This window comes from Streptomyces sp. NPDC045021 (assembly GCF_056432645.1).
Map to the genome: position 1 here is coordinate 57,672 of NZ_JBWKIQ010000021.1, position 57,671 is coordinate 115,342.

The following is a 57,671-nucleotide window of genomic DNA, read 5'->3' on the forward strand; positions in this document are numbered from 1 at the left end:
CACCGCCACCCCCGGCGACCACCCCGGCGCGATCGTCGCCCTCAACACCGAGACCGACAAGAGCAAGGGGAGCGTCGCGGTCGGCGTACGGCGGGCCGTCGGGGCCCGGATCTACCTCCGGGTGAGCGGTCCCAGCCTGCCCGCTCTCTCGGTGGAGAACGTCCGTATCGACCACTCCCAGCCCTGGCTGCCCGGCACCGGCAAGAGCAACGCCACCATCCACTACACCCTGGTCAACCGGGGCAACGTCTCCCTGCTGCCGCGCCTGCGCGTCAAGGCCACCGGGCTGTTCGGCAACTCCCTGCTGGACCGGCAGGCCAAGGGGCTGCCGCTGGAACTCCTGCCGGGACAGCAGGTCGAGCTGAACGAGAAATGGGCCGGGGCCCCGCAGTTCGACCGGGTGAGCGTGAAACTCACCGTCACCACCGACCGGGGCGAGCTCAACGAGACGGCCAGTGCCTCGTTCTTCGCCGTCCCGTGGCTCGCCGCCGGGGTACTGCTCGCCGGACTGGCCCTGCTCGTCGCCTGGTTCATCGTCAGACGCCGCAGGAACCGTCCGCCGCGGCCGGTGGAGGAGGACCCGGAGCAGGAGCCGTACACAGCAGGGACAGCGGTCGGCGTGACGAGCGTGGGAAGCAGGGGCGGACAGGCGTGAGCACGATGCACAGGGAACGACTCCGGGCGGCGGCGGCCGCCGTGCTCGCCACGGCGCTGCTCATCCTGTCCGCGGTCACCGCGCAGCCGTCGCACGCGGCGGCGCCGGCGGCGCTCGAACCGGCGGCCGTCCGGGCGCCCGCCGCCGATCAGAAACCCGCGGTGGCGCTGTCACCGCAGCAGGCCAAACCCGGCACGGAGATCACCGTCACCGGCCGGGGCTGGAAGCCGACCACGCTGCTCACCCTGCTGGTCTGCGGGCAGAACGCGATCGGCGGCACCAACTCCTGTTCCAACGAGTCCGGCCGCGCGGTCACCACCGACGCCAAGGGCGGCTTCACCCAGAAGCTGCCGGCCGCCGCACCGCCCAAGCCCTGCCCCTGCGTCGTGCATGTCGCGACGGTGATGGGCGACTCCGTCACCGTCGACGCGCCCTTCGTCGTCATCGGACACCCGGTCGCCGATCTGCCGCAGCAGTCCGGTGCGGGGCGGCTCGCCGTGCTCACCGCCAGGCTGGAGGGCGGCGGCGGACTGCTCACCTGGTTCGGCTCCCCGCCGCAGCGCCAACTGGTCTTCACCGTCGGCAACCTCGGCTCCGGGCCGGTGAAGGACCCGGTGTTCCAGGTCGGCGTCTCGCACGGCGTCTTCGCCCCGCAGTGGGAGGAGCAGCAGTGGAGCGGCAGCGTGGCGCCGGGGATGAAACAGCAGATCAAGCTGCCCGTCGAGCTGACCTCAGGCGCGCACGGCGACTACCGGGTGCAGCTGAAGTACGGCGGCAAGGTGCTCGTCACCGAACCGTGGGACGTCGGCCGGCCCTGGGGCGTCACCCTCTTCTGGATCCTGCTCTGCGTCGTCGTGCCGGCCGGGATCTTCCGTATCGGGATGGCCGTCGTGGACAAGGCGCGACCGCGCCTGCCCGGCACGATCTACGCCTCCGGCCGGCGCCGCAAGGCCCCCTGGCGGCCCGCCGCGCTGCTCCACCTGCCACCGCCCCGGCGTTCGGCGCCCGCCCAGCCGTCGAAGCCACCGCCCAACGGCGTGCGCCCGCCGGACTCCGGTCCCGCCGACGGCACGGGCACCCTGCCCTGGTTCAACCAGGGCACCCTGCCGGGCGGGCCACCGGCCGCCGCGCAGCCCCCACCGACTTCCGCACCGAGTACCGAACGTCCATCTTCGAAGGGAAGCACGTGACGAATCGACTATCGCGACCGCGGAGGAGCAGGGCCGCCACAGCGGTCGGTGTCGCGCTCATGCTCGGCGGCGGCTCGGTGCTGCTGATCGCGGCACCGGCGCAGGCCGCCGTGTCCTCTTTCGCGACCAAGTGCATACCGCCGAAGATCGCCAACCTGCCCGACATCAACGGGACGACCAAGGCGGACATCACAGCGCCCGCGACCGCCAAGGTCGGGGACACGATCGACGTGACGTGGAAGACGGTGCAGGCCGCGTCGCAGAACCCGGGTGTCGCGGATCTGCCCGCCAACTCGGTGCTGCCCACCGGCAAGGTCACGATCGGCGGTGCGCAGACCGGCTCGATGGACGTCGCGGGGACCCGGACGAATCCCGCGATCCCGAAGAACAGCCCCATGGTGCTGTCCGACATGAAGGGCAAGCTCAAGCTGACCGCCGCCGGTGACGTGACGCTCTCGCCCGGCGCGTACAACATCAACGCGAACTACATCATGTCGACGGACACCGCCTGCGCGCCGACCGGAACCGTTCCGGTCGCGGTCACGATCAAGGTGACAGGCGGCAGCGGGACGGGCGGCACGACGACGTCCGGCGGTACGACGTCAGGTGGCACGACGACGTCCGGCGGCACCACGTCCGGCGGTACGACGACCTCGGGCGGCACGACGTCCAGTGGAGGCACCACCGGAGGCACCACCGGAGGCACCACCTCCACAGGCGGGACGACGTCCGGCGGTACGAGTTCCGGCGGCTCGGGCGGCGGCGGTGAGCCCAACGGCACGGTGCACAAGGGCAAGACGGTCTCCGTGCCCCTGGACTGCGGGTCGTTCGGCAAGCCGACCGGCCAGATGGCCATCGACGCCACCAAGAGCAGCGCCGGCTACGACCTCGCGGTGCGGTTCATCGGCTCCGTCATGAACACCCCCGCGCCGCTCCCCAAGGGCTTCATCACCGCGAGCATGGCCGTCAAGGTGGCGGGCGCTGACAGCGGCACGGTCCAGGTCAAGGGCCCGCCCAACTCCAAGGCGTTCGCCCAGGGCGAGCCGGTCACCCTCGATCCCCTCAAGGGCGTCTACTCGCCGGGCAGGACCGGACAGGTGACCCTCCACCCCGGCGCCCTGACCGTCCAACTCGCCCAGGGCGGCACCGCCGTCGCGACCTGCACCCCGACCAAGGCCGTCGACGCCTCGCTGACCCTCGACATCAAGGAGAAGGGCAGCGACACCGGCGGTACCAACGGCACGGGTGCCAACAGCGCGACCACCACCAGCGGTGGCCTCGCCCAGACCGGCGCCGACAACAACGGCTCGCTGCGCGCCCTCGGGCTCGTCGCGGGCACCGTCCTCCTCCTCGGAGGCGCCGTCTTCACCTTCACCCCGTGGCGCAAGCTGCGCCGCTGACCGCTCGGCACGACACATAAGGAACGCACGACGAGGCCCCGGCGACCGTACGGTCACCGGGGCCTCGTCACGCGTGCGCGGGAAGGGACGTCAGCGGACGTCACCCATCAGCGCGACGACCTTCTTGCGGTACATCCAGATGGCGAAGCCGGCGAGGATGGCGAGGGCCGCTTCGAGGCCCACCATGCCGGTCCCGTTCAGGTCCACACCCGCGATGGACAGCAGGCTGGTGGTGCAGTCGCCCGCGGTGACCGCGAGGAACCACACACCCATCATCTGGCTGCCGTACTTGGTCGGGGCCATCTTGGTGGTGACCGAGAGGCCGACCGGCGAGAGGCAGAGCTCACCGATGGTCTGGATCATGTAGATCGAGACCAGCCACATCGGGCTGACCTTCGTACCGTCCGAGGCCAGGCCCATCGGGACCACGAAGACGACGAACGAGGCGCCGATGAGGAACAGGCCCATGGCGAACTTCACCGTGGTGCTCGGTTCCTGGTTCTTCTTCGACAGCCAGATCCAGCCCCAGGCGATGACCGGGGCCAGCGCCATGACGAACAGCGGGTTCACCGACTGGAACCACGAGGACGGGAAGTCGAAGCCGAGGAGCGAGCCCTGCGTCTTCGTCTCGCCGAAGATCGACATCGTCGATCCGCCCTGGTCGTAGATCATCCAGAAGACGGCGGCGGCGACGAAGAACCAGATGTAGCCGCTCATCTTGGACTGCTCGGCGGCCGACAGCTCCCGGTCCTTCTTGATGCGCACCAGTACGCCGACCGGGATGACCAGGCCGATCACGGTGATCGGGACCAGCGCCCAGTTGAGCGTGTAGTGGCCGGTGAGGACGACCACGCCGTAGAAGACCGAGGCGGCGATCAGCCACAGCAGTCCCTTGCGGACGGTGGAGTTGCGCTCCTCGACCGACAGCGGCTTCGGGACGACGCTGCTGCGCTCGCTCAGGTGGCGGGTGCCGAGCAGGAACTGGATCAGGCCCAGCGCCATACCGACCGCGGCGAGGGCGAAGCCCAGGTGCCAGCTGTAGTTCTGGCCGACGGTGCCGATCGCCAGCGGGGCGGCGAAGGCACCGATGTTGATGCCCATGTAGAAGACGGTGAAGCCGCCGTCCCGACGCGGGTCCTCAGGACCGTCGTAGAGGTGGCCGACCATCGTCGAGATGTTCGCCTTGAGCAGGCCGGAGCCGAGCGCGACCAGTGCCAGGCCGACGAAGAACGTCGACTGGCCCGGAACGGCCAGCGTCAGGTGGCCCGCCATGATGATGCCCGCCGCGATGGCGACGGTCTTGCGGGGCCCCCAGACCCGGTCGCCGAACCAGCCGCCGGGCATGGCGAGCAGATACACCATCGCCATGTAGATGGAGTAGATGGCCACGGCCGTGGCCGCGTTCATCGCGAGGCCGCCGCCCTGGGAGCCCTTCTCGGCTCCGGGGCCGCCGGCGATCAGGTAGAGCGGGAGGAGGGCCTTCATTCCGTAGAAGCTGAACCGCTCCCACATCTCGGTCATGAAGAGAGTGGCCAGGCCGCGGGGGTGGCCGAAGAAGGTCGTGCCGCCCGGAGCAGGGGTCTCCTGCGGGGCGGCGTCCTTCGTCAGGCTGGACGCCATGGTCGATCCTTGTTCGCTCGGGACGCGCGACGGAACAGACCGCGCGCCCGGTGGGGGTGGCCGGCACCGACGCGCTATGGGGGCGCGCCGGGATCCACGCCCGCCGCGCGTTGTCGCGCAGCGGACCCGGCCGTCAGGTCAATCACTTCATGCTGGTTCGTACCAGCCCCGTCACAGAAGAGCCCTTCAGCGCGGGTTGCGCGCGGAAGGACCCTGAGTACTGCTACGGGCGATTCATTACTTTATGGCAGTCCAACACGTGGTATAGGGCGTCTTGAGAGCTACCTCACAAGGCTGTTGGCACCGCTACCTCGGCCCCTGCCCACGCGGACTACCATCAAGCCCATGACCCGCGTACTTCTTGCCGAGGACGACGCATCCATCTCGGAACCGCTCGCGCGCGCCCTGCGCCGCGAGGGTTACGAGGTCGAGGTGCGCGAGGACGGGCCCACCGCGCTCGAAGCCGCCCTGCTGGGCGCCGTCGACCTGGTGGTGCTCGACCTGGGGCTGCCCGGCATGGACGGCCTGGACGTGTGCCGCAGGATCCGCACCGAAGGACACACCTTCCCGGTGCTGGTGCTCACGGCCCGTGCCGACGAGGTCGACACGGTGGTCGGCCTGGACGCCGGCGCCGACGACTACGTCACCAAGCCGTTCCGGCTCGCCGAACTGCTGGCGCGGGTCCGGGCGCTGCTGCGCCGCGGCACCACCGACGCGCCGCAGCCCTCCACCCACGGGGTGCGGATCGATGTCGAGTCGCACCGCGCCTGGATGGGCGACGACGAGCTGCAGCTCACCGCGAAGGAGTTCGACCTCCTGCGGGTCCTGGTGCGCGACGCGGGCCGGGTGGTCACCCGCGAGCAGCTGATGCGCGAGGTCTGGGACACCACGTGGTGGTCGTCGACCAAGACCCTCGACATGCACATCTCCTGGCTGCGCAAGAAGCTCGGCGACGACGCCACCGCGCCCCGGTACATCTCCACCGTGCGCGGTGTGGGTTTCCGGTTCGAGAAGAACTAGCCGAAGGCTGACACCCTTCACCCATGCGCCGCCGACTGATTTCCTCCACGCTCGCCGTCGTGCTCGTCGTGATCGCCGTCTTCGGGATCTCGCTCGTCATCGTCGAGACGCGCACCATCGAGAGCAGCGCGCAGGAGAGCGTCGACTCCGAGGCGGTCCGGCTGGCGGGCAGTGTCGACAGCCGGCGGGCCGGCGGGGAGAAGGTGGACACCGGCTCGCTGGCGCAGCAGGTGGCATCCGACCGGTTCGCGGTCGTACGGATCCCGGGCAGCGCGCCCATCGAGATCGGGACGCGGCCGGGCGGCAAGGTGATCTCGTCCACCCAGTCGGGCGACGACGGCACGACCGTGCTCGTCGAGGAGTCCCGCTCCAAGATCAGCCAGGAGATCGGCAGGACCCTGCTGGTGATCCTGGCCGTCGCGCTGCTCGCGGTGCTGGCGGCCGTGGTGCTCGCCGTTCGGCAGGCGCGACGGCTCGGCAGCCCGCTGACCGACCTCGCGGAGACCGCCGAGCGGCTCGGCTCCGGCGACCCGCGCCCGCGCCACCGCCGCTACGGGGTGCCGGAGCTCGACCGGATCGCCGACGTCCTGGACGCGAGCGCGGAGCGGATCGGCCGGATGCTGACCGCCGAGCGGCGGCTCGCCGCCGACGCCTCGCACCAGCTGCGTACGCCCCTGACGGCGCTCTCGATGCGGCTGGAGGAGATCGTCGCCACCGCGGACGACGAGGACGCCGTCAAGGAGGAGGCGACGATCGCGCTGAGCCAGGTCGAGCGGCTCACCGATGTGGTGCAGCGGCTGCTGACCAATGCCCGCGACCCGCGTTCCGGATCGGCGGTCGACTTCGACCTCGACGATGTGATCAAGCAGCAGATGGAGGAGTGGCGCCCGGCCTCGCAGAGCGAGGGGCGCACCATCGTCCGGTCCGGTACACCGGGGCTGCGGGCCGTCGGCACCCCCGGCGCGGTCTCCCAGGTGCTGGCCACCCTCATCGAGAACTCGCTGATGCACGGTGCCGGCACGGTCGGCCTGCACACCCGGGTGACCGGGAACCAGGCGGTGGTGGAGGTCACCGACGACGGGCCGGGCGTACCGCCGGACCTGGGCGCGAGGGTCTTCGAGCGGACCGTGAGCGGCCGCAACTCCACCGGGCTGGGGCTGGCCGTCGCCCGTGACCTGGCCGAGGCGGACGGCGGACGGCTGGAGCTGCTCCAGCAGCGGCCACCGGTCTTCGCGCTCTTCCTGGCCCAGGAGGACCCGGCGGGCCAGCCGCGGCACATCCGCGGGGACGCCGGCTCTTCTCCCGCGTAGCGGTCCGGCCGGTCCGGGAAGCCGGTCCGGGGAGCTATTGCGCGGTGCGGCTGTGCGGCGCGGAACCGGTGTCCGCCTCGGCCGCGGCGAGTATCGACTCCGCCTGCTCCGCCACCTCGCGGGCCGGCAGCGCCTTGAAGACCCAGGTCCGGTAGGACCAGAAGCGGAAGAGGGTGGCCACGCCGATGCCGGCGAACTTGAAGACGTTGCTCTGCAGCGAGCTGTCCCAGCCGAACCCGTACGTGGCCACGTAGAGCACCGCGTTCTCGATGACCAGGCCGACGGCGCTGAAGCCGAGGAAGAGGCCCAGCTCCTTCGAGCGGCTGCTGCGGTCGCGGTCACGGTAGGTGAAGTACCGGAAGCCGACGTAGTTGAAGAGAATCGATACGGCGGTGGCGATGATGCTCGCCCGGACCGTCTGCAGGCCAGTGCTGTGCCGGACCAGGTTGAAGACCCCGACGTTCACCAGAACGCCCGCGCCACCGACCACACCGAACTTGGCGACCTCGCGGTACAGGGACCCCAAACGGGACTGCACGCTCTGGCGTCCGCTCATAATGATCCGCTCGGCCCTGTCTGTCGGTGTGACCCGCCCGGGGCCCGTGATGTGGCTCGTGGTCCAGTCGTACTGGCTCTTCATGCTAACCGCACGGGCTGAGGGCCTGCCCGTGGGTGGCGTCATTCGGGGGCCCGCCCGCCCGATATCCTGGGGAACGTGACATTCCCGGTAGTCGGCATGGTCGGCGGCGGCCAGCTCGCCCGTATGACCCACGAAGCGGGTATCCCGCTCGGTATTAGGTTCAAACTGCTCAGCGACACCCCGCTGGACTCGGCGGCGCAGGTGGTGAGCGATGTCGTCATCGGCGACTACCGCGATCTGGAGACCCTGCGGGCCTTCGCCCACGGTTGCGACGTGATCACGTTCGATCACGAACACGTCCCCACCGAGCACCTGCGGGCCCTGGAGGCCGACGGCATCGCCGTCCGTCCGGGTCCCGACGCCCTGCAGCACGCCCACGACAAGGGCGTCATGCGGGCGAAGCTCAGCGAGATCGGGGTGCCGTGCCCGCGGCACCGGATCGTCACGGACCCGGCGGACGTGGCGCGGTTCGCGGCGGAGGGCGACGGTTTCCCCGTCATCCTCAAGACCGTGGTCGGCGGATACGACGGCAAGGGCGTGTGGATCGTGCGCGACGAGGACGGGGCCGCCGATCCCTTCCTGGCCGGTGTCCCGGTGCTCGCGGAAGAGAAGGTCGACTTCGTACGGGAGCTGGCCGCCAACGTGGTGCGCTCGCCGCACGGCCAGGCCGTCTCCTACCCGGTCGTGGAATCCGTGCAGGTCAACGGGGTGTGCGACATGGTCATCGCCCCCGCGCCGAACCTCAGTGCCGAGCTGTCCGCGCAGGCGCAGCAGCTCGCGCTGACCATCGCCGCCGAGCTGGGCGTCGTCGGGCACCTCGCGGTCGAGCTCTTCGAGACGCGGGACGGCCGGATCCTGGTCAACGAGCTGGCGATGCGCCCGCACAACAGCGGCCACTGGACGCAGGACGGCGCGATCACCTCCCAGTTCGCCAACCACGTCCGCGCCGTACTGGACCTGCCGCTCGGCGACCCGCGCCCGCGCGCGAAGTGGACCGTCATGGCCAACGTCCTCGGCGGCGACTTCCCGGACATGTACACCGCGTACCTGCACTGCATGGCCCGCGACCCGCAGCTCAAGATCCACATGTACGGCAAGGACGTGAAGCCCGGCCGCAAGGTCGGCCACGTCAACACCTACGGCGACGACCTGGCGGACACGCGCGAGCGCGCCCGGCACGCGGCCGACTACCTGCGAGGAACGATCACCGAATGACTCCGTCCCCTCTCGTCGGCATCGTCATGGGCTCCGACTCCGACTGGCCTGTCATGGAAGCCGCCGCCCAGGCACTGGACGAGTTCGAGGTCCCGTACGAGGTCGACGTCGTCTCCGCGCACCGGATGCCGCGCGAGATGATCGCGTACGGCGAGCAGGCCGACGGCCGCGGCCTCAAGGCGATCATCGCGGGCGCCGGCGGCGCCGCCCACCTGCCGGGCATGCTCGCCTCCGTCACCCCGCTGCCGGTCATCGGCGTGCCCGTACCGCTGAAGTACCTCGACGGCATGGACTCGCTGCTCTCCATCGTCCAGATGCCGGCCGGCGTCCCGGTCGCCACGGTGTCCGTCGCGGGCGCGCGCAACGCGGGCCTGCTCGCGGTCCGCATGCTCGCCGCGCACGACCCCGAACTGCTCGGCAGGATGCGGCACTTCCAGGAAGAGCTCAACGAGCAGGCCACCGACAAGGGCAAGCGACTGCGCGCCAAGGTCCAGGGTGCGGCAGGCTTCGGGTTCGGCAAGTAACCAAGGAGACCTGATGGACCTGATCGCCCGCGCCACGGAACTGCTCGCCGCCCACCCCGTCGTGGACGGACACAACGATCTGCCGTGGGCGCTGCGCGAGCAGGTCCGCTACGACCTCGACCGGCTCGACATCGGCACCGACCAGAGCGCGTCGCTGCACACCGACATCCCGCGACTGCGCGCGGGCGGCGTCGGCGCGCAGTTCTGGTCGGTCTACGTGCGGAGCGACCTGGCCGGCGACGACGCGGTCTCCGCGACGCTCGAACAGATCGACGTGGTGCTCCGGATGACGGAGCGCTACCCCGACGACCTGCGGCTCGCGCTCACCGCCGACGACATGGAGACGGCGCGCGCCGAGGGCCGGATCGCCTCCCTGATGGGCGCCGAGGGCGGCCACAGCATCAACAACTCGCTCGCCACCCTGCGGGCGCTGCACCAGCTCGGCGTCCGCTACATGACGCTCACCCACAACGACAACCTCCCGTGGGCGGACTCGGCGACCGACGAGCGCCGCGCGGGCGGCCTCACCGCCTTCGGCGAGGAGGTCGTCCGGGAGATGAACCGCTGCGGCATGCTCGTCGACCTGTCGCACGTCTCCGCCGACACGATGAGGGATGCGCTGCGCGTCAGCGAAGCGCCGGTCATCTTCTCGCACTCCTCGTCGCGTGCGGTCTGCGACCACGTCCGCAACATCCCGGACGACGTCCTCGCGCTGCTGCCCGCCAACGGCGGCGTCGCGATGGCCACCTTCGTTCCGAAGTTCATCCTCACCGACGCGGTCGCCTGGACCCAGGCCGCCGACGAGAACATGCGGGCCAACGGTCTGCACCACCTCGACACCACGCCCGCGGGGATGGCAGTCCAGCGCGCCTACGAGGCGGCGCACCCGCGCCCGGTCGCGACCCCGGCCACGGTCGCGGACCACCTCGACCACATGCGCGAGGTGGCGGGCGTCGACCACCTCGGCCTCGGCGGCGACTTCGACGGCACGGCCTTCACCCCGTCGGGCCTCGACGACGTCGCGGGCTACCCGAACCTCATCGCCGAACTCCTGGGCAGGGGCTGGTCGGACGCGGACCTGGCGAAGCTGACGTGGCAGAACGCGGTGCGGGTGCTGCGCGACGCGGAGTCGGCCGGCGCGGTGGCGCGGGCGAAGCGGGGTCCGTCGCTGGCGACGATCACGGAGCTGGACGGCTAGCGCCGGCGCGCGCTGTGGGTGCGGGGGCCGGGCCCTCCGGAGCGGGGCTTCGAAATCGACTATTTACGTTCCCCCAGCCTTCCGCCGGGGGTGCCCCCAGCGGCCCACAAATAGCTCGGCAGCATTTCGAAACCCCACTCCTACGGCCCCGTCCCCCTCACGTCCGCTGCCGTCTGCGGCTCGCTGTCCCTGCTCCCTCCGTCAGCAGGTAGTGGAGAGCCTCAGCAGGCGCAGAGGCAGAAGGGGTGGCCGGCGATGTCGGCGAAGACGCGCCAGTCGCGCTTGCCGTCGTGGTCGCCCTCCAGGAGTTTGGCGCCGAGAGCGAGCACCGCCTCCTGTGCCGCGTCCAGGTTCTCCACGGCCACGTCGATGTGGAACTGCTGCGGCCGCTCCGGGTCGGGCCACTGCGGCTCCACCAGCTCCGGAGCCCGCTGGAACGACAGCTTGACGCCGTCGGTCGCGCGCAGCACGACCCAGTCGTCGTCGGCCTCTTCCACATCACCGCCCAGCACCGCCGCGTAGAAGGCGGCGAGCCCCTTGGGGTCGGGACAGTCCAGCACCACGGAACCCAGCTTGCCGATCATGAAGTCCGCCTCTCTCGATGTCGTTACCGCTATTAGCGCTCAACCGGTAACCGTTACTTCATGATGGCCCAGTGGAGGTAACGTGGCAAGGGTGGAGCAGCCCGGAGAACGCGCCCCCGCTCCTGGACTCCTCCTTCTGGTCCAGGACCTGGCGAACACCGTCGACCTGGAGTCGGCCGAGGACCAACTGCGCGCACCCACCGACCTCGACGCCTGGGCGCGGTTGCACGGACTGCCCGAACTGGGCTTCGGCCCGGCCGACCTCGATGACGTGCTCGCCCTCCGCGAGGCGCTGCGGGACGCCTGCCAGGCGCACACGGGAACGCGGCTGCCCGACGCGGCGGCCGCGGAACTGGAGCGGCTACTGCGCGGCGCGCCGCTGCTGTTGGCGATCGACGCGGAAGGCGCGGCCGCGGTGCGTCCCGCCGGCGGACTGACCGGGGCCGCCGCTCTCACCGCCCACATCGCGGCAGGTATAGCCACCGCCGTCGCCGACGGCACCTGGCCCCGGCTCAAGGCCTGCGCGGCCCACAACTGCCGCTGGGTCTACTACGACCGCAGCCCAGCCGGCCGCAGCCGCTGGTGCACGATGGCAGTCTGCGGCAGCCGCGCCAAAATGCGCGCCTATCGGAGTCGTACGACCTAGGCGGGTAGGGCAGCGGGCATCGGGTTCGTAGACCCCCACGTCCCCCGCGAGCCCTCGCGAGCTATGCCACTAGCCCGGGCAATCCGAGGAGAGCGGCCCCCAGCCGCCAACAGACGGCAGGTGGCGGGACCAGCCTTCCCGACCCCCCACCTCAGGCCGGAGGGTGACCCGCACTCGCGCCGTCGGTGACGTGAGGGGGCCGGGGCCGCAGGGGTGGGGTTTCGAAATGCTGCCGAGCTATTTGTGGGCCGCCAGGCCCGTAAATAGTCGATTTCGAAGCCCCGCCCCGGAGGGCCCGGCCCCCTCACCCACAGCGAACGGCCAGCCGTCCACCGCAGGCAGCCCGCAGCCGGCGTTACGCCGACGGGCGACCCATCGCCCGGAACTTCCAGCCCGCCGAACGCCAAAGCGATGGCTCAAGCGCATTGCGGCCGTCGATGATGTGCCGCGTCGCCGCGACCTCGCCCAGGGCCGTCGGGTCGAGTTCCCGGAATTCGCTCCACTCGGTGAGGTGCAGGACAACATCCGCGCCGCGCACCGCGTCGAGCGCGCTGTCCGCGTACCCCAGGGTGGGGAAGAGCAGCCGGGCGTTGTCCATGCCCTTGGGGTCGTAGACCGTGACCTGGCCGCCCTGCAGGTGGATCTGCCCGGCCACGTTGAGCGCAGGCGAATCCCGTACGTCGTCGGAGTCCGGCTTGAACGCCGCGCCCAGTACCGCGATCCGCTTCCCGAGGAAGCTGACGCCGCCGACCGCCTCCCGGGCGAGCTCGACCATGTGACCGCGGCGCCGCATGTTGATCGAGTCGACCTCGCGCAGGAACGTCAGCGCCTGGTCGGCGCCGAGTTCACCGGCGCGTGCCATGAACGCGCGGATGTCCTTGGGCAGGCAGCCGCCGCCGAAGCCGATGCCGGCCCGCAGGAACTTGTGGCCGATCCGGTCGTCGTGGCCGATCGCCTCGGCGAGCTTGACGACATCGCCGTCGCCGGCCTCGCAGACCTCGGCCATGGCGTTGATGAAGGAGATCTTCGTGGCGAGGAAGGCGTTGGCGGCCGTCTTGACCAGTTCAGCGGTGGGGTAGTCGGCGACGACGAACGGCGTACCTTCTGCGACCGGCGTCGCGTAAACCTCGCGCAGCAGCTTCTCGGCGTGCGCGCTCGCGACGCCGACGACGACCCGGTCGGGGTGCAGGGTGTCCTGGACGGCGAAGCCCTCGCGCAGGAACTCGGGATTCCAGGCGACTTCGGCGCCGTCCCCGACAGGAGCCAGTTCGGCGAGCCGGGCCGCGAGCCGGGCAGCGCTGCCCACCGGCACGGTGGACTTGCCGACGACGAGGGTGGGCCGCCGCAGATGCGGGGCGAGCAGTTCGAAGGCGCTGTCGACGTAGGACATGTCGCAGGCGTACTCGCCGTGCTTCTGCGGGGTGTTGACGCAGACGAAGTGGACGTCGCCGAACTCGGCGACCTCTTCCCACGAAGTGGTGAAGCGCAGTCGCCCGGTCGAACCCTCGATACCGGCGACGTGCCGGGCGAGCAGGTCTTCGAGGCCCGGCTCGTACATGTGTACCTTGCCGCCGGACAGCAGCTCGATCTTGCGGGGGTCGATGTCCAGCCCCAGTACCTCGAAGCCGAGCTCGGCCATGGCGGCAGCGTGGGTGGCGCCGAGGTAACCGGTGCCGATGACGGTGAGCTTCAGAGGCATGCGAAGAGCATAGTCGCGTCCTGGTGTGTGAAATCCAGGGTGAGGCCATGGCCAGAGTCCACACAGGAAGGACAGAATGCGTAGACAGTGCGAGGGGGTGGGGGCCGTGGACCGAGCCGGCCAGGGGGACGTGGTACCGAGACCCGAGGAGGGTTCCGAACAGGGACCCGAGGGGGCGGCCGAGCGGACCGACCGAGCGGATCAGTCGGAGGGGCCGGACGAGCCGGAGGAGTCCGGCGAACCCGAGGAGGCCGGGAGTCTGATCCCCGGAGCGCCGGAGGATCCGCAGGAGACCCAGGTCCGCAGGGCCCGGCGCCGGCGCAGGACCCGTCGCGTGCTGCTCGGCGCCGTGGTGCTGCTGTGCACCGGAGCGCTGCTGATCGTCGGCACGGGCTGGTACGCGTACGAGCACTACACGGGCCGGGTCGACCGGATCCCGAACGCGTTCCCGACGAATGTGCCGGCCGCGGAGCAGCCCGCGCCCAGTAAGGGCGGGCAAACGTTTCTGCTGGTCGGTATAGACGCGCGCTCGGATCTGCCGACCACCGGCAAGGGCGCGAAGGCGCCGGAGTGGAAGCCGGGTGCACAGCGCAGCGACACGATGATGCTGGTGCACCTGCCGGATGACGGGAAGCACGCGTATGTGGTCTCGCTGCCCCGTGACTCCTGGGTGCCGGTCCCGGGCCACGGCAGCGCCAAGCTGAACGCGGCCTTCTCCTGGGGTGGCCCGCCGCTGCTGATCGACACGGTGCAGCGGCTGTCGAAGGTGAAGATCGACCACCTCGCGGTGGTCGACTGGAGCGGCTTCAAGAAGCTGACCGACGCCGTCGGCGGGGTGGACATCACCGTCGACAAGACCGTCTCCCGCAAGAACGGCGCCGGGATGTGGGACGCGGGCACCCACCACATGGACGGCGACGAGGCGCTGGACTACGTACGTGAGCGGCACGGCCTGCCGCGCGGCGACCTGGACCGCACCCACCGGCAGCAGAACTTCCTGCGCGCGGTGCTGGCCAAGGTGCTGTCGGGGGACACCCTCAGCAACCCGCTCAAGGCGAAGCGGATGCTGGACGAGGTGACGAACTCGGTGAGCGTCGACGACCAGCTGTCGGACGGCGATCTGCGGGACCTGATCTGGGGCATGAAGGGCGTCAGGTCCTCGGACATGGTGTTCATGAACGCACCCGTCGCCGGCTTCGACATGATCAAGGGCCAGTCGGTGGTCCTGCTCGACGGCAATGGCACATCGGCCCTGTGGGAAGCGCTGCGCAACGACACGATGGCGGACTATGTGGCGTCCAACACCCTCGACAGGCTGGGCAACAAGGTGTCATGAAGCTCACGTAGGCCGGACGGGCCGATCGGCCCGATCGGGCCTACGATCGGAGGGTTACTTAACGGTAGTTAGCACTCGGGGAGTGAGACAGCCTTGGCCGGTTCTTCCGATTTCGACCTCTACCGGACGTCCGAGGAGCACGACATGCTCCGCGACTCGGTCCGTTCGCTCGCCGAGGCGAAGATCGCTCCATTCGCGACCGAGGTCGACGAGGAGGGCCGCTTCCCGCAGGAGGCCCTCGACGCGCTGATCGCGGCCGACCTGCACGCCGTGCACGTCCCGGAGGAGTACGGCGGCGCGGGCGCGGACGCCCTGGCCACCGTGATCGTGATCGAGGAGGTGGCCCGCGTCTGCGCGTCGTCCTCCCTCATCCCGGCCGTGAACAAGCTCGGCTCGCTCCCGGTGATCCTGTCCGGCTCCGAGGAGCTCAAGGCGAAGTACCTCGGCCCGCTGGCCAAGGGCGACGCGATGTTCTCGTACGCCCTGTCCGAGCCCGAGGCGGGCTCCGACGCGGCCGGTATGAAGACCCGCGCGGTGCGTGACGGCGACTTCTACGTCCTCAACGGCGTGAAGCGCTGGATCACCAACGCGGGCGTCAGCGAGTACTACACGGTGATGGCCGTCACCGACCCCGAGAAGCGCTCCAAGGGCATCAGCGCCTTCGTCGTCGAGAAGTCCGACGAGGGCGTCTCCTTCGGCGCCCCGGAGAAGAAGCTCGGCATCAAGGGCTCGCCGACCCGCGAGGTCTACCTCGACAACGTGCGCATCCCCGCCGACCGCATGATCGGCGCCGAGGGCACCGGATTCGCCACCGCGATGAAGACCCTCGACCACACCCGCGTCACCATCGCCGCGCAGGCGATCGGTATCGCGCAGGGCGCGCTGGACTACGCCAAGGGTTACGTCCACGAGCGCAAGCAGTTCGGCAAGGCGATCGCCGAGTTCCAGGGCGTCCAGTTCATGCTCGCCGACATGGCCATGAAGCTGGAAGCCGCCCGCCAGCTGACGTACGCGGCCGCCGCCAAGTCCGAGCGCACCTCCGGTGGCGCCAAGGACGAGGACCTGACGTTCTTCGGTGCCGCCGCCAAGTGCTACGCCTCGGACGTCGCGATGGAGGTCACCATCGACGCCATCCAGCTGCTCGGCGGCTACGGCTACACACGCGACTACCCGGTCGAGCGCATGATGCGCGACGCCAAGATCACCCAGATCTACGAGGGCACCAACCAGGTCCAGCGCATCGTGATGGCGCGCAACCTGCCGAAGTAACCTGCCGGGGAAGCAACTTCGCACCGTCCACGCAAAAAGCCGGAGGCACTCAGTCGAGTGCCTCCGGCTTTTTGCGTGATCATTCAGGCGGGGACCGGAGCGGCTCTTCTTCCGGGACTCCACAGACGTTTCAGCCGCCGTTCGACAGGCTTCTCCACGCATTCATGAAGAAACGCTGCGACTGTGACCGAACTCACCAGCATGATGGCGACCACGACGGCATCGTGCCGCACTCCGGGGCTCGCATCCGAGCCGTAGTGGCTGAATGCCCGGAGCACGATCGCGTGACACATGTAGAAGGCGAACGACCATTCCCCGAGTTTGACCAGGGCCCTGCGGCGCAGCAGGGAGGCGCCGCTCCGTACGTCGCGCAATGCCATCGTCGTTATGGTGAGGGCGAAGACCGGCATGAACAGCGCGTCGAATATCCCGGGCGCCGGCGCTATGTGTGGGACCCATTGCGGATGCCTGCTCCATGCCCAGCAGAAGGCGATGGTTCCGACCAGCAGGGCGATGGAGACGCGGGCGCCGACCGGTGGCCGCCAGCCGCGCCTGGTGGCCACCGCGGCGCAGATCCCGAGGACGAACATCGGGGTGAGCGCGAGCGGGGAAGCGACGATCAGGCGCTCCGTCGCGGCCGGGTAGTGGTGCCAGACCGGCCACAGCCGGGTGCCGGCCGTGGTCGCCGTCATGAGCATCGCGATCAGCCCCAGGCCCCGTGTGGCGCACCGGTCGAGCGCCTTGTAGAGCAGGGGAAACGCCAGGTAGAAGAAGGCTTCCACCGAGAGCGTCCAGGTCACGATGTTGATGGTGAAGAAGTGGTCCGTCGTCCATGCCTGGGTGAAGCTCAGGGTGTACAGCAGGCCCTCGATCGAGAAGGGCGTGCCGTGCCACTGCCTCTCCAGGACGCCCGCCACGACCGCCGTGACGGCCAGCAGGGGCCAGATGCGCGCGAACCGCCGCGAGTAGAACTGGCGGGCGGTGCTGCCCGGCTTCCTGGACCAGGCCATGACGAACCCGGAGAGAACGAAGAAGAAAGGCACTCCCTCATATCCGATGTGCATGAGGGCCGCGAGGGAGGGTATTTCGCCGAAATACATGTCGGTGTGGAAAGCGAAGACGCCGGCAGCCGCGAACCAGCGAAGCGCTGTTACGGAATCCACTCTTGTCGGGGTTACGGTACGGCGTGCCGGCCGTGTTTCCGTCGGTGCCGTGGAGGCATCGGACCTTGGTCTGTCCAGTACGGGAACTATGACGGAAACGTCGGTCTTCATGTCTCACACCCCTATAGAGCCGCCGGATCGAACGGCCGACCCTATAGGGAATGCTGTGAGGACCCTGTAAGTCACTTAGGTGATGAAGCAGCCAAACCGGGCGGAAACTCCGCTATTGCTTTCCGGTGACGGTGACCGTCTCGTCGTTCTTCAGTTGAGAGAACAACTGCTTCGACTTTGTCGAGTCCCACTTCACCGCTACGCCGTCGTTGCGCGTCGGCAGATTCGCGGTGGAGATGGGGACGGTCATCGACTTGCCGTCACCGCCGGTCACGCCCTTCATGGCCCAGAACATCGAGGTGATGTTCCACAAGCTCATGTCCTTGTCGACGATGAGGGTGTCGAGGCCGGAGCTGATCACCGGGTAGAGCGTGAACGGGTTCAGCACGGTGGCCGGCGAGGCCGCCTGGTGGGCGAGCGACGACAGGAACTTCTGCTGGTTGCGCATCCGGCCCAGGTCCTGGTCGGCCTCCTGGTGGCGCTGCCGGACGAAGGCGAGGCCCTGCTTGCCGTTGAGCGTCTGGCAGCCGGCCGGGAAGTCCGCGCCCGACGCCTTGTCCTTGAGCGGCTTGTCGAGGCACATGTCGACCCCGCCGAGCGCGTCCACCAGGTTTACGAAGCCGGAGAAACCGATCTCGGCGTAGTGGTCGATGTGCAGACCGGTGTTGTACTCGACGGTCCGGGTGAGCAGCTCGGGGCCGCCGTCCGCGTAGGCCCGGTTGAGCTTGTGGGTGGCCGCGGGGTAGCGCTTGCCGGACTGCTGGCCGGTGAAGGCCGGGATGGTGACGTACGAGTCACGCGGCAGGCTGAGCATGGTGTTCCCGTTGTCACCGACGTGCAGCACCATCATCGAGTCGGTGCGCTTGCCCTCGGCGGCGCCGGTGTGGAGATCCTGCTCCTGCTCCTTGGAGAGCCCCTCACGGCTGTCGGAGCCGACGATGAGGTAGTTCGTGCCCTTGCCGCCGGTCGGCCGGTCCTCGACCTTGCTGAGGTCCACCTCGCGGCGCACCTTGCCGTCGGCCCAGAAGTAGGTGCTCACGGAGACCACCAGCAGCGCCACGACCAGGCCCAGCAACGTGAACTTCACGATGCGGGCGCGGTTGCCGGGCCGCCGGCCGAAACCCCGGCCGCGACCGCCGCCGGTGCTGGGCGGCCCGTAGTCGCCGCCGCCGGATCCGCCGCCGTACGAAGGCTGCGGGGGAACCCCGCCCACGGCCCCCGCGGCGGCCGCGGCGCGGCGCGGCGACAGCTCGGGGGGCAGTGGCGGCTCGGTGCGCCGGCGCTGCTCTGCTTCGTTGGTCCATCCGCTCATAGGCAAAGTGTGCCCGCTGCATGCCGCACACCGGCAATCCCCGGCGGTTCTGTAGCAGACCCGATGCATACCCGCACAGGTGTCACAGGGCGGTCATGGCGAGGTCCCGGCCGGGTGCCTCCCTGCCTCTGCCGTGCCGCTCCGGACGGCCGTGCAGCCGCTCCCACAACGCCGCCACGGCCCGCTGCACCCGGGGGGAGTCGATGCCCTCGACCGCCCGTCCGGCGTCGGTGGCCAGCTCCCGGGCCCGGTCCACGGCGCCCTGGTCGAGCGCGGCCACGGCCCGCAGGACGAGGGTGCCGGCCCGGTCGCGGGCCCGGCCCTCGGGCAGTGCGGCGAGGGTCCGCCGTAGCCAGTGGTCGGCGGCGGCGGGGCGGCCCAGTGCGAACTCGCAGGCCGCGGCCTCCGCGCAGTAGTCGGCGCGGTGGTCCGCGCTGCTCCGCGCGTCCGGGGTCAGGATGGCGCCCGCCGCGGCGAGCAGCCGCTGGCACACGTCGGCCTGCCCCAGCACGGCATGGGCCCGCGCCTGCCGGGCCATGAGCAGCGCCGAGGAGTGGCGTACGGCGGCCGGAAGCTCGCCCGACGCGACGGGTGGGGTCGGGGTGGTGGCGCGGCCGTCGCTCGCGGCTTCCCTGGCGAGGCCCGCGCGGGCCGCCCGCGCGATGGCCAGCGCCTCCTGCGGGCGGCCGGCGCTCAGGCACTGCAGGCTCATGGCGGCGAGGACCCGCGCTCCGAGCGGCCGGTCGGCCGCCGCGTGCGCGGCCGAGAGCGCGGCGCTGAAGTACCGCTCGGCAGCGGCCTCGTGGCCGGTGTCGAAGCAGGCGCGGCCGGCGAGGCACGCCAACTCGCCCGCGACAGCGAACAACCGCCGCGCCGGGAGTGCGGCGGCGGCCGGTCCTGGCCGCGCGGCGGGCCCCCTGGCCAGCAGATCGGTGACGAGGCGCAGCTCGGCGTCGGCGACCGCGCGGACCGGTCCGCCGCCGAGCGCGGCCTCCATCCGGCGCAGCGCGGGGACCCGTTCCTCCAGTGCGGCGAGCGCGGCGAGCTGCGCGGGTGGGACGGGTGGGACGGGAGCGTCGGGCACGGCGGCCGGACCCGTGCGCTGCGTCGGCACGGAGAGCGGCACCGGTATGGAGACCGGCACCGGGATGGGTCCGGACGCGGCTACGAGGGCCGGCGCGGCCACGGTCGTCGGCGCCGGCACGGTCGCGGGGCGGGGCCACGACAGGGGTGCGAGCGAGAGCCATCGCTGGGCGGCCGCAGCTGCGCTGCCCGCGTCCGTGACCACGAACCCGCGCCGGTCGTGCAGCGCGGTACCGGCCGTCGCGTCGAGCGCGGCCACGCAGTCCTGCGGTGTCCAGGCGACGCGCGCCGCCGTACGGTCGCCCGCCGGCAGCCAGGCAGGCCACGGAGCAGAGGACAGCAGGGCGTGCGGAACGCCGAGTTCGCTGGCGAGGGCCTGCTGGGTCTCCAGATCGGGGACGACGCCGCGGTGCTCCCAGCGCCACGCCTTCTCCCGGCGCGCGGACATGTTTCCGACCCGGCGGGCCACGATGTCGACCACGTCCTGGTACGTCCAGCCGCGCTCCGCGCGTATGCAGCTCAACGGGTGGCTCAAAGGCTGCTCCCCGTCGGTCACCGCGCGGTTCCCCGGCATGCGGTCCCCCTCCCCGTACTCGGCTTTCGGATGCCGCACTGTAGCGCCGTCAAATGACCGACAGTGAAAGTTTGTTGACGCGGTGAGGCTACAGCGGAGCTACGGGGGCGCTCCGTCCGCGGTGCGCGCCCCTGATAGGGGCTGTGGCGCCCGCGTCCGGCGGTCGGAGTGCGCCCATCCGTCAACCGCGTGAACCGCCGTTCGTTGAAGGGTTATTGACAATGGGGTCGCCGGAACGGTCAGCTTCTGCCATCCCCTTGGAGGCAACCATGACCTGCCCCGTTGACCACGGCCGTATTGCCCTCGACCCGCTCGTACGTGATCTTGTCGGGGAGGGCGCCCGGCTGCGTCAGGCCGGCCCGGTGGTCCCGATCGAGGTGCCGGGCGGGGTCGAGTGCTGGGCCGTCACGCGCCACGCCGAAGCCCGCCGGCTGCTCACCGACTCGCGCCTGGTGAAGGACATCAACCGCTGGGGCGCCTGGACGCGCGGGGAGATCCCCACCACCTGGCCACTGATCGGTCTGGTCGCCCCCGGCACGAGCATGGTCACCGCCGACGGCGACGACCACAAGCGGCAGCGTCTGCTGACCGCCCAGGCGCTCACCCCGCGCCGGATGGAGCGGCTGCGACCGCGCATCGAGGAGATCACCGGCACGATCCTCGACGAGCTCGAGACCGCCGGCGCGGGCGGCGCCGTCGTCGACTTCAAGACCGCGTTCGCGTTCAAGCTGCCGATGCGCGTCATCAGCGAGCTGATGGGCGTCGAGGCCACCGAGCACACCCGGCTGCGCGCGCTGTACGACACCTTCTTCAGCAGCGTCACCCCCGCCGACGAGGTGCGGGCGGCGATGGCCGAGCTGTTCGCGTTCTTCGCGGGCGTCGTGGAGGAGAAGAAGCGGCGGCCCGGCGACGACCTCACCAGCGCGCTGCTCGCCGCCACCGAGGGCGGCGACCGGCTCTCCGACGAGGAGCTCGTCGGCACCCTGCTGGTCATGATCGCCGCAGGCCACGAGACCACTATCAACCTGATGGTCAGCGCCGTACGCGGGCTGCTTACCCACCCCGATCAGCTGGCGCTCCTGCGCGCCGGGAACTGCTCCTGGGAGGCGGTCGTCGAGGAGACGCTGCGCTGGTCGCCGCCGACCACCAACTTCCTGTTCCGCTACGCCACCGAGGACATCCCGATCGGCGGTGTGGTCATCAAGGAGGGTGACGCGGTGATGGTCTCCTACGGCGCCATCGGCCGGGACGAGGTGCAGCACGGGCCGACCGCCGAGGAGTTCGACATCACCCGCGACGCCGCCCGGCACCTCTCCTTCGGCTACGGCCCGCACGTGTGCCCCGGCGCCCCCCTCGGCCGGCTGGAGGCCCTGGTCGCGCTGCCCGCGCTCTTCGACCGTTTCCCCGGCCTCACGCTGGCGGTGCCCGAGGAGCAGCTCGCGAACAACCCGTCGATCCTGGTCAACAGCTTGCGCGAGCTTCCGGTGCGACTGACGCCGTAGCGCCTGCCGCCCGGCGGCGGCCCCGGTGCCCGTTGCGACGGGCGCCGGTGCCGTTCGCCGCGCGGCCCGGCTTAGGGTGGACTCATGACCACCGATCTCGCCAGCAGTGCCCCGGAAAGCGATCTTCCGGGCAAGCCGACCGCGGCGGCCCGCACGACGCTGTCGCACATCATGACGGCGCACGACACCAACCTGCTCGGCACGGTCCACGGCGGCGTGATCATGAAACTCGTCGACGACGCGGCGGGCGCCGTCGCCGGCCGGCACTCCGGCGGCCCCGCGGTCACCGCGTCGATGGACGAGATGGTGTTCCTGGAGCCGGTCCGGGTCGGTGACCTCGTCCATGTGCGTGCCCAGTGCAACTGGACCGGGCGCTCGTCCATGGAGATCGGCGTGCGCGTGATGGCCGAGCGGTGGAACGAGTCCACCCCCGCGACGCAGGTCGGCAGCGCCTATCTCGTGTTCGCCGCGGTCGACGAGAACGGCAGGACCCGGCCGGTCCCGCCGGTGATCCCGGAGACCGAGACGGACAAGCGGCGGTACCAGGAGGCGCAGATCCGCCGCATGCACCGGCTCGCCCGGCGTGAGGCGATCAAGGAGCTCCGCGAGAAGCGCGCCGCCGAAGGATTCGACGACTAGACGTAGACGTACCTGTACCCGCGCGGCAACCGGCGCCCGGCAACCGCAACCGACAACCGGCAACGGGCGCCCGGCGGCTCGGCTACGGGCAGACCACCTGGTCGCCGGTGACCGCGCCGGTCCCGCCGCCCGCGGCCGGTGTCGGGTCCTGCGCCCGTACCGCCGTGACGCCCTTGTACCCGGCGCCGAGGGTCACCTTCATCAGCGGTCCCTGCCCCGTGGCCGGCACCAGTTCCGCGCCCGGCAGCGCGGCGGCCAGGGACTTCGCCGAGCGGTCCCACCGGGGGTCGAAGCGGATGACGGTGCGCGGTACGTTGTGCACGGTCGCGTTGCCGGGGGAGCGGGTGGTGGCGAAGCCGGTGGCGCGCAGCGCCTTGTCCGCCCGGTCGCCGAGGCCGGTGACGGCCGTCCCGTTGTCGACCTGGACCCGGATCGAGCGCGGATCGATGTCCACCTCGACCTGGGACTGCCGGCGCTTGGCGTCGGCCGGGGCGTGGACGGCCAGCGGCCGGTCCGCGCGGATCGCCGCCCAGAGCTTGCCGGCCTTGGCGTCGTCCCACTTCACCGTCGAGCCGATGCCCTTGACCCGGTAGCCCATGCTGCCGATCGGCACCGAGGTGAACTCCGACGAGCCGGGGGTGAAGCCGCGCAGCCCCTGGGCCAGCGCGATCAGGTCCTTCGGCTTGAGGTCCTGGTCGGCCCGGACGGACCCGAGCACGGTGGAGGCGATCCGGCTGAGTTTGACGGGGTCGGTGAGCAGCCCGCCGCTGGTGATCTTGTGGATGATCTGGGCGAGGAAGCGCTGCTGGCGCTGCATCCGGCCCAGGTCGGAGGCGCCGTCGAGGTGGCGGGAGCGGACGTACTGCAGGGCCGCGCCGCCGTTCAGTTCGGAGGTGCCGACGGGCAGGTTGAGGCCGGTGTAGGAGTCCTTGAGCGGGCGGACGGTGCAGACCTGGACTCCGCCGAGGACGTCCACCGTCTTCATGAAGCTGGTGAAGTCGACCTCCAGATAGTGGTCGATGTGCACGCCTGTCATCTTCTCGACGGTGGCGACCGTGAGCCGGGGGCCGCCGTCCGCGTAGGCCGCGTTGATCTTCGCGGCGTGGCTGACGTGTTTGGCGCCGCTGAACGCCTCGTCGTGCGGCGGCAGCACGACGTAGCTGTCGCGTGGGATGCTGACGACGCTCACCCGCGAGCGGTCCTCCGACAGGTGCACCAGCATGATCGTGTCGGTGCAGTGGCAGGGCGCGCCGCCGAGGTGGTAGCGCTCCTTGTCCTTCGGGTCCAGGCCGTCGCGCCCGTCGGTGCCGACCAGCAGGAAGTTGACACCCCTGGTGCTGCCGGGACGGTCCCGCATCCCGCCGAAGGCGTCGACCCGGCCGATGCTGTCGCCCACCCCGCTGACCACGGCGTGGCCGACGCCGCTGGTCGTGATGATCGCCAGCGCCAGCCCGCCGGCGATCCGGGTGCTCCAGCGCACCGGCTGCCGCCCGGACCGTCCGCCGGGCTGTTCTCCCGACCGCTTCCCGGGCCGCTTGTCGGGCCGCCGGGCGGGATTGACCGGCGGGCGGGGCCTGCGGGGCGGGGTGGCGGGCGGGCGAGCGGGCGGAACCGTCATCGGGGCGCACCTCCGCGGTGAGACAGGGGACCCGGTCAGGCTAGACAAAACGGACAGTATTCAAAGCCCCCCACACGCCGGGGTCCCCCATTCGCGGTAACGTTTCCCGCGATGAACGCTGCCAACGACCCCACCGCCCCCGCTGTCTCCGTGATCATGCCGGTGCTCAACGAGGAACGTCACCTGCGCGACTCCGTCCGACACATCCTGGAGCAGGACTACCCAGGTGAGCTGGAGGTCGTCATCGCGCTCGGCCCCTCCGGGGACCGTACGGACGAGATCGCCGCCGAGCTGGTCGCGGAGGACCCGCGGGTCCACACCGTGCCCAACCCGACCGGCCGCACCCCCGCCGCGCTGAACGCCGCGATCAAGGCGTCCCGGCACCCGGTCGTGGTCCGTGTCGACGGGCACGGGATGCTCTCGCCGGACTACATCGCCACCGCGGTCCGGCTGCTGGCCGAGACCGGCGCGGCGAACGTCGGCGGCATCATGCACGCCGAGGGCGAGAACGCCTGGGAGGACGCGGTGGCCGCCGCCATGACGTCCAAGGTCGGCGTCGGCAACGCGGCCTTCCACACCGGCGGTGTCGCGGCCCCGGCCGACACCGTCTATCTCGGTGTCTTCCGCCGCGAGGTGCTGGAGCAGCAGGGCGGCTACAACGAGGAGTTCATCCGCGCCCAGGACTGGGAGCTGAACTACCGGATCCGAGAGGCCGGCCACCTCATCTGGTTCTCGCCCGAGCTGCGCGTCTCCTACCGGCCCCGGCCGAACGTGCGCGAGCTGGCGAAGCAGTACAAGAACTACGGCCGCTGGCGTCATGTCGTCGCCCGCTACCACCGCGGCTCGGTCAATGTGCGCTACCTCGCGCCCCCGGCGGCCGTTCTCGGCATCGCGGCGGGCATCGTGGTGGGCGCGGCCGTCACCCCCTGGGGCTTCGTGGTCCCGGCCGGATACCTCGCCGCCATCGGGCTCGGCTCGGTCCCGGCGGGCAAGGGCCTGTCGTTCGCCGCCCGGATCCGGATCCCGGTCGCGCTCGCGACCATGCACATGTGCTGGGGCTGGGGCTTCCTCACCAGCCCGCGCTCCCTGGCGAACAAGGTCATCGCCAGCCGACGTCCCAGCGTGACGACGGCCTCGGTCTGATCCCGCCCTGCCGGCCAGGACCGCTACAGGTCCCGGCCGGCAGGTTGAGGGTGCGCGCTACCAGACGTAGTGGGCGCCCGGGTAGGTGTTCACCTTCATGCACGCGGAGGTGTCGGCACCGTTGAGCGCGGACGAGGTGTCGGGCGCCTTGTCCGTGGCTCCGGTGCCCGAACTGCCCGCGGTCTTCGGGTACGTGGTGCCCGTACGCCAGTCGGAGCCGACGACCAGCGTCACCTTGGTCACGCTCTTGGAGCTCCGTACCGCGCTGTCCGGCAGACCCAGTGCCTTGGCCACCGCCTGGGCGTCGCCCTTCAGGGAGGCGCTCGGGTAGCTGACCGTGGTGTCGGTCTGCGTCTGCGGGGTGGTGTCGGCGGCGGCCTGGGTGAAGCCGAGGGTGCCGAGCCGGCCGGCGATGGTCTTGGCGCGGCCACTGACCGCGGCCTGGGACGCGGTGGCGGTGCCGTTCCGCACGATGACGTCGATCTCGCCCTTGGGCGCCGCCGGGTCGGCGGGGGTGGCGCTCGCGGTGGCGGTCGCTCCGGGCGTCGGCGCCTTGGCCTTGCCGTCGACCGGGTTGTCCGCGCGCACCAGCGCGAAGAGCTTCTCGGCGTCACCCGGCTTCGGGATGACGTGCGCGTTGTTCTTGGGGTCCCAGTTCCACGGCATCGTGGTCATGGTGATCCGGTTGGCGGGCACCTTCTTCAACTCGTTGCCCAGGTCGTACAGCTTCTTGACGGTGCCGAGGCCGGTGTCGACGGTGACCGACTTGGTCGCCGCCTCGGCGAGGCTGGTGAGCTGCCCGGGGTCGGTGAGCTTCGCGCCCTTCTTGAGCTCGCGGATCATCGAGTTCATGTATAGGTGCTGCGCGTGGGTGCGGCCGAGGTCGGTGCCGTCCTCGAAGCCGTGCCGGGTGCGCAGCCACTGCAGGGCCTGCTCGTCCTTGATGATCGTCGTGCCCGCCTTGAGCTTCAGCCCGGACTGCTTGTCGTAGATGTTCTTGTCCACGCAGACCGGGACCCCGCCGATGGCGTCGGCCATCTTCACCACACCGGCGAAGTCGACCATCATGAAGTGGTCGATGGAGATGCCGGTCATCTCCTCCCACGTGGCGACCGTGCAGCCCGGACCGCCGTGCGTGAGGCTGGCGTTGATGATGTCCTCGGACTTCTTGTAGACCGTGCCGTCGTGCGGGTCGGTGCACTTGGGAATGGTCACGCGGGTGTCGCGCGGGATGCTGATGACCGTCATGTTGGTGCGGTCGGCCGACAGGTGCAGCAGCATCTGGACGTCGGCCCGCGGCTTCTCGCCCCGGGTGTCCGCGGCGCCGCCGAGCTTCACGTTCTCGTCGGAGTTCCGGCTGTCGGAGCCCATCAGAAGGATGTTCAGCGGAGTCTGGCCCTCGGCGTTCGCCTGCGGCTTGGAGAGCTTCGCGTCGCTGAGGTTGAGCTCGTCCTTCTTGATGTTCGCGTTGAGGTGCTCGTAGTACGCCCAGCCCGCGCCTGCCGTACCGAGGACCGCCACCGCGGTGCCGATCCCGATCCAGCTCAGCACCCGGCGCCGGCGGCTGCGCGGAGCCTTGCGGGACCGGGAGCCACCCCGGCGGTGGCCGCTGCTCGCTGCCTGCCGAGACGTTTCTGCAGAGCGGGCACCCGGCTCTCCGGCCCGCCCGGACGCGGAGTCCGCGTACGAGTCCGCGTACGGGTCCGCGCCGGGCGTGCCGGCTTCCGACCCGTACAGGCTGTCGTCCCAGCCCAGTTCTGAGGGGCTGTTCTGCGCGGGAACGCCGTTCCGCGCCGCCGGGCCTCTGCTTCGCCGGTGCTCCACGTCCTCTACTTCCACTGGTAGGGCTTGTAGACGTTCATGCAGCCCTTGTCGGTGCCGTTCAGCGCGTCCGCGTTGGTCGGGACGGAGCCGGCGCCCGGAGCCGTCTTGCCGTAGTCGGTGCCCGAGGTCCAGTCCGCACCGATGATCACGGTGACGGCCGTGGCATCGGCCGTCGCCTTCACCGCGGCGGCCGGGATCTTCAGGGCGGTGGCGACCGCCAGCGCGTCGGCCCTGCCCTGCTCACCGGCGCTCGCCGGGTAGTTGACGACCGTGCCCTTGCTGGGCTTAGGGGACTGGCTGGCCTTCGCCTTCGTGAAACCGCCCGTGACCAGCGCCTTGGAGACGTTGGACGCGCGGTTCTCGACCGCCGTGCCGTTCTTGTCGCCGGCGGTTCCGTTCACGACGCTGACCGCGATGGTGGCCGGTGCCGCCGCGGCCGGACCGCTCTTGGTCGGCGTGGGCTTCGGCGTGTTCGCGGCGGTGCCGTTGGCATCCATGGCGACGTCGTTGCGCAGCAGCGTCCAGATCTTCGCCGCGTCCGCCTTGGCCGGGATGTAGTGGGCATCGGGGTTCAGCGGATCGGCGATGTGCGGCATCGTCAGCATCGTCATGCGGTTGGCCGGCACGCTCTTGAGCTCCATGCCGAGGTCGTAGAGCTTCTTCGGCGTTCCGATCTCCTTCGAGACCCGGAACGCCTCCATCGCCTTCGTCGCCAGGTTGTTGAGGCGGGCCGGGTTGGTGAACAGGCTCTGGCTCTGCAGATTGCGCATCATCGAGTTGAGGTACATGTGCTGCGCCTTGGCGCGGCCCGCGTCGTCACCGAAGGCGTGCCGGGTGCGCAGCCACTGGAGCGCCTGCTCACCCTTGACCGGCCAGGTGCCGGCCTTGAGCTTCAGTCCGGAGCCGCCGGGCTGAAGCTTGGTCGGGTGGTCCCAGATGTTCTGGTTGACGCAGACCTCGACATCGCCGACGGCGTCGGCCATCTTCACCACGCCGGCGAAGTCGACGGTCATCCAGTGGTCGATGTAGACGCCGGTCAGGTTCTGGATCGCCGCGCGCGTGCAGCCCGCGCCACCGCGGCCCAGCGACTCGTTGATGATGTCGTTCTCGGTCGCCTTGAACGTCTTGTGGGTGGCGGAGTCCGTGCACTCGGGGATGGGCATCCGGGTGTCACGGGGGATGCTGACCACGGACATGTTGCTGCGGTCGGCGGATATGTGGAGCAGCATGATGACGTCGGCGCGGGGCGGCTCGCCCGCCGTGTCGCGGGCGCCGCCCAACTCCTTGTTCGCCTCGGAGTTGCGGGCGTCGGAGCCGAGTACCAGGACGTTGAGCGGGGTGTCGCCGTTGGCGTTCGCCTTGGACGGCGCCACATCGCTCTTGCCGCTGTTCAGGTCACCGGTGCGGATCTTGCTTGCGAGGTATTCGTAGTACGCGTATCCGGCGCCGGCGCCGGCGAGGATGAGCAGCGAGAGCGTGCCCGCCACCCAGCGGAATATCTTGGCCTTCCGGCTGCGCGGCTGGCGCCGGCCACCGGCGCGGCGGTGGCCGCCCCCGCCGGTACCGCCGCCCCCGCCGTTGCGCTGCGCGGGCACCGTGGGTGTGCCGGCGCCGACCAGGGTGGGGTCCGTTACCGCGCCCGTGACGGTGCCCGCGCCGGGGCTCCGATGGGAGCCCGTACGGGAGGCGGAGCCGTCACCGGACCCGTCCCACCCCTGGCCCTGGTCCCGGCCCTGGTACAAGCTCTCGTCCCAACCGGGATCTCCCGGCCCCGAGGCGTCTCGCGCCCCACCGCCCCGTACACCGCTGTCCCTCATGGCCCCCCCTGGATACGTCATTTCGCGCAGACGCTCTTGTCGTCCGCCACGACCTTCTGAATTCCCTCCGGCGCCGCGGTCGGCGCGGCTATCGGCGTGCCCGCTCCCTTGAAGTCCTTGCCAAGGGTGAGCGTCATGTTGGCCTTGGCGGCCGCGTCGACGGTCCCCGGCTGCAGTGCGGTCGCCGGCAGCCCCATCATCGCGGCCAGTGCGCGCGCCTGGTCGGCCTGGTTCGGCGCGTAGACCAGCGTGGTCGTCGCCACCGTTCCGGCCGGGGCGTTGCCGCCGTTGGTGGAGCGGTTGACGGCCTTGGTGTTCTGCAGCCAGTTGATGGTGTCCTGCGCGGCACCCGTCACGCCACTGCCGTTGAACACCTTGACACGAACCTGTGACGCGGGCGCCTTGGTGCCGGACAGCTTGTTCGGGCCCGCGGGTGAGCCCGCGGCGCCGGGCTTCTTCGTCACCTCGGTGAGCGAGATGTCGCCCTTCACCATGGAGAAGACCTGCGGGGCCTTGGTCGGGTCGAGGATGACGGTCTTGTGGACCTTGCCGTCCGCCGGGTTGTCGATGACCGGGACGGTGGCGAAGGTGATGTTCTTGGTGTCGACGGCGCTGAGGTCCTTCGCCAGGTCCGACAGTTTCGAGATGGTGCCGATGGCCTTGTCGACGGTGAGCGCCTTGGTGGCCGCGTTCGCCAGCTTCCACAGCTTGGTGGGGCTGGTGAGGGTGTCACCCGACTTCATCTGGCGGATCATCGAGCCCAGGAACTGCTGCTGGAGCTTGATGCGGTCCAGGTCGCCGCCGAAGCCGACCGCGTGCCGGGTCCGTACGAACGCGAGCGCGTCGTCGCCCGACACCTTGTGGTGGCCCTTGCCGAGGTCGAGGTGCGACTTGGGGTCGTTGATCGGCTTGGCCAGGCAGATGTCCACGCCGCCGACCGCGGTCGACAGGTCCTTGACGGCGGTGAAGTTGGCCATCATGAAGTGGTCCGGTTTCACGCCGGTCAGTTTCTCGACGGCGCGCATGGTGCACCCGGGGTCGCGGCCCTCCTGGCCGAGGCTGGTGTTGAACCGCACCTTCTGCTCGGCGGCGACGGTCTTCATCGAGCCGTCCTTCTGCTTTGTCGGGCAGTCCGGAATGTCGGTGATCAGGTCGCGCGGAATGCTCAACGCGGTCGCGTTGGTGCGGTCCTTGGAGACATGGAACAGGATCGTGGTGTCGGCATGGCCGACGCTGCCCGCGTCGCCGTACTCCTTGCCGAGCCCCTCACGGCTGTCGGTGCCGATCACGAGGATGTTCACCGGGCCGTCGCTGGTGACGTTCTTGCTGCCCGCGTCTCCGACGTCGACGGTCGTGATGTTGTTGTTGAAGTGCTGGTAGACCAGATAGCCACCGATGGAGCCGGCCACCAGCACGAAGCCGACCGTGGCCGCGGTCCAGACGAGGACCTTCTTCTTCCGGGACTTACGGGGCTTGGCCTTGCGACGGCTCGCCCGGTTCTGGGGGCCCGAGGGCGCGCCGCGGGTGCCCTGCTGCTCGCGGCGCTCACGCCTGCCGCCCTGCTCGGGCACGCTCTGTGACGGAGGTTCCACGGGATCGATCCGCAGCACGTAGCTGCCAGTCTCCGGATCAAGGACCCACTGGTCTGCCGGGTCGATGTTCCTACGGCCTTGCGTGTCCACGGTTGCTCGGGTCCTCCGTCGGTGCCACGCGGCGCCTGCCCCCTGGGCGCTCGATCTTCTGGTCTTCCGTGTGAATGCTGGCCGGTTTGACCATCCTCCGGTCCGGCCGGATCGCTCACACTAGCCCCACACTTCAGCGTCTAGTCACGTGCGTGACAAATTCCACTCCCCTACAACTGGACAAACCATCCAATCCAACCGGCCTGTTGGCCATACCTTTTATTGCGCTTTACCACAGATGTCTTGGTCGGCCGTCGTGCCCGGAAACGTCGGTTCCCCCCCGGACGGCACCGGAGTCGTTGTCGTACCCCGCGACTTGTCGTCCGCCGGAGCGCCGGTGGGCGTCGGTGCCGCGGTCGTCGGCGCGGCGGTCCTCGGTGCCGCGGCCTTCGGTGTGTCGACCGTCCCCGACACCCCGACCGGCTTGTCCGCCCGGAGTGCGGTGAAGAGCTGATCGGCCTCGGGCTGGATGAGTTCGTCCCGGTCGTTGTTGTTGCTGTACGGCCGGCGCGGCGCCGTCAGGAAGCGCACCGCACTGGTCGGGGTGTTCTCCAGGCTGCGGACGAGGTCGTACAGCTCGCTCAGCGAGTCCAGGCCCGGGTCCGCGGTCAGTGACGACGTGGCCGCCGAGAGCAGCGGGTAGAGCTTGGTCGGGTTGAGCAGCACGCCGTCGCTGCGGATCTTGTTGACCAGCGAGGCCAGGAAGTCCTGCTGGCGGTTCATCCGCTGGGTGTCGCTGCCGTCGCCGATGGTGTACCTGGCGCGCACATAGCCCAGGGCCTGCTCGCCGCGGAGCGTCTGCTTCCCGGCCGGCAGGTTCAGATGCGCCTCCGGGTCGTTGATCGCTTTCGGTACGCACACCTCAACTCCGTCCACGGCGTCGACCATCTTCTTGAAGCCGTTGAAGTCCACTATCAGATGGTGGTCGACACGGATGCCGGTCATCCGCTCGACGGTGCGGATGGTGCAGGCTGCCCCGCCGAATTCGAACGCCCAGTTGAACTGGACGTACTTCTGCTGGGTCATGGTTCCGTTCGCCTGCGTGCAACTGGGCACATGGGCCATCAGGTCGCGCGGGATGCTGACCAGGGTCGCGCTGCTGCGGTCGGCGGACAGGTGCAGCAGGATCGTGGTGTCGGAGCGCTGGGTACCGCTGTCCTTGCCGTACTTGGTGTTGCCGTTGCCGCGGTTGTCCGACCCGATGAGCAGGATGTTCTCGGCCGAGGTGGGGCCGGGGTCGGGCCGTTCCGCCTGGATGCGCTCCAGCTCGTTGGCGGTCCTGAAGTCGGTCTTGATGTTTCCGTCGAGCTGCCGGTACAGGTACCAGGCGGTTCCGGTGCCCGCGAGGAGCAGGAGGGCGGTGCAGCCGCCGAGAACGCGCAGCCAGCGGCGCCCCTTGCGCGCCGCGGGTGCGGCGGGCGGGGTGTCAGCGCCCTCGGCGCCTTTCCCGGTGGGCGAGACGTCCTCCGGTTCCGGCGGCGGGGCGGGCGTGCCTCCTTGCGTGGTCACGTCTGCGCCCATCCCTCGGTGAGTCACTCGGTGCCGGACTCATCGGGCTGCGAAGCCCGACCGGCACCCGTTCAGACAGCCGATTCCCGTACATGGTTGCGTGACATCGCTCTTCCGCTTGCTCGGTGATCAACCAAGCATCCCCCAGGTCGGGGCGGAGGGCCCGGGGGAGGGGTCGGCGCTAGGCCGTGTGGGTGACGCGCTCGCTCTCCCGGCGCTTGGCCAGCTGGTCGGCCGGAAGCCGGTCCAGGTGCCGGCACAGGACCACGGAACCGTCCGTGGCCAGCGGCGCCAGCAGGCCCGCGGCCAGCCCGTCCCAGTCGTTGAACGACCGGCCGGAGAGCAGCCGGGAGCCCTGGCCCAGGCCCAGCTCGGCGGCGGTCCCCCGGGCCCGCCCGACCACCTCGGCGGCGGTCAGCAGCGAGCCGTCCGGGAGCTGCAGCGCGGGTGCGTCCGGTCCGACGGGGGCGTACGGCGCGAAGCGGTCGCCCTGGCTGGGGACCTCGACCGCGTAATCGGCGAAGCCCGCCGGCGGCTGCGGGAAGCGGCCGCCGAGCGGGCGCAGCGCGAGCGCGACCCGCTCGCCGTCGCAGGCGAGGGCGGCGTCGAGCGTTTCCGGGCCGCTGACCACCAGGTCGGCGGCGGCCGGATCGCCGCCGGGGACGACGACCACGCCGGTGGAGAAACAGGCGAGCAGCCAGACCGCGGTCTGCCAGTGCGCGGGCAGCAGCAGCGCGAGCCGGTCACCGGGCTGCGCGCCGAGGTCGTCCTGGATCAGATTGGCGGTCTTCGCCACCCAATTGCCGAACGTGGCCACCGAGAGTTCGACACGTTCGCCGGTGGCGTCGTCGTAGAAGGTCACCAGCGGGCGGGCCGGCTCCGTCCGGAGGGCGTAATCCAGCAGGCCGGCGGGGGTGTTGGCGGTAGCGGTCACGCGGCTCAGGCTACCGGTCGCCGGGTCGGTGGGCCTCGCCCGTACGGCCGAGGGAGGACGGCCGTTCCGGCGGACTGTCCGTCAGATCTCGACTGGACAGATATGAGGCTTATGTAACGATCTGTCGTATGCGTGCATTCCTAGCCACCACCATCGGCGTCGCGTGCACGGCCGCGCTGGCGCTTCCGTTCGCCGTACCCACGGGCGCCGCCGCACACAGCGGCAGTTCCGCACGGCCGGCCCAACCGACAGCCCCCCGACTTCCCGGCAGCACCCGCACCCTTCCACTGGTGTCGCTCGCCGCCCCCGTCACCGACCACGGAACCGACCGCGCGCCCGGCGCCCCCGCCGAGCAGGGTCTGTCCGCCCGTCAGGTCGCCCCCTTCTCGCTGCTCGGCGTCACCTGGGACAACCGGGCGGCCGATCTGGACGCGGTCGTCCAGGTCCGCACCCGGGCCACCGGCACCGGCGTCTGGTCGGGCTGGCAGGACGTACAGGCACACAACGACGACACGCCCGATCCGGGCGACCGGACCGGCCGCGGCGCCACCGCCCCGCTGTGGGTCGGTGCCTCGGACGGCGTCCAGGTCCGCGTACGGCCGGGCCTCGGCGGCGAAACGGGCCCCCGTGCGGGCGACCCGGTCGTGCCGATGCCGGGCGGACTGCGCCTGGAGATGATCGACCCGGGCGACGACGGCCCGACCAACCCGACGGCCCCGGCCAATCCGACGGCCCCGACCAGCCCGACCGCCCCAACCGGACCGACCAGTCCGACCGCTCCAACTGGACCGACCGCTCCGACCGCTCCAACTGGACCGACCAGTCCGACCGGCACTCCGGTTCTGGACGACCGGGGCGTGGAATCGGGCACCGTCCCGGGCGTAGCTCCGGTCACCGAGCTCCCCGCGCTCACCAAGGAGGAGACCACGGCAGCGGCGGGCGGCGCGGCGTTCGTCGGCGCGCGCCCCCGGATCGTCACCAGGGCGGGCTGGGGCGCGGACGAGAACCTGCGCGAAGCGGGCTTCGTCTACACCGGCAAGGTGAAGGTCGCCTTCGTCCACCACACCGCCACCGGGAACAACTACACCTGCGGAGAGGCGCCCGCGCTCATCCGCAGCATCTACCGCTACCACGTGGAGAGCAGCGGCTGGCGGGACATCGGCTACAACTTCCTCATCGACAAGTGCGGAACCATCTACGAGGGCCGCGCGGGCGGCGTCGACAAACCGGTCATGGGCGCCCACACCATGGGCTTCAACACCGACAGCATGGGCGTCGCGGTGCTCGGCACGTTCACCTCCTCCTCGGCCCCGGCCGTCGCGCTGAAGGCGGTGTCGCAGATCGCCGCCTGGAAGCTCGGTCTGTACGGAGGCAATCCGACCGGCACCACCCATCTGGTGTCCGCCGGCGCGAACCTCTACAAGAAGGGCACCAGCGTCAAGCTCAACGTCATCTCCGGCCACCGCGACGGTTTCGCCACCGAGTGCCCGGGGACGAAGCTCTACGGTCAACTCGGCACCGCCCGCAAGACGGCAGCCGATCTGCAAGGTCGCTGAACCACCGTCCACCCCACTTCCGCGGCCCCGGCGACCACTGCGTCCCGGGGCCGCGGAACGAGTGCGTTCGGGGGCCGCGCGGCGGTGCGAGTGGTCAGCTCATCCCTTCATCTGCCTAAGATTGCCGCCCACCGGCCCGCCCACCAGGAAGCAGAGAAGAACCCAGGTGACTGAAGCGATCCTCTTGGTCGGCGGTAAGGGCACGAGACTGCGCCCGCTGACGGTGCACACACCCAAGCCCATGGTCCCGGCGGCCGGTGTGCCGTTCCTGACCCACCAGCTCGCCCGCGCCCGCGCGGCCGGCGTCGAGCACATCGTGCTCGCCACGTCCTACCTCGCCGAGGTCTTCGAACCGCACTTCGGCGACGGTTCCGCGCTCGGCCTGCACCTGGAGTACGTCACCGAGGACGAGCCGCTCGGCACCGGCGGTGCCATCCGCAACGTCGCCTCCCGACTCCGGTCCGCCCCCGGCGACCCCGTCCTCATCTTCAACGGCGACATCCTCACCGGCCTCGACATCCGCGCCCTCGTCGAGAACCACCGCACGACCGGCGCCGATGTCTCGCTGCACCTGACGAAGGTCGCGGACCCGCGCGCGTTCGGCCTCGTCCCCACCGACCCCTCCGGGCGCGTCACGGCCTTCCTCGAAAAGCCGCAGACCCCCGAGGAGATCGTCACCGACCAGATCAACGCGGGCGCGTACGTATTCAACCGCTCGGTGATCGACAGCATCCCGGCCGGCCGACCGGTCTCCGTGGAACGCGAGACGTTCCCCGGCCTGCTGGCCGCCGGCGCGCATCTGCAGGGCATGGTCGACTCCACGTACTGGCTCGACCTCGGCACTCCGCAGGCCTTCGTCCGCGGCTCCGCCGACCTCGTCCTCGGCCGGGCGCCGTCCCCGGCGGTCCCGGGCCGCCGGGGCGATCGGCTCGTCCTGGAGGGCGCCGTCATCGGAGAGGGCGCCAAGCTCACCGGGGGCACCACCATCGGCGCCGGCACCACCATCGGCGCCGGCGCCCGCATCGACGGCAGCCTCGTCCTGGAGGGCGCGGTCGTCGAGGACGGCGCCGTCGTCCGCGACTCCCTCATCGGCACCGGCGCCACCATCGGTGCCCGCACGGTGCTGGACGGCGCGGTCATCGGGGACGGCGCCACCGTCGGCGCGGACAACGAGCTCCTGCACGGTGTCCGCGTCTGGTGCTCCGCCCACATCCCCGCCGCCTCCGTCCGCTTCTCCTCCGACCAGTAGCGTCCGATCAATAGTCCGGCCAGTAGCGGGGCCGAGGGCCCGGGCGACTAACCTCGGTCGGGTGCTTACCAGTACCCGTAGCTGGACCCCCGAGGGCCGGCCCGACCTCCGCCTGACGCTGGGCCCGCTGGGCCGCGGCCCGGGTGATCCGGCGTTCCGGGTGGCGCCTGACGGCGCGATCTGGCGGGCGGCCCGCACCCCGCAGGGTCCCGGCACGCTGCGGATCACCGCGGCCGACGGCGTCGTACGGGCGCAGGCCTGGGGCGACGGCGGAGACTGGCTCCTGGAGGCGCTTCCCGCGCTGCTCGGCGCGGGCGACGACCCGACGCCGTTCACCCCGCGCCACCGCGTCGTGCACGAGGCGCACCGGCGGAACCCGGGGCTGCGGCTGACCAGGACCGGCCTCGTTCTCGAATCGCTGATCCCCGCGATCCTGGAACAGAAGGTCACGTCCGACGAGGCGTACCGCGCGTGGCGGCTGCTGCTGCGCCGACACGGCGAACCGGCCCCCGGCCCGGCCGGCGGCACCCCCGACGGCGGGATGTACGTCATGCCCGCCCCGCGCCAGTGGCCCCTCATCCCGTCCTGGGAGTGGCACCGCGCGGGTGTCGACAACAAGCGGTCGGCGACGATCCTGCGTGCGGTGCGGGTGGCCGCGCGGATGGAGGAGGCCGCCGCGATGGACCTGGCGGCGGCCACCGCCCGGCTGACGCTGATCCCGGGCATCGGCCCCTGGACGGCCGCCGAAACGCTGCAGCGCAGCAACGGTGACCCGGACGCCCTGACCGTCGGCGACCTGCACCTGCCGAACATCGTCGGATTCGCCCTGACCGGGGCACACCGCACCGACGACGCCGCGATGTGCGCGCTGCTGGCCCCCTACGAGGGCCAGCGCCACAGGGCGGCGCGGCTGATCCTGCTCAGCGGCCGGGTACCACCTCGGCGTGCGCCGCGCTTTGCACCACGTGACATCAGTCGGATCTGAGCGGCCCGCGCCGTTGGTGGGTGCGGGGGCCGGGTCCGGTCTGCGGGTCAGCGGACCGAGATGAACTCCTCCGCGGTCCGTTCCGGCCGAGCCTTCGGCGCAGCCGACGCGTGGCCGACGGCAACCGCGCCCATCGGGTCCCAGTCGTCCGGCAGCCCGAGGACGTCCCGCACGACATCGCGGCAGAACATCGTCGAGGAGACCCACGCGGAGCCGAGCTGCTCGCCCGCGAGGGCGACCAGCAGGTTCTGCACGGCGGCGCCGACGGCGACGACGAACATCTCGCGTTCCGCGCCCGCCCGCCGCGCGTCCGGGTACGCGTGCGCACCGTCGGCGACCAGGCACGGCACGATCAGATAGGGGGCCCGGCGCAGCACGTCCCCGCGCCGCAGCCGGCGGGTGATGTTCTCCTCGGGGAAGCCGTCGGCGCGCAGGTCCGCCTCCCAGGCGTCCCGCATGGCGTCGAGCAGCCGCGTCCTGGACTCCTGCGACTCCAGGAGGACGAACCGCCAGGGCGTCGTGTGGTGCGGGGCGGGTGCGGTGACGGCCAGGGCGACGGCCCGCCGGACCGCGGCGCCGTCCACCGGCTCCGCGGTGAAGTCCCGGACCGTGCGGCGGGCCGCGACGGCCTCGCGGATGGCTTCCGACGTACCGAGCCGGAACATGTCCGCGCTCGCGTCCCGTACGAGGGCGCGGGCGCCGGGCCCGTCGTCCGCCGTCACCAGGTGGCCGAGCCCGCGGACGACGGCGACCGGCAGTCCGGCCGCCTTGCCCTTGACGAGGTCCCCGGCGGCGGCGAGTTCGTCCCCGGTGGCGGTCACGGTCATGCTCAGAGCATTGCCGTGCGAGTCGGTGCGACCGCGCAGGTCCTCGAGGACGCGCAGCCCGGCGGCGCCGATGGCGACATCGGTGAGCCCCTCGCGCCACGGCCGCCCGAAGGTGTCCGTGACCACGACGGCGACCTCGACGCCGAGCGCCGCGCGCAGCCCCTCCCGTATCGCGCGGGCGGACGCGTCCGGGTCCTCGGGCAGCAGCAGTATGGTCCCGGGCGCGGTGTTGGAGGCGTCGACGCCGGCCGCGGCCATGACGAAGCCGTGCCGGGTCTCGACGATCCGGGTGGGTCCGCGCCGCGCGACCAGCCGTACCATCTCGGCGTCGATCGCGGCCTCGCGGTCGTCCGCGCGGACGATCCGGCCCTCGGCCTTGCTGACGATCTTCGACGTCACCAGCAGCACATCGCCGTCGGCGAGCGCGGGATCCGCGGCGGCGATCAGCTTGGCGAGGTCGTCACCGGGCTGTACCTCGGGAATCCCGGAGACGGCCAGCACCTGGAAGGACGGGATGGTCACGTCCGCCGGGAAGGACGGAGCCGTCACGCGCGGACCTCCTCCGCCAGTGCCAGTGCCTCGCGCGCCATGGCGGTGGTGGCTTCGAGGTCGGTCATCATCAGCGGCACGGCCCGGCAGCGGATGCCCGCCGACTCGATGCCCTCGACCGCCGCGGCGTCCACGGTGTCGACGAGCCAGCCGTCGAGCAGCCCGGATCCGTAGTGGGCGGCGACCGCCGCGGCGGTCGTCTCGACCCCGACAGCCTCCAGGACCTTGTCCGCCATACCGCGCACCGGCGCGTTGCCGACGATCGGCGACAGCCCGACGACGGGGACGCCCGCTTCGGCGATCGCTTCACGGATGCCCGGCACGGCCAGGATGGTGCCGACGCTGACGACCGGGTTGGACGGCGGGAAGACGATGACGTCCGCCTCCGCGATGGCCTCCAGGACACCGGGGGCCGGCTTCGCCTGCTCCGCGCCGACCGGCACCACGGCATGCGCCTCGACGGAGGCGTGCAGCCGCACCCAGTACTCCTGGAAGTGCACGGCCTTGCGCTCGCCGTCCACATCGATGAGGACATGCGTCTCGACCCGGTCGTCCGACATGGGAATGAGTCGGACGCCCGGCTGCCACCGCTCACACAGCGCTTCGGTGACGGCGCTGAGCGGGTAGCCCGCGCCGATCATCTGCGTCCGCACGATGTGCGTCGCGAAGTCGCGGTCGCCGAGCCCGAACCACTCCGGTCCCACGCCGTACGCCGCGAGTTCGGCCTTGACCGCGAACGTCTCCTCGGACCGGCCCCAGCCCTGTTCCTCGTGGATGCCGCCGCCGAGGGTGTACATGACGGTGTCCAGGTCCGGACAGACCTTGAGTCCGAACAGGTGGATGTCGTCCCCGGTGTTGCCGATGACGGTGATGTCCGCTTCCGGTGCCGCTGCTTTGAGGCCGCGCAGGAAACGGGCCCCCCCGATGCCTCCGGCCAATACCACGATTCGCATGGGGGACAGTCTGTCAGCCCGCTCTGTCAGCCCCGCACGGACTCCTGCGCCGGCTCGTGCACGGAGGGCGCGGTGCAGGCGGCATAGGGGGTCATCGCGGTGAGGCCGGGGAAGTAGACGTGCAGGCTGACGGCCGGTTCCAGGGAGTCGTTGACGACCTCGTGGAGGTAGCCGGGCGCGAAGGCGCGCTGGCCGCCCGGTACGAGCGCCCGTCGGACCTCGCCCGAGCCGGCGGACAGCGCGCGCTCGGTCAGTTCGCCCTGCAGGACGGTGAGCACGCCGGAGGAGCCGCCGTGGTCGTGCAGCCCGCTGCTCTGGCCGGGCACCCAGCTGAGCAGCCACACCTCGTAGCCGGGGCCGGTCTGCAGCCGGGCGTACCAGCGTGTGGTGGCGTCGTAACGGACCAGCGGCGCCCACCGGTCGCGGTCGGCCGCGATGGAGCGGGCCAGGCCGGCGAATTCGGCGACGGTGCTGGGGTGCTGGGGCACCGGGGGAAGGAGGTGGGGGAGGGCGAGCGGGTCGCCGGCGATCGAGACATCGCTGTACATGTGCGGGGGTTCCTTGCCGGAAGCTGCGGAGGGCGGCGGACGCGACACCGAGCGACGAAGAGAGCGCCCGGCGGTCCAGGAATCAGGACTCAGCGGCAACAACAGGAACGGCGACAGCGGACCGGCACAGCGCGGTGGGACTCGCGACGGCGAGTCCGAACGGGCGCATGGGTCACTGCTGGCATGGGTATAGGAGACCGGTCTCTTCTACGGCTTGTCAACCTCTTGTCCGTTATGTCTCAAATGTTTCACCTGAACCGGTTGGGCAAGGTGGTGAAAGGTTTGTGCGGAGAGATGTACGGATAGGTGGCGCAGCAACCGCACATGGGAGCGTCGTTCTTCTCGGTGTCGCCGCGCCCCTGTGGCCGGATTGTGATCCACAACGCTTCGTCCCGCGAGGCGGAACGCGACCCAGGGTTGCGGCGTCTGACGAGGTGTGGGCAGTGGATCAGCTGGAGCAGGGTTGACAGATGCTGGCGTTTGGGATGATTTCCACACTTTCTGCCAACCCTTGGTTCAGCGGAGTGAATAACGGACCCAATAGCAGATCTCGGCTTGACTGGCCCGTATCGGCACACTTGTAATTTCACTCGTGTCGTTCTGCCGTACCGGTAACGGCAACATCACGGGGAAGCAAAGACAGACGAGGGGCGCGCATGACCGAGCAGTTCCAGCTTCTGCTGGCCGAGGAGGCTGACGAGGAACTCGGGTGGCAGGAGCGCGCGCTGTGTGCGCAGACCGATCCCGAATCGTTCTTCCCGGAAAAGGGCGGATCCACTCGCGAGGCGAAAAAGGTCTGTCTCGCCTGCGAAGTCCGCTCCGACTGCCTCGACTACGCACTCGCCAACGACGAACGCTTCGGTATCTGGGGCGGCCTGTCGGAACGCGAACGACGACGGCTCAAGAAAGGCGTGGTCTAGCGCCTGCCCGCTCCACAGGCTTCGCACGGCCCGCCTCCCGGCCTCATCCGCCGGGAGGCGGGCCGTTGTTGTGTGCGGGGCCGGTGTCGTGCCCGTTGCTGCGACCGGTGTCGGATCCGGAGTTGTGTCCCCGGCCGGGGAGTTATCCACAGGCGCCGGGAAGGGCCGGGGGCGTGAGCCGTTAGTGTGGGGGCCCGTCCGAGGCGCGCCGTCCACCCCAGTGGTCACAGCGTCCACCGCAGTCCAGCGAACCGGGGCCCGAACCTCGATGTCCGTGAACAGCCAAGCGTCGGCCTTTTTCCCGGCCGCCCCAGAGTTGCCGCGCCATGTCGTCACCGCCGTGCTCGTCGCGCACGACGGTGCCCGCTGGCTGCCCAACGCGCTCTCGGGCCTCCTTGCCCAGGACCGTCCCGTCCAGGACGTCATCGCCGCCGACACCGGCAGCGCCGACGACTCCGCCCAACTGCTCGCCGGATCCATCGGTGCCCAGCGGGTGCTCCACCTCGCCCGCCGCACCAGCTTCGGTGCGGCCGTGGACGAGGCGGCCCGCGCCGCCGGCCGGCTCACCGCCGAGCAGCTGCCCTACCTCCAGCGCGCCAGCGGATGGGATCCCGTCAGCCGCAGCTGGAACGATGACGCGTACGACGAGCCCGACCACCCGCACGGCGAGCCCGTCGAGTGGCTCTGGCTGCTGCACGACGACTGCGAGCCCGAACCCGGCGCCCTGGCCGCCCTGCTGCGCACCGCCGACTCCTCGCCCTCCGCGGCGATCGTCGGCCCCAAGCTGCTCAGCTGGTACGACGGCCGCCAGCTGCTGGAGGTCGGGGTCAGCATCGCCCGCAGCGGCCGCCGCTGGACCGGACTGGAACGCCGCGAGCAGGACCAGGGACAGCACGACCAGATCCGCCAGGTCCTGTCGGTGTCCAGCGCCGGCATGCTGGTCCGCCGGGACGTGTGGGACGAGCTCGGCGGCTTCGACCGCCATGTGCCGCTCATGCGCGACGACGTCGACTTCTGCTGGCGCGCCCAGGCCGCCGGCCACACCGTCCTGGTCGCCCCGGACGCCGTGATGCGCCATGCCGAGGCCGCCTCCCGCGAACGTCGCCCCGTGGACTGCGCCGGCCGCTCGGCCGTCAACCCCCACCGGGTCGACAAGGCCGGTGCCGTCTACACGCTGCTGGCCAACACCCGCGGCCCGCTGCTGCCCTACGTGATGCTGCGGATCATCCTCGGCACCCTGCTGCGCACCCTCGCCTACCTCGTGGGCAAGGTGCCGGTGCAGGCCGTCGACGAGATCCTCGGGCTGCTGCGCGTGCTGCTGCGCCCCGGCCGGCTGTTCGGCGCGCGGCGCCGCCGCGGCCAGGGCGCCGTCCCGCCGTCCGAACTGCGGCCGCTCTTCCCGCCGCCGGGCGCGACCGTCCGGGCCACCGTCGACCAGGTCGTCAGCAACTTCTCCGGACGCTCCGAGGCCGCCGCCGCGGCCGCCGGCCGGCACGGCGGCGGCATCGAGTCGGGACCCGGCGACGAGGACGGCGAGTTCATCGAGGTCGAGCAGTTCGCCCGGCTCAAGCGCATCGCCCGCAAGCCGGGACCGATGCTCTTCGCCGTGCTGCTGGTCGTCTCGCTGGCCGCCTGCCGGTCGCTGCTCGGCTCCGGCGCGCTGACCGGCGGCGCGCTGCTGCCCGCCGCCCCTGGCGCCTCCGACCTCTGGGCCTCGTACAGCGGCGCCTGGCATGCCCTGGGCACCGGTGGCACCCAGCCCGCCCCGCCTTATCTCGCGGTCCTGGCGCTCTTCTCGACCATCCTGTTTGGCAGCACCGGGCTCACCCTGACGGTGCTGCTGGTCGCCTCCGTCCCGCTGGCCGGCGTCACCGCGTACTTCGCGTCCAGGCCCCTCGTCGAGTCCCGCCTGCTGCGCGCCTGGGCCAGCGTCGCGTACGCGTTCCTGCCCGCCGCCACCGGCGCGCTGGCCGGCGGCCGGCTCGGCACCGCGGTCCTCACCATCCTGCTGCCCCTCATGGCCCGCACCGCGATCGCCACCGCGGGACTGCAGCTGACGGACGGCGCCATCGAGCGCGGCGCGCGGCCCAGCTGGCGCGCCACCTGGGCGCTCGCCCTGATGCTGACGTTCACGACCGCCTTCACCCCGCTGGTCTGGCTGATCGCCCTGGTGCTCTGCGCGGGCGTGCTCGTGCTGCGCGTGGTGCGCGGCCAGCAGCGGCTGCTCGTCCCGCACCTGCTGCGCTTCGCGGCCCTGATCGTCACCCCGGTCGTGCTTCTCGCGCCCTGGTCGCTGTCTCTGCTCACGCATCCCGGGCGCTTCCTGCACGAGGCCGGCATGCCGTACGGCACCAAGGCCGCCACTGGCGTCGACCTGCTGATGATCAGCCCTGGCGGACCGAACGGCTCCGGCGGCCTGCTGCTCATCGGCCTCGTCCTCGCCGCGCTCGCCGCCCTGATGCGGTCCGAGCGCCGGCTGGCGGTCCTCACCGCCTGGGCGGTCGCGCTGGCCGGACTGCTCTTCGCCATCCTGGAGAACGGCGAGGCGTGGGCGGGTCCCGCCACCCTCGTCTACGGGCTCGCGCTGCTGTCGGCCGCGGCGATCGGCGCCGAGGGCGCCAAGGACCGCATCGCCGCCATGGGCTTCGGCTGGCGGCAGCCCGTCGCCGCGCTGATCGCCCTGGCCGCGGCCGCGGCTCCGCTGCTGGCCGCCTTCACCTGGGTACAGGACGGCGCCAACGGGCCGCTCAAGCGGCATGACCCGGTGCAGGTCCCCGCGTTCGTCGCGGAGGAGAGCACCAGCAGCGACCAGGCCCGCACCTTGGTGCTCGACGGCAAGCCGACCGGCGTCTCGTACGTCCTGGTCCGTGGCGCCGGCGCGCGTCTGGGCGACGCGGAGCTCGCCGCCGAGGCGGGCCGCGACAGCCGTCTGGACGACACGGTCGCCAACCTCGTGGCAGGCTCCGGCGCCGACCAGGCGACCCGCCTCACCGGCTACGCCGTCCGCTACGTCCTCGTCCAGCCCGGCGCCCCCCGCGAGATGGGCAGGGTGCTCGACAGCACCCCGGGCCTGACCCGCGTCAGCCAGGCCGACGGCAGCGCCCTGTGGCGCGTCGACACCCCCGTCTCCCGGATCGCCATCGTCAGCAAGGACGCACCGCCGGTGCCCGTCCCGGCATGGCGCGTCGAGGCACACGCCAAGATCCCGGCCGGCGGCGAGGGACGCGTCCTGCGCCTCGCGGACGCGGCCTCCCCGGGCTGGCAGGCCACCCTCGACGGCCGGCCGCTCAAGGCCACCGAGGTCGACGAGTGGGCGCAGGGCTTCGTCCTGCCCACGGACGGCGGCCGGCTCGACGTCTCCTACCAGGACCCGGTCACCCACACCGGCTGGCTGTGGATCCAGGGCTTCCTGGCGCTCGTCGTGGTCGTCCTGGCTTTGCCGGGCCGCCGCCGCCAGATCGACGACGACCTGCCCGAGCAGGACGCCGTCGCCGCGGACATGGCCGCCTCCGGGATCCCGGGGCAGGCGTCCGGCGAGGGCCGGCGCGCCCGCCGCCTGCAGGCCGCCGCGGACGCCGAGGCCGCCGAGGCCGCCGCCGAGGTGGGCCCCGACGACGGAACCGAGCCCGACGCGCCGAGCCGGGCCGAATCCCCGGCCGCGGCGATCCCGGACCAGTACGACCCGTACGCGGCAGCCGCACCGGTCGACCCGGGAGGCGACCCGTACGCCGCCGTCCCGCAACAGGATCCGTACGGTCAGCAGTGGGACGGGTACCAGTACGCCGCCCCCGCGGACCCTGCCGGCTACGACCAGAACAGCGGCTACGACCAGCAGAACAGCGGCTACGACGAGCAGAACAGCGGCTACGACCAGCAGAACCAGAACGGCGGCTACGACCAGAACAACGGCGGATACGCCGACCCCTACACCTACGGCGGGCAGCCGCAGCCGGCCTACGACCCGTACCGGCAGGACGACGACGGCAACGGGTACTACACCGACGGCGACCAGCACCGCGACGGGGGCAACCGCCAACCCTGAGCACCAGGACCTGGCGGCACCGAGAACCCGTCCCGCCGGGTCCCCCACATCAGCCACGTCACGCACGTCACGCCGGCCGTGACCAGGCCGACCGGCCGGCCCCGGGCAACACCGCGAGGTGAAAGTCAGTGAACCGCAGCATCCTCTCCCTGGCGGGAGCGACCGCAGCACTCGCCGCGCTCACCGGCGCGGCCGTGCTCACCGGCGCCGGCGACCCGGCCGCGGCGCCCGTCGGCTCCGCCGCCCGGCAGCCCGTGCAGCGGTCGGCGCTCCTCTGCCCGGCGCCCTCGTCCTCCGAGTTGGCGTCCACCACGTACACCTCGTTCACGCCCAAGGGCGCGCAGCCGGGCAAGCAGGGCACCGCCCAGCTGGTGCCCGCGACCGGAGCCGCGAGCACCAAGGCCAAGCCGCTCGCCCCGCTCACCCAGCCGGGTGCGCCCGTCACCGCCAAGGTGGACAAGGCCGACAGCCCCGCGCTGATCGGCACCGCCGAGGGCGGCCTGGCGCCCGGCTGGAGCGTCCAGCAGACCACCGTGATCGGTGTGGGCCCCGGCCGTGCCGTACTGGGCACGTCCTGCGTCGCCCCGGACAGCGAGTTCTGGTTCCCGGCCGCGAGCACCGCCGCCGACCGCCAGGACTTCCTGCACCTGGTGAACCCCGACGACATGGACGCCGTCGTCGACATCGAACTGTTCGGCAAGGACGGCGTGCTGAAGGCCACGACCGGCGACGGCGTCTCCGTCCCGTCGCAGGGCAGCACGTCGATCCTGCTCTCCACCCTCGTCACGGAGAAGGTCCCGGACCTGACCGTGCATGTCACCGTCCGCAGCGGCCGGGTCGGCGCGGTCGTCCAGGCCGCGGACAGCAAGCTCGGCGCGGACTGGCTGCCAGCCGCGGAAGATCCGGCCACCAGCCTGGTCTTCCCCGGCATCCCCACCGACGCGACATCCGTCCAACTCGTCGCGTACGCCCCCGGCCAGGACGACGCGGACCTGACGGTGCGGCTCGCCTCGCCGACCGGCTCCATCACCCCGGCCGGACACGAGACGCTGCACGTCAAGAGCGGCATGACGAGCACGATCGACCTCGGGGACGTCACCAAGGGCGAAGCCGGATCCCTGCTGCTGGCCGCGAGCGACGCCCATACGCCCGTGCCGATCGTCGCCGCTCTGCGGATCACCCGGGGCACCGGCGCCAAGCAGGAGATGGCCTTCCTGCCTGCCACCGCGAAGATCGACGAGCGGGCCACCGTCGCCGACAACCGGATCAAGGCGTCGACGCTGTCCCTGGTCGCACCGGGCAAGGAGGCGATCGTGAAGGTCACCACCTCGGCGGCCACCGACGGCGGAGCGCCGGTCAGCAAGAACGTCACCATCAAGGCCGGGACCACGCTGGCGATCGAGCCGCCCGCGCCCTCGTCGGGCAAGGGCGCCTTCGCGGTGACCGTCGAGCCGGTCTCCGGCGGCCCGGTCTACGCCTCGCGCATGCTGTCGCTGCCCCTCAACGGCATCCCCATGTTCACCATTCAGCCGATGCCGGACGACCGGGGCACCGTCGTGGTCCCGAAGGTCCAGCCGGACCTGACGATCCTCGACGACTGACGACTGACGACTGACGACCGGGAGTAGGCCCGGCCGGGCCTACTCCTGCCCGTACTTGGGGTCCACGTTCTCCGGGGAGAGCCCCAGCAGCTCGGCCACCTGCTCGACGACGACCTCGTGCACGAGCATCGCCCGCTCGTCGTGGCTCTTGGCCCGGATCTCCACCGGGCGCCGGTAGACCACGATGCGGTTGGGTGCGTCCTTGCGGCCGCTGATCAGCCGGCCCAGCGGCACGCTGCCGTCGGCGGAGTCGTCCGGCGTCGCCGGTTTCCCCGCGTCGGAGACGAGCGGCACCTCCTGCACGGCGAACTCGACGTCGGCCAGCTGCGGCCAGCGCCTTTCCAGGCGGTCGGCGGCGTCCCGTACGAGATCGTCGAAGGCGTCCGCGCGCGTGAGCGCGAGCGGCACCTGCGGGGGCGCGATGGGTCCGCGCATCCCGCGGCCATGGCGGTCGCGGCGACGCGGACGGGGGTCTGGAGAGGGAGGTACGGGGCTGTCCATCGCCTTTGAGCCTAGTCCTCCCAGGGCCGCGGTACACCGCGGACGCAGGGTGGCGCGCCATCCGCCACGACAGTTGCGGGACGCCGCATGACACGTGGTCCGAAAGTGTCCACCGGCTGGGCGGCCGGTCCGGGAATCCCCGCCGGTTCACCCTCATGATCGTCGGCGGACGGGCCGGATCACCGAGAAGAAACCGTTCCGCCCGCGCCTCCCCGCAGGTCAGCCCACGATCGCGGTTATCAGGCGTTCCCGGCGAACCGGGACGACACGACAGGGTGAGGTCGCGGAGAGTCGTCGCGGCCCGCTCAAGAGTGCGGTAGCGTCCAACGTCGTGAGCCCTGTACGTCGCTGTTCGCGGACCGCTTGCGGCCGACCCGCCGTGGCGACGCTGACGTACGTCTATGCGGACTCGACCGCCGTACTCGGCCCGCTCGCGACCTACGCCGAGCCGCACTGCTACGACCTCTGCCACGAGCACTCCGAGCGCCTCACCGCCCCGCGCGGCTGGGATGTGGTCCGGCTCGCCGTCGACAGCGGCCCCGTCCTCCCCAGCGGTGACGACCTCGAAGCGCTCGCCAACGCCGTGCGCGAGGCCGCCCGCCCGCCGGAGCGCCCCGCGAACGCCTCCCGTGGCCGGGAGGCGGACCCCAGAGAGGTTGCCCGCCGGGGCCACCTGAGGGTGCTGCGCTCGCCGGAGTCCTGACCGGACCGATCACCCCGCCGGGGTAGGTTGAGCGGGAGTTTTCCGCGCGCCGTCGTCCGGCGCTGTTCAACAGGGGTGTGCTGTGTCCGACTTGTCGCAGATCGTCAAGGCCTACGACATTCGCGGCGTGGTCCCGGACCAGTGGGACGAACCGCTCGCCGAGCTCTTCGGCGCCGCGTTCGTGACAGTGACCGCGGCCGAGGCGATCGTCGTCGGCCATGACATGCGCCCCTCCTCGCCCGGACTGTCCCGCGCCTTCGCGCGCGGTGCGGCCGCCCGCGGCGCCTCCGTCACCGAGATCGGGCTCTGCTCGACGGACGAGCTGTACTTCGCCAGCGGCCAACTGGACCTGCCCGGCGCGATGTTCACCGCGAGCCACAACCCCGCGCAGTACAACGGCATCAAGATGTGCCGCAGGGGCGCGGCCCCCGTGGGCCAGGACACCGGCCTGGCCGACATCCGGGCGCTGGCCGAGCAGTGGAGCGAGAAGGGCGCGCCGGAGCCCGTCGCCACCGCCGGGGTGATCACCCAGCGGGACGTGCTGGCCGACTACGCCGGCTATCTGCGGGGCCTGGTCGATCTGGGCGCGATCCGCCGTCTGAAGGTCGTGGTCGACGCGGGCAACGGGATGGGCGGTCACACCGTTCCCACCGTCTTCGCCGGGCTGCCGCTGGAGCTGGTGCCGCTCTACTTCGAGCTGGACGGGACGTTCCCCAACCACGAGGCCAACCCGCTCGACCCGAAGAACCTGGTCGACCTGCAGGCCAAGGTCCTGGAGACCGGCGCCGATCTGGGTCTGGCCTTCGACGGCGACGCCGACCGCTGCTTCGCGGTCGACGAGCGCGGCGAGCCGGTGTCGCCCTCGGCGATCACCGCCCTGGTCGCCGCCCGCGAGCTGGCCAAGCACCCCGGCGGCACGATCATCCACAACCTGATCACCTCCTGGTCGGTGCCCGAGGTCGTCAAGGAGCACGGCGGCAAGGCGGTCCGCACCCGCGTCGGGCACTCCTTCATCAAGCAGGAGATGGCACGCACCGGGGCCGTCTTCGGCGGCGAGCACTCCGCGCACTACTACTTCCGCGAGTTCTGGAACGCCGACACCGGCATGCTCGCCGCGCTGCACGTGCTGGCTGCGCTCGGCGCCCAGGACGGGACGCTCTCCGAGCTGGTCGCCGAGTACGACCGCTACGCCGCCTCCGGCGAGATCAACAGCACCGTCGCCGACCAGGCGGGCCGGGTGGCCGCGGTCCGCGGCGCGTACGAGAGCCGGCCGGACGTCACCCTCGACGAGCTCGACGGCCTCACGATCACCACGGCCGACTGGTGGTTCAACCTCCGCGCCTCCAACACCGAGCCGCTGCTCCGCCTCAACGTCGAGGCCCGCGACGCGGCCACCGTCGCCCGCGTCCGAGACGAAGCCCTCGCCATCATCCGCGCCTGACCCGGCCGCACCCGAGACTCGACCGCGGCCACTCGGCCGCACCCCGGCCAGTCGGCTCCACCCCGGCCACTCGGCCGCACCCCGGAGACTCGGCCCCACCCCGGCGTTAGGCTGATCACGCGGGATACCGCAGCCCGTGCACAGCAGTCCGTACGTCACCGTCACATCGCGGTCACATCACCGTCCGAATCACAGCCGTCCGAAATACCGCCGTCCGAACAACGCCGTCCGAAGGACTTGCCACCATGTCGCTCGTCGAAGCCAGCCTCCTGGAGATCCTCGCCTGCCCGGCGTGCCACGCCCCGCTCCGGGAGGACACCGAAGCGAACGAGCTCGTGTGCACCTCCGACAGCTGCGGCCTCGCCTACCCGGTACGCGACGAGATTCCCGTCCTGCTCGTCGACGAGGCCCGCCGCCCGGCCTGACACGGCCCGACCGGGCCCCGGTACGGGGACCCGTGACCTCCCGGGCCGTCCGCGCCCGGGGTGACGGACCAGGACCGGGAGGTCCCGATGCTCGACGAGTCGCTGCTTGACGACCCCGACGCCCTCGCCCGCGCCGACACCGGCGGGCTGCTGCTCGGTGCCGCGGCCGCCGGCGCCCGAGTGCGGACCGCCGCGCGGCTCACGGCGGAGGCGGGCGTCCAGGACCTGCGCCCGGACGGCCGGCCGCGCGCCGTGCTGGTCGCCGGCTCCGGGCCGGAAGCCGCCGCCGTCGCCGATGTGCTCGACGCGCTCGGCGCCGGCAGCTGCCCCGTCATACCGCTCCGGCCGGCCGGACCGACCCCGTACGAACTGCGGTGGACCCTCCCGGGCTGGACCGGCCCGCTCGACCTGGTGCTGCTCACCACCACAAGCGGCCGGGAGGCCGGCCTCGTCGGCCTCGTCGAGCAGGCCTACCGGCGTGGCTGCACCGTCGCCGCCGTGGCACCCGCCACCTCGCCCCTCGCCGAGGCGCTGGAACAGGCGCACGGCATGACGATCCCCTTCGCCGGGCCCGCGTCCCCGCTCCCCACGGGACCGTCCGGCGCCCCCGCCGAGGACCCCAGCGCGCTGTGGGCACTCCTCACCCCGCTGCTGACGCTCGCCGACCGCATCGGGCTCTTCAGCGCCCCGCCGACCGCGGTGCAGGCCGTGGCCGACCGGCTCGACGAGGTCGCCGCACGCTGCGGACCGGCCATCGCGACGTACAACAACCCCGCCAAGACGCTCGCCGTGGAACTGGCCGACGCCCTGCCGCTGCTCTGGAGCACGGGCCCGGCCGCCGCCACGGCCGCCCGCCGCTTCGCGACCGTCCTCGCTGCCAGGGCCGGCCGCCCCGCGCTCGCCGCGGAACTGCCCGAGGCGCTGGCGGCCCACGGCGCCCTGCTCGCCGGGGCCCTCTCGCCCGCGGCCGACCCGGACGACTTCTTCCGCGACCGCGTCGAGGACCACGGCACGCTGCGGCTGCGCGTCGTCCTGCTGCGGGAGGACACCGGACACCAGGCCGTGTCGGCGCCCGCCGCCCGCGAGCTGGCCTACGCCCACGACACCCCGCTCAGCGACATCGCCGCGGCCGAGGGCGGCGCGCTGGAGACCGCCGCCGAGCTGCTCGCCCTCACAGATTTCGCCGCGGTTTACCTCGCCGTCGCCTCTGCCGAGAGATCATGACGCCATGGACCGTCTGACCAACACCGTGCGCCCTTATGCCTGGGGCTCCACGACAGCCATCCCCGAGCTGCTCGGCACCGCCCCCACCGGTGAGCCGCAGGCCGAACTGTGGATGGGGGCCCACCCGGGCGCGCCCTCGCGGATCGACCGGGGCGCGGGACCGGTCCCGCTCAACGAGGCGATCGACGCCGATCCGCTCGCGGAACTCGGCGAGCCGGCGTTGTCGCGCTTCGGCCCCCGGCTGCCCTTCCTGTTCAAGATCCTCGCAGCCGGTGCGCCCCTGTCGCTCCAGGTCCACCCCGACCTGGCCCAGGCGCGGGCGGGCTTCGCGGACGAGGAGGCGCGCGGGATCCCCGTCGACGCCCCGCACCGCAACTACAAGGACGCCAACCACAAGCCCGAGGCCATCGTCGCGCTCACTCCCTTCGACGGGCTCTGCGGTTTCCGCCACCCCGCCGAGGCAGCCGAGCTGCTCGAAGCCCTCGGCGTGGACTCGCTCAAGCCGTACGCGGACATCCTGCGCGCCCGGCCCGAGACCGACGCGCTGCGCGAGGTCCTCGCCGCCGTACTGACCGCCGACCGCGAGGCGATGGCCGAAACGGTCGACGCCGCCGCCCAGGCCGCCACCCGGCTCGCCGCACAGGACGGCCCGCACGCGGCCGACTTCGCCGCCTGCGCCACCACGGCCCACAGCTTCCCCGGAGACCCGGGCGTCATCGCGGCCCTGCTCCTCAACCATGTGACGCTGCAGCCCGGCGAAGCCCTCTACCTCGGCGCCGGCGTCCCGCACGCCTACCTCGACGGCCTCGGCGTCGAGATCATGGCCAACTCCGACAACGTGCTGCGCTGCGGCCTCACCCCCAAGCACGTGGACGTGCCGGAGCTGCTCCGCGTGGTCCGCTTCGAGGCCACCGACCCGGGCGTCATGCGCCCCGAGGTCTCGCCGAACGGCGAGGAGGTCTACGAGACACCCATCGACGAGTTCCGGCTCTCGCGCTACGTACTCGCCCCCGGCGGCGAGGCCCGCACCCCCGACGCCCGCACCCCGCAGATCCTGCTCTGCACCGACGGCGCGGTGCGGCTGCGCTCCCCGAACGGCGAGCTGACACTGGTCCGCGGCGAGTCCGCCTTCGTCCCGGCGGGCGAACGTGTGGAGCTGACGTGCGCGGGCGGGACCGGCAGCACCACCGGAAGCACCACCGGGAGCACCACCGGCGGGACCGTCTTCCGCGCCACAGTGGTGGCCTGACGCGCCGTCCGCGGGACGGCCTGCAAGAATGACCGGCCAGTGGCCGGGGGCCGGGCCGAAGGACCGAAGGGACGAACCAACACCTATGAGCGCGTCAGGCGGAACCAAGGCGATCGTCGCCGCATTGAGCGCCAACCTCGCCATCGCCGTGGCGAAGTTCGTGGCATTCGCGTTCAGCGGATCGTCGTCCATGCTCGCCGAAGGCGTGCACTCCCTCGCCGACTCGGGCAACCAGGCGCTGCTCCTCGTCGGAGGCAAGAAGGCCAAGCGCGAGGCGAGCGACGAGCACCCGTTCGGCTACGGCCGCGAGCGCTACATCTACGCCTTCCTGGTGTCGATCGTGCTGTTCAGCGTCGGTGGCATGTTCGCGCTCTACGAGGGCTACGAGAAGATCAAGCACCCGCACGCGATCGAGCACTGGTACTGGCCGATCGGCGTTCTGGTCTTCGCGATCATCGCGGAGGGGTTCTCCTTCCGCACCGCGATCGTGGAGTCCAACCAGACCCGCGGCAAGCTCTCCTGGACCGACTTCATCCGCCGCGCCAAGGCCCCCGAACTGCCCGTCGTCCTGCTGGAGGACTTCGGCGCGCTCGTCGGCCTCGTCCTCGCCCTCTGCGGTGTCTGCATCGCGCTGGCCACCGGCGACGGCGTCTGGGACGGCATCGGCACCCTCTGCATCGGCATCCTGCTCATCGTGATCGCCCTCGTGCTCGCCGCCGAGACCAAGTCGCTGCTCCTCGGTGAGGGCGCCGGCGCCGAATCGGTCGCCATGATCCGCGAGGCCATCGTCGACGGGGACACCGTCACCGGTGTCATCCACATGCGCACCCTCCACCTCGGCCCCGAGGAGTTGCTGGTCGCCGCGAAGATCGCCGTCCAGCACGACGACACCGCCGCCGAGGTCGCCCGCGCGATCGACGCCGCCGAGGTCCGTATCCGCGAGGCCGTGCCGATCGCCCGGGTCATCTACCTCGAACCGGACATCTACAGTGAGGCCGCCGCGGCGGCCGGCCCCGACCCGACCCAGACTCCGGGCGGCGACCCGCACCCCAACTGAGGTCGCGGAGAACGAAGGGAAGGGCCCCGCACCGATCGGTGCGGGGCCCTTCCCTTGTGATGACGGTGCCGCTGTCAGGTCTACTCGATCTCGGCCAGCACCTGGAGGATGCCGTCCCGGTCCTGGGCCTTCTGCAGCCGGTCCCGGAAGCCGGTGTCCATCAGCTTGCGCGACAGCTGCGCGAGGATCCGCAGATGCTCGTCACCGGCCGCCGCCTCCGGCACGGAGATCATGAAGACGAGCTTGGCCTTCGTACCGTCCAGCGAACCCCAGTCGATGCCGTCGGCCGACCGCGCGAAGCCCACCAACGGAGACGTCACCGCGTCCGTCTTGGCGTGCGGGATGGCGATCTCCTCGCCGAGACCCGTGGTGCCCTGCGCCTCACGCGCCAGCGCCACGGCCACCAGGGCGTCGACATCCGCGACCTTCCCGGTGGTCGCCAGCAGCTCCGCCATCTCGCGGATCGCGGACTCCTTGTCGGAGGCGTCGAGCTGCTCCTTGACGGTCTGCTCGGTGAGATAGCCGGACAGCACCGCTGGGACCGCGGGTGCGGGGGCCGTACGTGCGGGTGCCTGGGCGATGACGGTCGACGTACCGACGGCACCGACGGCACCGACGGCACCGACACCGGCAAGCACCGGTTCGAGCACCGGCTGCGGCACCAGGGACGTCGGTGCGCCGTCGGCCCGCCGCTCCTTGATGTCGATCAGCGCGTTGGTGGTGAACGCCGTGACCACAGTGCCGATCGCGACGGCCAGGAAGAACATCGGCACGCCGCCGATCGCTCCGAGGACAGCGACGATGGGGCCGCCGTGCGGCACCGAGTCCTTCACCGACGCCATGCCCGCGACGGCACCGGCCACCGCGCCACCGAGCATGTTCGCCGGGATGACCTGCGCGGGCCGTGCCGCGGCGAACGGGATCGCGCCTTCCGAGATACCGAAGCAGCCCATGAACAGGGCGGCCATCCCGGTCTCCCGCTCCTGCTCGGAGTAGAGCTTGCGGCGCAGCACCGTGGCCAGGCCCTGGCCCAGCGGCATGACGGGGATGGCGGCCGCGCACATGCCCATGACGGTCAGGTTGCCCGAACCGATCAGGCCGGCGCCGAAGAGGAACGCGGTCTTGTTGACGGGACCGCCCATGTCGAACGCGATCATCAGCCCGAGGATGGCGCCGAGCAGAATGGCGCTCGAACCGGTCATCCCGCTGAGGAAGTTGGTGAGGTGCTCGAAGACCCACGAGATCGGTTTCCCGATGACGTAGATGAAGAACAGTCCCAGCGAGGTCGTCGCGACGATGGGGATCACGATGATCGGCATGATGGGCTGGACGAACTTCGGGACCTGGACCTTCTTGATCCACAGCACCAGATAGCCGGCCAGGAATCCGGTGGCGATCGCCCCGATGAAGCCGGCGCCCGCCTTGGAGTCGTAGAGCTCACCGTGGGCGGCTATCCATCCGCCGATCATCCCGGGCACGAGGGCCGGCCGGTCCCCGATCGCGTAGGCGATGTACCCGGACAGGATCGGAATCATCAATCCGAATCCGGCAACGCCAATGTCGTTGATGTGCTTCCAGAACGTCCCGTCCGGGATGACCAGGCCGCCCTCGGGGTTGGTGTGCCCACCGAGCGCCAGCGAGACGGCGATCAGCAGCCCGCCGACCACCACGAACGGAATCATGTACGAGACGCCGTTCATCAGCGCCTTGTAGCCGACGCTGCGCTGCTTGCCCCCGCCGCCGCTTCCGCCGCTGGCGCGTGATTCGACGCTGTCGCCTCCGCCGCCTCCGCCGCCGTGCACCGGGGCGCTGCGTACCTGCTCGATCAGCCGCTCCGGGTGGCTGATGCCCTCGGCGACCCCGACGGAGAGCACCCTCTTGCCGGCGAACCGGCTCAGATCGACGTCCTTGTCGGCAGCGACGATGATCCCGTCGGCAGCTATGACATCGTTGTCAGACAATGCGTTCTCAGTGCCGATGGACCCTTGCGTCTCCACTTTCATGTCGATGCCGAGCGCCTCGGCGGCCTGGGCCAGCTTCTCCGCGGCCATGTAGGTGTGCGCGATGCCCGTGGGGCATGCGGTCACCGCGAGCAGCTTCAGCCGCTGCGTCGTGGTCCCCGCTCCATCGCGGGGGTCGGCCGGACTGGTCACGTGATCGTCTCCTTCAGCCGTATGGGCGCAAACGGGCGCGAGTCCGCAAGAGTGTTCCTGCCACGATCGAATCCTGCAACATTCAGGAGGCCCGGCAGAAGTGGCATTGGTCCCTTATGCACCCTCCTGTTGGCCTGTTCTTCCCGCCCCGGACCACTGGCCGAAACCGGTGCGGGGTGGGGATCGCGGGGCCGTCCGGTGTAGGTTCGTCTGTAGCCAGACGTCGCTGCTGATGGCGGTCGGGCGGCACCGCGGAAGTGGTTGCCGTCCGAGGGAGAGAGGGCCTCCGACGGAATGCGCTGCTGCAAGGGGACGGGTGTGTCCGCTCAAGGGCGCTGTCTCGTCGGCCTGCGGCTGCGTCAATTCCCCGTCCACCTCGACGCATTCAGCGAGGAGCAGCCCGTATGACCACCATCGCCACTGACTTCAAGGTCGCCGACATCTCCCAGGCCGCTTACGGCCGCAAGGAGATCACGCTGGCCGAGCACGAGATGCCCGGCCTGATGTCGATCCGTGCCGAGTACGCCGAGGCGCAGCCGCTGGCCGGCGCCCGCATCACCGGCTCGCTGCACATGACGATCCAGACCGCCGTTCTCATCGAGACCCTGGTCGCCCTGGGCGCCGAGGTCCGCTGGGCGTCCTGCAACATCTTCTCGACCCAGGACCACGCGGCCGCCGCCATCGCGGTCGGCCCGAACGGCACTCCTGAGAACCCGCAGGGTGTGCCGGTCTTCGCCTGGAAGGGCGAGAGCCTGGAGGAGTACTGGTGGTGCACGGAGCAGGCGCTGACCTGGCCGAACACCCCCACCGGTGGCCCGAACATGATCCTGGACGACGGCGGCGACGCCACGCTCCTGGTCCACAAGGGCGTTGAGTTCGAGAAGGCCGGCGCGGCTCCGGACCCGTCCACCGCGGACAGCGAGGAGTACGGCTACATCCTGCGCGTGCTGAACCGCACCCTCTCCGAGAGCCCCCAGAAGTGGACGCAGCTGTCGTCGGAGATCCGCGGCGTCACGGAGGAGACCACCACCGGTGTTCACCGTCTGTACGAGATGATGCAGGAGGGCTCGCTGCTCTTCCCGGCCATCAACGTCAATGACGCGGTCACCAAGTCGAAGTTCGACAACAAGTACGGCTGCCGCCACTCGCTGATCGACGGCATCAACCGTGCCACCGACGTCCTGATCGGTGGCAAGGTCGCCGTCGTTCTCGGTTACGGCGACGTGGGCAAGGGCTGTGCGGAGTCGCTGCGCGGCCAGGGCGCCCGCGTGGTGATCACCGAGATCGACCCGATCTGCGCACTGCAGGCGGCGATGGACGGCTACCAGGTCGCCACCCTCGATGACGTCGTCGAGATCGCCGACATCTTCATCACCACGACCGGCAACAAGGACATCATCATGGCCGCCGACATGGCCAAGATGAAGCACCAGGCCATCGTCGGCAACATCGGCCACTTCGACAACGAGATCGACATGGCCGGCCTGGCCAAGATCCCGGGCATCGTCAAGGACGAGGTCAAGCCGCAGGTCCACACCTGGAAGTTCACCGACGGCAAGGTCCTGATCGTGCTGTCCGAGGGCCGTCTGCTGAACCTCGGCAACGCCACCGGTCACCCCTCGTTCGTGATGTCCAACTCCTTCGCGGACCAGACGCTGGCCCAGATCGAGCTGTTCACCAAGCAGAGCGAGTACCCCACCGGCGTCTACGTGCTCCCCAAGCACCTGGACGAGAAGGTCGCCCGTCTGCACCTGGACGCCCTCGGCGTCCGGCTGACCACGCTCCGCCCGGAGCAGGCCGCCTACATCGGCGTCCCGGTCGAGGGCCCCTACAAGGCGGACCACTACCGCTACTGAGCCACCTGCTGTTGATCCACTGAGCGTCACGAGCGTCGCCCCCGCCGTTCTCCGCGGCGGGGGCTTCGCCGTAAGAGGTCCCCACCATGCCCAGAGGCCGTTACTCGTTCCACGACACGCATGACCACACCCCCCTGGGCGCCGAACACTTCCACTGCGCCACCGGCCCCTCCGGCTGGCGCTATGTCTCCCAGCTCACCGCCCCCTCGGGCGACCACTCCGGCTCCGTCGACCTCACCGTCGACGATCTCGGCCGCCCCATCCGTCTCGAACTGAACGCGTCCAGCTGGCAGGTCCGCGGCGCGGCCATCGACGGCGTCACCTGGGTCCGTACCGACCCCACGGGCAGTCAGGCACAGGAGGGCAACGTCCCCGCCCATGCCTTCACCGGCGCCTCGCCCGCTTTTCTGATCGCCACCGCACGGCTGCTGCGCCTCGAACCGGGCGCCCCCGCCACCCGCGTACGCCTCGTCGCCTTCGCACCCCCCGTGCTCGCGCCCCGCACCCTCGACCAGTCCTGGGCCCTGATCAACAGGACGACACACGCCACTGACAGCGGCCCGCTGCCGGTGGACGAGTATCAGGTCACCGAGCTAGACACCGGCGAACAGCGGC

General features: G+C 71.0%; 46 protein-coding genes (2 of these 46 cut by a window edge). 28 read left to right on the plus strand and 18 right to left on the minus strand.

The annotated features are described in order from the left end of the window. The 3 genes in view from AC07DC_RS38880 to AC07DC_RS38890 are tightly spaced (at most 5 nt apart) and all read left to right on the plus strand, a layout consistent with a single transcriptional unit that may run on beyond the window. Positions 1-655, plus strand: partial view of a DUF916 domain-containing protein gene (locus AC07DC_RS38880; protein ID WP_478919511.1) — the 3' portion only. Its footprint begins 425 nt before the window's first position; the window shows 655 of its 1,080 coding nt (coding positions 426-1,080); the start codon falls outside the window, past its left edge; the stop codon is at positions 653-655. A gap of 5 nt (positions 656-660) precedes the next feature. Next, the gene (locus tag AC07DC_RS38885) at positions 661-1,845 is read left to right on the plus strand and encodes a hypothetical protein (protein WP_478919569.1); all 1,185 of its coding nucleotides are present in this window, start codon (positions 661-663) and stop codon (positions 1,843-1,845) included. Next, positions 1,842-3,245: a hypothetical protein gene (locus AC07DC_RS38890; RefSeq protein ID WP_478919513.1), complete on the plus strand. Its 1,404-nt coding sequence runs from the start codon at positions 1,842-1,844 to the stop codon at positions 3,243-3,245. The genes AC07DC_RS38885 and AC07DC_RS38890 overlap by 4 nt, the downstream gene beginning before the upstream one ends. A 90-nt stretch (positions 3,246-3,335) precedes the next feature. Here AC07DC_RS38890 and AC07DC_RS38895 read toward each other — a convergent pair whose 3' ends face one another. After that, positions 3,336-4,865 (minus strand): peptide MFS transporter, encoded by a 1,530-nt coding sequence (locus AC07DC_RS38895; RefSeq protein WP_478919514.1) that lies wholly within the window; start codon positions 4,863-4,865, stop codon positions 3,336-3,338. Between the two features lie 345 nt (positions 4,866-5,210). On the opposite strand from AC07DC_RS38895, the gene AC07DC_RS38900 reads away from it, so the two are divergent. Both AC07DC_RS38900 and AC07DC_RS38905 read left to right on the plus strand, forming a co-directional pair. Further along, complete coding sequence (locus AC07DC_RS38900; protein WP_138356121.1) at positions 5,211-5,885, plus strand: response regulator transcription factor; 675 nt, start codon at positions 5,211-5,213, stop codon at positions 5,883-5,885. A 23-nt stretch (positions 5,886-5,908) separates the two neighbouring features. After that, positions 5,909-7,195, plus strand: a complete 1,287-nt coding sequence (locus AC07DC_RS38905; RefSeq protein ID WP_478919515.1) for an ATP-binding protein — start codon at positions 5,909-5,911, stop codon at positions 7,193-7,195. 34 nt (positions 7,196-7,229) lie between these two features. On the opposite strand, the gene AC07DC_RS38910 is transcribed toward AC07DC_RS38905, so the two are convergent. After that, a complete protein-coding gene (locus AC07DC_RS38910) occupies positions 7,230-7,751 on the minus strand; it encodes a GtrA family protein (RefSeq protein WP_478919516.1) in 522 nt (173 codons plus the stop codon). 159 nt (positions 7,752-7,910) lie between these two features. Here AC07DC_RS38910 and AC07DC_RS38915 point away from each other — a divergent pair, with 159 nt between their 5' ends. Genes AC07DC_RS38915 through AC07DC_RS38925 form a run of 3 tightly spaced genes read left to right on the plus strand, consistent with a single transcriptional unit; the run spans position 7,911 to position 10,772 of the window. After that, a complete protein-coding gene (locus tag AC07DC_RS38915; protein WP_478919517.1) occupies positions 7,911-9,050 on the plus strand; it encodes a 5-(carboxyamino)imidazole ribonucleotide synthase in 1,140 nt (379 codons plus the stop codon). Next, positions 9,047-9,574 carry a 5-(carboxyamino)imidazole ribonucleotide mutase gene (purE, locus tag AC07DC_RS38920; protein WP_478919518.1) on the plus strand — a complete coding sequence of 176 codons (528 nt, stop codon included), beginning with the start codon at positions 9,047-9,049 and terminating at the stop codon, positions 9,572-9,574. Before AC07DC_RS38915 ends, purE begins: the two co-directional genes overlap by 4 nt. A 13-nt stretch (positions 9,575-9,587) precedes the next feature. Then, on the plus strand, positions 9,588-10,772 hold the full coding sequence (locus AC07DC_RS38925; protein WP_478919519.1) for a dipeptidase: 1,185 nt from the start codon (positions 9,588-9,590) through the stop codon (positions 10,770-10,772). Between the two features lie 221 nt (positions 10,773-10,993). Here AC07DC_RS38925 and AC07DC_RS38930 read toward each other — a convergent pair whose 3' ends face one another. Next, positions 10,994-11,356, minus strand: a complete 363-nt coding sequence (locus AC07DC_RS38930; protein WP_478919520.1) for a VOC family protein — start codon at positions 11,354-11,356, stop codon at positions 10,994-10,996. A gap of 91 nt (positions 11,357-11,447) precedes the next feature. On the opposite strand from AC07DC_RS38930, the gene AC07DC_RS38935 reads away from it, so the two are divergent. Beyond that, positions 11,448-12,002, plus strand: a complete 555-nt coding sequence (locus tag AC07DC_RS38935; protein WP_478919521.1) for a CGNR zinc finger domain-containing protein — start codon at positions 11,448-11,450, stop codon at positions 12,000-12,002. A gap of 355 nt (positions 12,003-12,357) precedes the next feature. Here the strand turns inward: AC07DC_RS38935 and AC07DC_RS38940 are convergent, their stop codons facing one another. Then, positions 12,358-13,701 (minus strand): UDP-glucose dehydrogenase family protein, encoded by a 1,344-nt coding sequence (locus AC07DC_RS38940; protein WP_478919522.1) that lies wholly within the window; start codon positions 13,699-13,701, stop codon positions 12,358-12,360. Between the two features lie 106 nt (positions 13,702-13,807). On the opposite strand from AC07DC_RS38940, the gene AC07DC_RS38945 reads away from it, so the two are divergent. Next, complete coding sequence (locus tag AC07DC_RS38945) at positions 13,808-15,037, plus strand: LCP family protein (RefSeq protein ID WP_478919523.1); 1,230 nt, start codon at positions 13,808-13,810, stop codon at positions 15,035-15,037. Between the two features lie 93 nt (positions 15,038-15,130). Further along, positions 15,131-16,306: an acyl-CoA dehydrogenase family protein gene (locus tag AC07DC_RS38950; protein ID WP_138356131.1), complete on the plus strand. Its 1,176-nt coding sequence runs from the start codon at positions 15,131-15,133 to the stop codon at positions 16,304-16,306. An 83-nt stretch (positions 16,307-16,389) separates the two neighbouring features. Here AC07DC_RS38950 and AC07DC_RS38955 read toward each other — a convergent pair whose 3' ends face one another. The 3 genes from AC07DC_RS38955 to AC07DC_RS38965 all read right to left on the minus strand — a co-directional run bounded on the left by AC07DC_RS38955 (position 16,390) and on the right by AC07DC_RS38965 (position 20,549). Then, positions 16,390-17,469 carry an acyltransferase family protein gene (locus tag AC07DC_RS38955; protein WP_478919524.1) on the minus strand — a complete coding sequence of 360 codons (1,080 nt, stop codon included), beginning with the start codon at positions 17,467-17,469 and terminating at the stop codon, positions 16,390-16,392. Between the two features lie 223 nt (positions 17,470-17,692). Next, positions 17,693-18,892: an LCP family protein gene (locus tag AC07DC_RS38960; RefSeq protein ID WP_478919525.1), complete on the minus strand. Its 1,200-nt coding sequence runs from the start codon at positions 18,890-18,892 to the stop codon at positions 17,693-17,695. Positions 18,893-18,974: 82 nt separating this feature from the next. Then, on the minus strand, positions 18,975-20,549 hold the full coding sequence (locus AC07DC_RS38965; RefSeq protein ID WP_478919526.1) for a hypothetical protein: 1,575 nt from the start codon (positions 20,547-20,549) through the stop codon (positions 18,975-18,977). 269 nt (positions 20,550-20,818) lie between these two features. On the opposite strand from AC07DC_RS38965, the gene AC07DC_RS38970 reads away from it, so the two are divergent. After that, a complete protein-coding gene (locus AC07DC_RS38970; RefSeq protein WP_478919527.1) occupies positions 20,819-22,051 on the plus strand; it encodes a cytochrome P450 family protein in 1,233 nt (410 codons plus the stop codon). A gap of 84 nt (positions 22,052-22,135) precedes the next feature. Beyond that, positions 22,136-22,690 (plus strand): acyl-CoA thioesterase, encoded by a 555-nt coding sequence (locus AC07DC_RS38975; protein WP_478919528.1) that lies wholly within the window; start codon positions 22,136-22,138, stop codon positions 22,688-22,690. 82 nt (positions 22,691-22,772) lie between these two features. On the opposite strand, the gene AC07DC_RS38980 is transcribed toward AC07DC_RS38975, so the two are convergent. Then, on the minus strand, positions 22,773-24,308 hold the full coding sequence (locus tag AC07DC_RS38980) for an LCP family protein (RefSeq protein ID WP_478919530.1): 1,536 nt from the start codon (positions 24,306-24,308) through the stop codon (positions 22,773-22,775). Positions 24,309-24,419: 111 nt separating this feature from the next. Here AC07DC_RS38980 and AC07DC_RS38985 point away from each other — a divergent pair, with 111 nt between their 5' ends. Further along, entirely contained in the window at positions 24,420-25,451 is a 1,032-nt protein-coding gene (locus tag AC07DC_RS38985) for a glycosyltransferase family 2 protein (protein ID WP_478919532.1), read from the plus strand. A 57-nt stretch (positions 25,452-25,508) separates the two neighbouring features. Here the strand turns inward: AC07DC_RS38985 and AC07DC_RS38990 are convergent, their stop codons facing one another. The 5 genes from AC07DC_RS38990 to AC07DC_RS39010 form a co-directional block, all read right to left on the minus strand. Continuing rightward, entirely contained in the window at positions 25,509-27,275 is a 1,767-nt protein-coding gene (locus AC07DC_RS38990; RefSeq protein ID WP_478919533.1) for an LCP family protein, read from the minus strand. A gap of 5 nt (positions 27,276-27,280) precedes the next feature. Next, a complete protein-coding gene (locus AC07DC_RS38995; RefSeq protein ID WP_478919534.1) occupies positions 27,281-29,092 on the minus strand; it encodes an LCP family protein in 1,812 nt (603 codons plus the stop codon). Positions 29,093-29,109: 17 nt separating this feature from the next. After that, the gene (locus AC07DC_RS39000) at positions 29,110-30,774 is read right to left on the minus strand and encodes an LCP family protein (RefSeq protein WP_478919536.1); all 1,665 of its coding nucleotides are present in this window, start codon (positions 30,772-30,774) and stop codon (positions 29,110-29,112) included. A 219-nt stretch (positions 30,775-30,993) separates the two neighbouring features. Next, entirely contained in the window at positions 30,994-32,283 is a 1,290-nt protein-coding gene (locus AC07DC_RS39005; protein WP_478919537.1) for an LCP family protein, read from the minus strand. A 181-nt stretch (positions 32,284-32,464) separates the two neighbouring features. After that, positions 32,465-33,217 carry a TIGR03089 family protein gene (locus AC07DC_RS39010; protein ID WP_478919538.1) on the minus strand — a complete coding sequence of 251 codons (753 nt, stop codon included), beginning with the start codon at positions 33,215-33,217 and terminating at the stop codon, positions 32,465-32,467. Between the two features lie 128 nt (positions 33,218-33,345). On the opposite strand from AC07DC_RS39010, the gene AC07DC_RS39015 reads away from it, so the two are divergent. The 3 genes from AC07DC_RS39015 to AC07DC_RS39025 all read left to right on the plus strand — a co-directional run bounded on the left by AC07DC_RS39015 (position 33,346) and on the right by AC07DC_RS39025 (position 37,007). Next, positions 33,346-34,773 (plus strand): peptidoglycan recognition protein family protein, encoded by a 1,428-nt coding sequence (locus AC07DC_RS39015; RefSeq protein ID WP_478919539.1) that lies wholly within the window; start codon positions 33,346-33,348, stop codon positions 34,771-34,773. A gap of 166 nt (positions 34,774-34,939) precedes the next feature. Next, entirely contained in the window at positions 34,940-36,022 is a 1,083-nt protein-coding gene (manB, locus tag AC07DC_RS39020; protein WP_478919540.1) for a mannose-1-phosphate guanylyltransferase, read from the plus strand. A gap of 61 nt (positions 36,023-36,083) precedes the next feature. Beyond that, positions 36,084-37,007 (plus strand): DNA-3-methyladenine glycosylase family protein, encoded by a 924-nt coding sequence (locus AC07DC_RS39025; protein ID WP_478919541.1) that lies wholly within the window; start codon positions 36,084-36,086, stop codon positions 37,005-37,007. A gap of 47 nt (positions 37,008-37,054) precedes the next feature. Here AC07DC_RS39025 and AC07DC_RS39030 read toward each other — a convergent pair whose 3' ends face one another. The 3 genes from AC07DC_RS39030 to AC07DC_RS39040 are packed head-to-tail and all read right to left on the minus strand — an operon-like array spanning position 37,055 to position 39,884. Next, on the minus strand, positions 37,055-38,383 hold the full coding sequence (locus tag AC07DC_RS39030) for a coenzyme F420-0:L-glutamate ligase (RefSeq protein ID WP_478919542.1): 1,329 nt from the start codon (positions 38,381-38,383) through the stop codon (positions 37,055-37,057). Continuing rightward, positions 38,380-39,336 (minus strand): 2-phospho-L-lactate transferase, encoded by a 957-nt coding sequence (gene cofD / locus AC07DC_RS39035; RefSeq protein WP_478919544.1) that lies wholly within the window; start codon positions 39,334-39,336, stop codon positions 38,380-38,382. Before cofD ends, AC07DC_RS39030 begins: the two co-directional genes overlap by 4 nt. A gap of 26 nt (positions 39,337-39,362) precedes the next feature. Beyond that, the gene (locus tag AC07DC_RS39040) at positions 39,363-39,884 is read right to left on the minus strand and encodes a cysteine dioxygenase (protein ID WP_478919545.1); all 522 of its coding nucleotides are present in this window, start codon (positions 39,882-39,884) and stop codon (positions 39,363-39,365) included. Positions 39,885-40,540: 656 nt separating this feature from the next. Here AC07DC_RS39040 and AC07DC_RS39045 point away from each other — a divergent pair. The 3 genes from AC07DC_RS39045 to AC07DC_RS39055 all read left to right on the plus strand — a co-directional run bounded on the left by AC07DC_RS39045 (position 40,541) and on the right by AC07DC_RS39055 (position 46,447). Further along, a complete protein-coding gene (locus AC07DC_RS39045; RefSeq protein WP_093737255.1) occupies positions 40,541-40,804 on the plus strand; it encodes a WhiB family transcriptional regulator in 264 nt (87 codons plus the stop codon). 268 nt (positions 40,805-41,072) lie between these two features. Then, entirely contained in the window at positions 41,073-44,846 is a 3,774-nt protein-coding gene (locus tag AC07DC_RS39050) for a glycosyltransferase (protein ID WP_478919547.1), read from the plus strand. A 128-nt stretch (positions 44,847-44,974) separates the two neighbouring features. Continuing rightward, positions 44,975-46,447, plus strand: coding sequence for a DUF5719 family protein (locus AC07DC_RS39055; RefSeq protein ID WP_478919548.1), 1,473 nt, complete (start codon positions 44,975-44,977; stop codon positions 46,445-46,447). A gap of 39 nt (positions 46,448-46,486) precedes the next feature. Here the strand turns inward: AC07DC_RS39055 and AC07DC_RS39060 are convergent, their stop codons facing one another. Then, positions 46,487-46,948 carry a metallopeptidase family protein gene (locus tag AC07DC_RS39060; RefSeq protein WP_478919549.1) on the minus strand — a complete coding sequence of 154 codons (462 nt, stop codon included), beginning with the start codon at positions 46,946-46,948 and terminating at the stop codon, positions 46,487-46,489. A gap of 238 nt (positions 46,949-47,186) precedes the next feature. Here AC07DC_RS39060 and AC07DC_RS39065 point away from each other — a divergent pair, with 238 nt between their 5' ends. The 6 genes from AC07DC_RS39065 (at position 47,187) to AC07DC_RS39090 (ending at position 53,047) form a co-directional block, all read left to right on the plus strand. Next, positions 47,187-47,651, plus strand: coding sequence for a DUF3499 domain-containing protein (locus AC07DC_RS39065; RefSeq protein WP_478919570.1), 465 nt, complete (start codon positions 47,187-47,189; stop codon positions 47,649-47,651). Positions 47,652-47,733: 82 nt separating this feature from the next. Then, entirely contained in the window at positions 47,734-49,092 is a 1,359-nt protein-coding gene (locus AC07DC_RS39070) for a phosphomannomutase/phosphoglucomutase (RefSeq protein WP_478919551.1), read from the plus strand. A 245-nt stretch (positions 49,093-49,337) separates the two neighbouring features. Continuing rightward, the gene (locus AC07DC_RS39075; RefSeq protein WP_478919552.1) at positions 49,338-49,517 is read left to right on the plus strand and encodes a Trm112 family protein; all 180 of its coding nucleotides are present in this window, start codon (positions 49,338-49,340) and stop codon (positions 49,515-49,517) included. A gap of 87 nt (positions 49,518-49,604) precedes the next feature. Continuing rightward, the gene (locus tag AC07DC_RS39080) at positions 49,605-50,741 is read left to right on the plus strand and encodes an SIS domain-containing protein (RefSeq protein WP_478919553.1); all 1,137 of its coding nucleotides are present in this window, start codon (positions 49,605-49,607) and stop codon (positions 50,739-50,741) included. A 4-nt stretch (positions 50,742-50,745) separates the two neighbouring features. Further along, positions 50,746-51,990 carry a mannose-6-phosphate isomerase, class I gene (gene manA, locus AC07DC_RS39085; RefSeq protein ID WP_478919554.1) on the plus strand — a complete coding sequence of 415 codons (1,245 nt, stop codon included), beginning with the start codon at positions 50,746-50,748 and terminating at the stop codon, positions 51,988-51,990. Positions 51,991-52,075: 85 nt separating this feature from the next. Next, complete coding sequence (locus AC07DC_RS39090) at positions 52,076-53,047, plus strand: cation diffusion facilitator family transporter (protein ID WP_478919555.1); 972 nt, start codon at positions 52,076-52,078, stop codon at positions 53,045-53,047. Positions 53,048-53,127: 80 nt separating this feature from the next. Here AC07DC_RS39090 and AC07DC_RS39095 read toward each other — a convergent pair whose 3' ends face one another. Continuing rightward, positions 53,128-55,200 carry a fructose-specific PTS transporter subunit EIIC gene (locus tag AC07DC_RS39095; protein ID WP_478919557.1) on the minus strand — a complete coding sequence of 691 codons (2,073 nt, stop codon included), beginning with the start codon at positions 55,198-55,200 and terminating at the stop codon, positions 53,128-53,130. 404 nt (positions 55,201-55,604) lie between these two features. Between AC07DC_RS39095 and ahcY the strand changes: the two genes are divergently transcribed. After that, positions 55,605-57,056 (plus strand): adenosylhomocysteinase, encoded by a 1,452-nt coding sequence (gene ahcY, locus AC07DC_RS39100; RefSeq protein WP_478919559.1) that lies wholly within the window; start codon positions 55,605-55,607, stop codon positions 57,054-57,056. Positions 57,057-57,142: 86 nt separating this feature from the next. Then, positions 57,143-57,671, plus strand: the 5' portion of a protein-coding gene (locus AC07DC_RS39105; protein ID WP_478919560.1) for a hypothetical protein. The gene runs 86 nt beyond the window's last position; 529 of the gene's 615 nt are visible here — the first part of the coding sequence; it begins with the start codon at positions 57,143-57,145; its stop codon lies beyond the right edge, outside the window.

What these genes read in the sequence shown, in the direction of transcription:
- AC07DC_RS38885 (WP_478919569.1), top strand. Translation starts at nt 661, where the DNA reads ATGCACAGGGAACGACTCCGGGCGGCGGCGGCCGCCGTGCTCGCCACG.
- AC07DC_RS38895 (WP_478919514.1), bottom strand. Translation starts at nt 4,865, where the DNA reads ATGGCGTCCAGCCTGACGAAGGACGCCGCCCCGCAGGAGACCCCTGCT.
- AC07DC_RS38900 (WP_138356121.1), top strand. Translation starts at nt 5,211, where the DNA reads ATGACCCGCGTACTTCTTGCCGAGGACGACGCATCCATCTCGGAACCG.
- AC07DC_RS38905 (WP_478919515.1), top strand. Translation starts at nt 5,909, where the DNA reads ATGCGCCGCCGACTGATTTCCTCCACGCTCGCCGTCGTGCTCGTCGTG.
- AC07DC_RS38910 (WP_478919516.1), bottom strand. Translation starts at nt 7,751, where the DNA reads ATGAGCGGACGCCAGAGCGTGCAGTCCCGTTTGGGGTCCCTGTACCGC.
- purE (WP_478919518.1), top strand. Translation starts at nt 9,047, where the DNA reads ATGACTCCGTCCCCTCTCGTCGGCATCGTCATGGGCTCCGACTCCGAC.
- AC07DC_RS38925 (WP_478919519.1), top strand. Translation starts at nt 9,588, where the DNA reads ATGGACCTGATCGCCCGCGCCACGGAACTGCTCGCCGCCCACCCCGTC.
- AC07DC_RS38930 (WP_478919520.1), bottom strand. Translation starts at nt 11,356, where the DNA reads ATGATCGGCAAGCTGGGTTCCGTGGTGCTGGACTGTCCCGACCCCAAG.
- AC07DC_RS38940 (WP_478919522.1), bottom strand. Translation starts at nt 13,701, where the DNA reads ATGCCTCTGAAGCTCACCGTCATCGGCACCGGTTACCTCGGCGCCACC.
- AC07DC_RS38960 (WP_478919525.1), bottom strand. Translation starts at nt 18,892, where the DNA reads ATGAGCGGATGGACCAACGAAGCAGAGCAGCGCCGGCGCACCGAGCCG.
- AC07DC_RS38965 (WP_478919526.1), bottom strand. Translation starts at nt 20,549, where the DNA reads ATGCCGGGGAACCGCGCGGTGACCGACGGGGAGCAGCCTTTGAGCCAC.
- AC07DC_RS38970 (WP_478919527.1), top strand. Translation starts at nt 20,819, where the DNA reads ATGACCTGCCCCGTTGACCACGGCCGTATTGCCCTCGACCCGCTCGTA.
- AC07DC_RS38975 (WP_478919528.1), top strand. Translation starts at nt 22,136, where the DNA reads ATGACCACCGATCTCGCCAGCAGTGCCCCGGAAAGCGATCTTCCGGGC.
- AC07DC_RS38980 (WP_478919530.1), bottom strand. Translation starts at nt 24,308, where the DNA reads ATGACGGTTCCGCCCGCTCGCCCGCCCGCCACCCCGCCCCGCAGGCCC.
- AC07DC_RS38985 (WP_478919532.1), top strand. Translation starts at nt 24,420, where the DNA reads ATGAACGCTGCCAACGACCCCACCGCCCCCGCTGTCTCCGTGATCATG.
- AC07DC_RS38995 (WP_478919534.1), bottom strand. Translation starts at nt 29,092, where the DNA reads ATGAGGGACAGCGGTGTACGGGGCGGTGGGGCGCGAGACGCCTCGGGG.
- AC07DC_RS39015 (WP_478919539.1), top strand. Translation starts at nt 33,346, where the DNA reads ATGCGTGCATTCCTAGCCACCACCATCGGCGTCGCGTGCACGGCCGCG.
- cofD (WP_478919544.1), bottom strand. Translation starts at nt 39,336, where the DNA reads ATGCGAATCGTGGTATTGGCCGGAGGCATCGGGGGGGCCCGTTTCCTG.
- AC07DC_RS39040 (WP_478919545.1), bottom strand. Translation starts at nt 39,884, where the DNA reads ATGTACAGCGATGTCTCGATCGCCGGCGACCCGCTCGCCCTCCCCCAC.
- AC07DC_RS39045 (WP_093737255.1), top strand. Translation starts at nt 40,541, where the DNA reads ATGACCGAGCAGTTCCAGCTTCTGCTGGCCGAGGAGGCTGACGAGGAA.
- AC07DC_RS39050 (WP_478919547.1), top strand. Translation starts at nt 41,073, where the DNA reads ATGTCCGTGAACAGCCAAGCGTCGGCCTTTTTCCCGGCCGCCCCAGAG.
- AC07DC_RS39060 (WP_478919549.1), bottom strand. Translation starts at nt 46,948, where the DNA reads ATGGACAGCCCCGTACCTCCCTCTCCAGACCCCCGTCCGCGTCGCCGC.
- AC07DC_RS39075 (WP_478919552.1), top strand. Translation starts at nt 49,338, where the DNA reads ATGTCGCTCGTCGAAGCCAGCCTCCTGGAGATCCTCGCCTGCCCGGCG.
- AC07DC_RS39080 (WP_478919553.1), top strand. Translation starts at nt 49,605, where the DNA reads ATGCTCGACGAGTCGCTGCTTGACGACCCCGACGCCCTCGCCCGCGCC.
- manA (WP_478919554.1), top strand. Translation starts at nt 50,746, where the DNA reads ATGGACCGTCTGACCAACACCGTGCGCCCTTATGCCTGGGGCTCCACG.
- AC07DC_RS39090 (WP_478919555.1), top strand. Translation starts at nt 52,076, where the DNA reads ATGAGCGCGTCAGGCGGAACCAAGGCGATCGTCGCCGCATTGAGCGCC.
- ahcY (WP_478919559.1), top strand. Translation starts at nt 55,605, where the DNA reads ATGACCACCATCGCCACTGACTTCAAGGTCGCCGACATCTCCCAGGCC.